Origin of the sequence: Clostridium mucosae (assembly GCF_024622765.1) — a bacterium.
Lineage (GTDB): Bacteria > Bacillota > Clostridia > Clostridiales > Clostridiaceae > Clostridium.
The window spans coordinates 1-53536 of sequence record NZ_JANKAF010000021.1 but is presented as its reverse complement, the minus strand read 5'-3'; the positions used below and the strand labels follow the sequence as shown (position 1 = coordinate 53536).

The window sequence follows — 53536 nt, the reverse complement described above, 5'->3', positions numbered from 1 at the left end:
TTTCGCCTGTTTCTTCATCTACCTTAGTTATTTGTATTCTTCCTTTGATTATTTCATTTGTGTAGTCTACTCTTTGAGTATCTCCACCATTAACAACTACTTTCTTAATCTCAGGATTCAAAACATGACTTGGAAGTGTTTCAAGTTCTTTTGTCCAGTACTCACCTGCAATAACATTGTCAAATACTAACTTACCATCAGCTCCAGTTACTGCTTCTGCTACTTTATTCGTTGCTGCAGCATCAGAATATAAACCAAATTTGACTCCTGGTAATACATTACCTAAATCATCTGTTTTAAATAATTCTATTTTACCAGTACCGTTGAATTTAACTCTTATATTAGCAAAATCATTAATTGGATCAGAATAATATTTAACTATATCTTGGAAACCACCACTACCGTCATATTTAAGTGCTGCTGGTTTATTTAAAGATGTCTTTATTCTTATTCTTTTATCTTCATTATATCCTTTAGTTGCTCTAATCTTAAAAGATTCCCCTACAGTAAATGTATTCTTCTTATTTCCATTTAAATCTACAGACCAAACATCAGAATCTGATGGAAAAGTAAAAGTTCCATTTGAACCACTTGTTGTTATAACCTCTGTTTCTTGATATCCATTCATTTGAGTAGCTTCAAGATTGTTAGATGAAATATTAAAGTTTGAACTCGGTAAAGATCCACTTCTACCTAATGATAATAATTCATCAACATATCCTATTCCATAATCTCTACTCGTTAAATCTCCTGTCATTTGCCATACTGCAACTTGAGTATAATATCTTGCTTCAGAATCACTTATTCCATACTTTTTTTGTAATCCACTTGCATTTACAGGATACCCATGATATAAAACTGCTCTTATCTTAGTATTTTCATATGGATTTCCACTTGGATAATTATTTCCTACGGGAAAGTTCTTATATAAATTTAAACAATAAGCAACTTCACCATCTATAGTTATTGGTGGAGCTATTATTCCTGATATAAGTTGAATTCCTAATCCACTATTCCCAGTTGCACGTTCTTCCGAAAGCTCTCCATTTAAATATTTTATATATATTTCATTATATTCTTCAGGAGACATTCCATTAACAGTTACTTTATGAACTAATTCTTCAGCACTTACTTTTATACTGTTAATAGGTAATAAATTAAATGATAGTAAACAAGCTAGTGCCAAACTTAGCTTCTTACTTAAAGTACTTACTTTCCTCCTTTCTTTTCTTATTAAATTCCCTTTGATTTTCTTTATGAGTTTATTAACTAATCCCATAAAATCCCTCCTTTGATTTTTTTATGCTTATTTAAAAGCACTAAAAAAGAGACCTAGTATCTTTTTACTAAATCTCTTCTTTACTACTTTTATATTAATCCCAATTCATAATCCCATAAGCATTCATACTACAAAATCCATTGCCTAAATCAACAACTTCTACATTAAATGCATAACATCCTGAGCTAACTAACCCATTAAATAAAGTCTGACAGTCAGCATTTCCTCCTAATCCACTTCCCCACATTTGATCTGTTCCTGTTCCTTTATCAGCATTATCGTAATTTATAGATGCATCATATTGCAAGCCTAAACTTTGTCCATAAGCTATAAGTCTTTGCTTAACTTCTACCACACTTGGATAAATTGGCTTAGGTTCTTCTACAACTGGTGGTTGTGGATCTGGTTTCGGTTGTGGTGTTGGTTGTACTGGTTTCTCAACTACTGTTGGTGCAGCAGGTTTCTGTACTGCTCCTTGAGTCGAATTTGAAGTACTTCCATTACTACCACTATTATTACTAGATGAACTATTACTGCTTGTACCACTCGAATTTGAAGTTGTATTATTTGAAGCTACTTCTTTATTTTCTTCTTCCTTTTTATCATTACTTTCTTCTTTTATTTCTTCTTTTTTAACTAATTCTTCTATTTTACTATTTATATCTTTCTTTAAGCTCTCCATTTCATCTGTAGCTTTAACATATTCTTTATTATCTACTAATTTTTCTATATTACTTATTTTATCTTCTAATACTTTTTTATCTTCTTCAGACAACTTTGATATATCTATTTTCTTTAGCTCTTCTAATCTATTTTTAACTTCTTTTTCTTCAGTACTCTCAGTATCTTTATTAGTTTCTACTATCTGTTTATTATCTTCTACTTTATTTTTATTATATGATACCCCTACTGCTATTACTCCTATGACTACCAATGAAATAATTGTTGAACCCGCTACAATTACTTTTTTATTTGTTAATATTTCTTTTATTTTTTTAATATTCACATTAACACCTCTCATAACTTTAATAATATCTTACTGGTAAATCCCAAGTTGCAATTTTTTTATTCTCACTAGTTAGAACAAAACTTTTAGCTTTGCATTCATATGCACTTTTCACCAAAGGAAATAATGAATTATCACTTATATACCCTCTTACTTCTTGTCCTGTTAATTTTACTAACTCTTTATTGTATTTTTCTTTTTTTCTTAATAATAATAATTTTTCTCTATTCTTATTATGTATTTTCTCATAAATTTCTTCAAATTTCTTGAAACCTACATATCTTTTTAAACTTCTTATTATATTATATATATCTGATCTTCTGTAATTTTCTTTTTCTTCAATTTCTTTTGCGGTATATCCGTCTAAATATAACTTTATTACTTCATTTTTATTTTGAACTCTTTTGTATCTAACTAATTTTATATTATTATCACTTATTGTTTCAATATTAATTCCTAAAAATTGAAGCTTTCGTAATTCCCCTGCACCTTTTTCATCATTTACTTCTTTAAGTTTTCTTCTTACTGTTCTCTCACTACACTTTAAAATATTCGAAATTTCTATAATTGTATATCCTGCTATATATAAATCATAGACTTGTTCTTTCTTTATCAAAAAAATACCTCCTTTAAAAAAGGCCGACTTATACTAACCTCTTTTGTTTTTTGCCAAAAGCGGACATTTTCTAATTTATATTTATCTCTAATCCATTTATATTTTTATCTTTTCTTCAGATAAAGCTTAATTTTAATATTTTTGTTAAATACTATATTAATATAGTATCAAAAACTTAAATCTTTTGTCAACATTTTAGTTACTTTTGTTATTTTTTAATTTACTAAGCTATTTACTCTTATTTATTTTAAACTTTTAGTATATAACTATATTAGGGTGATAAATATGTATTTGATAAATTTTCCTGAAAAATTAAAAAGAATACGCTTATCTAATGATTTAACACAAAGTGAATTAGCTAATATTCTTCATACAACTAAACAAGCAATTTCTTCATATGAATCTGGGAAAAGTATGCCTTCTCTTAATGCTTTGATTAGGCTTTCCGAACATTTTAATATTTCATTAGATTCATTAGTATTTGATAATAATACTAACAATTTAATAAGACTTTCTAATAATACAGACTATGCTATGACCTTAGAATTATTAAATATAAAATCCAAAATTGATAATATACTAAATGAATTATCTAAACCTGAAAATTATAAAAATGAGCCTTCTACTAATTTTAATGAAGAATTTTCAGATGAACAAACACCTGAAATTATAGACTTAGATGAATATAAAAAAAGTAAAAATAATATTAAATGTCGTATGATTCCTATTTCAGGTAATGTTTCTGCTGGTGACCCTTGTTATACTGAAGAAGATCTTATAGATATTATTCCCATTCCTGAGAATTTACTATATTCTTCTAGCGAATATTATATACTGTACATTAAAGGTGATAGTATGAATGAACTTTTTGAAAATGGAGAACTTGTATTAGTTGAATATACTCATTGCATTTCAACTAATGATATTGCGATAGTTCTAGTTGCTACTGATGAAACTACTGTTAAAAAAGTTAAACTTTATGAAGATTGTATAACTTTAATTCCTATGAGTACTAACCCAATTCACAAGCCTCGAACTCTTAATCTCAAAGATGTTTGCATTCAAGGTAAAGTTGTTGGTAAATTATTTGATATCCTTAAGCCTTCACTATAATGTGAAGGCCTTTTTCATGCATTGACAGTTGTTAATATGCTATTAAGTCGTCTTGAAATAGTTGAATTACTTATATGTAACACTCTTCCTATTTCTTGATATCCAAGTTCTCTATTATATCTAAGATCAAAAAGTTCTTTATCTTCTCTATCTAAATTTACTATAATTGCTTCTAATCCCATATTTTCATTTATAATTTCATTTAGCTGCAACTTTTTCTCTATTAACTTTCTTTTACTTTTTTCAAGCCTAGTTTCTATTTCTTTAGTATTTTCATCAGTCCTACATCTATCTATATCAAAAATAGTTCTTTCTAATAATCCTATTTCATATTCTAATATTCTTACTTTCTTTTTATCTTTATAATAATTTATTATCTTTTTTTCTGTTTTCTTCTGTATTCTCATAATTTCTTATTATTAACTCCCCATATCCCTTTCTTGCTTCTTTTTCTCTTGATATTGAATACATAACTTGTACTTCTTCAATATAAAAATCTTTATATAATTCTCTTATTCTTTCATGATCATTTATCGTCAGTATAAACTTTCCTTGAATATTACTTAATATATCTCTAAGTATTATGTGATCTTCTAAAGTAAATTCATCCTGATAACTTGTTGTACCTAAATAAGGTGGATCACAGAAAAATAATGTTCCTGGTCTATCATATTTTTCTATAATTTCAAAAGCACTTTTATTTTCAACATATGTATTCTTTAATCTATCTCTAAGTTTTTCAAAATCCTGATTAAAAATCTTTTGATTAGGCTTTTTTAAAGCTCCGTATCCAAAAGAGCCCCCTTTAGCTGCAAAGCTGCTATTTATTAAATATAAGTATCTCACAGCTCTTTTTATCTCAGTCATATGCTCTATATTCATTTCTTTATATTCTTTAAAGCTATCTCTAGCAATAATTTCATATTTTAGAACTCTTTCAACTTCTTCAGGATGTTCTTTCAACATTCTAAATAAATTTATAAGTTCTTTATCCACATCATTTATTACTTCTACTTCACTTTTTTCTTTTCCAAAAAAAGTCCAACCTGCTCCAAAAAAGGGCTCTACATAACATGTATGCTCTGGCATCATATTAATTATTCTTTTTCTAAGTCTACTCTTTCCGCCCATTCTATTTATCGGTGGATTCAACATATAATCACTTCCTAAAAACTTATTTGATTATATTCTACCGTTATTTTAGAGTAATAAATTTCAACTTTTTTTCATTTTTTTATCAAAATTTTCTCATTCTAATAATCCTGGAATGAATTATTTATTTCTTCAACTAAATTCACTTCATCAATTTTTAATTTCCATGCTTCAACATTCTTACTTTTAATCTGATTTTTCATTTTTTGATATATACTTTCTATCATATTTTCCCACATTTGCTTTAGCATTTGTTTTTCTTGACTTTCACTTAACTCTTTTTTAGAATTACTCTCTTTGAAGTGCAATCTTATTTGTCTAAGTGCTACTTCTTCAAACTTTTCTTTATTTAAATCATTCTCTATATATTCTCTAAATTCATATTTTTTCATCAATTATCACTCCTACAAATAAATTTTCTTTTATTTTATAGAACACATGTTCTGTTTGTCAATAAAAAAATAACCTTATTTTACTAAGGTTATTTTTCTCATTAAAATCCTTCCATTCCTGAATCATCTAATTCTGATTTATCTATTTTATCATAACACATTTCATTGGCTTGTTCTTCAAACTCTATTTTCTTCCCTATTGCTATATCATAAATTAATTTCTTTATATAAGTTCCTTTCTTTTTTTCATTCTTTATATAATTCCAAACTACATTATCAATAGGGTCATCTATATTTATTCTTAGATTTACTCTTTTTATTATTTCATTACTCATTTTCTTTTCCCCATTTTAACTCAGCTATCATCTTATTTCCTTTTACATTACTAAAAATAGTATCAGGAATATAATTAATTTCCCCTAATACAGTTCTTAATCCTTGTTGTAGCTCCAAACTTCCACCACCTGTAACAAAAATTTTAAATGTATTTAAATTTGAAATTTTTAATTTTATTTTATTAATTTGCTCTTTTACAAATCTAACTTTTTCTTCTTCGCAATTTATTGTTCCATTTTCTATAAGTCTCACTATTTCTTCTATATTTGCATTATTTCCAAACTTATTATAATTCTCTTGAACCATTGAATATAAATCTAACATTCCTCCTGGTTGAGTAAATTTCAATAATGTTTTTCCTTTTGAAAATGCACATACATTAAAAGTTCTTCCACCTATATCAAGTATAATTAAATCTTTTAATCTCTCCTCTTTTTTTAGTGTATAAAAACTGCTTAATCCTTCTGCTACTGTTGCTACTCTATTTATTTTCACCTTTTTTTCTTGTCCAAAAACCTTAAATTTAAAATTTTTATCTTCAATATCATTCTTTATTTCAGAAGTAATACCCAAATTAGAAGCTGGTACACCTAATACTAAATCAACTTCAATCTCATTTTCATCTATAGATTTACTAATTGCATATAATAAATTGGGCAAATAGTTCTTTTTAGCTTTATTAAATTCATTTTCAAATTCTCCATACTCCATTTTATAAAACTTATTTTCTATTTCTAATAATTCATTATCAAAATCTTCTTTTTCAACTTCCTGGTACCTACTTTCAAAAATAACTCCCTCACTCGTTTTAATATTATAATTTCCTAAATCTACTGCCAATATCATAAAAACACCTCTCTGTAACTTTTAAGTAACTTTTAAGTAACTTTTTGTTTAATTTTATAATATTTCTTATTAAATGTCAACAAAAAGTTTATAAAAAGTTCCTTTTTGTAAACTTTAAAGTTCCTTTTCTTTTCTTTTGAAAAAACTCCAAAATAATCTTTTTTTATTTTGTCCTTTATCTCTAATTTCAATTAATTTTCTATCTATTTCCTTAAAATGTTCTTCCAATTTTAATTGCTCTTGCTCTATTTGTTCTTTTCTATCTAATATTATTTGATTGTTTTCTATAAGCTCATATAATTTCGTTATTTGATTATCTTTTTCTTTTATCTGTTTAATAAAAAAATCTAACATTGTCTCATTATTATTTTCTTTAATTATTTCTTTTCCCGCTACTATTTCAACATCTTTTATTATTTCAACTTTTGACACCTTACTTTTTCTAGGTTTCAACAATTCAATCAACTCTTCACCTATCATCATCTTACCATTCTCCATTAGAATTAAACTTCTATACTTTTCATCTTTCAACTTTTTATAAATTGACGCTTTACTAACTCCTAGCTCTTCTGATACCATTGCAATACTTTTTAACATACTTTATACCTCTCAATTCAATAATTAATTTACATAATTTATCAATTCAATCTTTTACTTAATTTTCCTTTTTTTTAAATAAAAAAGTGCTAAATACTTTTTAAATATTTAGCACTTCTTTATTATTTATAACTTTTTCGCTATTTCATATATAACATTAACCGTTACACCATTTCCTGCTTGTTTATATAATTGAGAATCACTACATACTGATGCTGCTCTATCAAAATACTCATCAGGCCATCCTTGAAGTCTAAAACATTCTCTTGGTGTTAATCTTCTAACTCTACCATTTAACACTACTCCATGTTTACAACTAGTTGTTAATGTATTCACTCTAGACTTTCCAACTCGTCCACGCTTATCATTTGAATTAATATACTCAAGATTAATTGAATCGCCATGCTCTGCAACAGAATATCCTTTTTTAGTCGCTTCTCTTACCAAAATATTCATTCCAACACCTTTATTAGTTGTTAATGTTGGCGCTATTCCATTACTGTCAATAACTCTTCCACCCATTCCTTTTTTACTTGGATTAATATTTCCAATAACAAATATAGAACTTGATAGATCATTATGATTATTCATCTTGCTATTTCTAGCACATAAACAAGGTGATACTCCATTTTCTCGTATTCTAAGCCCTTTATCATATCTAAAGTCTCCACAAGCTATTCCTGGTACAATAATCGATTTATAACTTCTTGTGATAGGAAATACTTTTCGGGTACTTCTTCCTCTAAGATGTCCAATAATGTACACTCTTTCTCTATTTTGGGGAACTCCAAAGTCTTTTGAATTAAGTAATTCCCATTCACAATCATAGCCGATTTGGGCCAATTCAATCTGAAGCTTGAGAAAGTCAAACCCTTGATTAACACTAAAAAGGTTTCTAACGTTCTCAATGAATAGATACTTGGGTCTATCTTCTTCGTTTGTCTCCCTAATAAGTCTTGTAACTGCAAAAAATAAGCTTGAACGATCTCCATTGAATCCTTCTTTCCTTCCTGCGATGCTGATGTCTTGACATGGGAATCCGAAACACCATACATCTGCTCTTGGCAACTCTTCTGCTCTAACTTTTGTAATATCTTCTGCAAACCACTCACCCTCCTTTATATCATGCATTTCTCTATAACTTTTTTCAGCATATTTATCTTTTTCACAATGGCCCACACATCTATGTCCTGCTAATTCCATACCTAACCTAAATCCACCAATACCACTAAAAAAATCTAAAAATAACATACCCACCTCATAAAAATTAGTTTTTTATAATGATATCATTTATTTTTAGACTTAATTTTCAACTTATTTTCAACTTTTCTTTATTTTTATACTCTTCACGACATTTATTAGTACAAAAATAGTTTCTCCTAAAAATATTTTTTTATTGTCCATTAGACTTTTCTTACTGTTATCGTATAACTGTTATCATAATGTATTTTTTCAAACTTTATTATTACAATTATAATCACTTACATTACCTCTTCTAAATTTCTTAATTAAAAAACCTTCTATAAATTTCATAAAACTACCTCATGCATAGCATAAATAACGCTAAAATACCATTAATTTAATCTTAGCACCATTTAAAGTATAAAAATCCTAAGAAAAATAAAAAGCCTTAGAATCGATTCTAGGGCTTTTTAAATGTTTTTACATTTTATAAACTTAAATTTTATAAGAATTAAATTAAATTATATATAAACTTATGAAATAAAAATAGGCAAATTTAATTATAAATTCTTATACTAAAACACAAATGATTTATTTTTTTTATTTATAACGCTACTATCGTTCGCTTTATCTACGATGTTCGAGCAAAGCAAACTACCAATAACAAACTTATCGTAATTTAAATAGCTATTCTATTTGTAGACCACACAAGGTGGTACACAGTTAATAGTTTTTAGAGTGTGATTTTATCTTTAAAAATTAGTTCTAAAATCGCCTTTAAAAACTTTTCAACCCCAAAATTTTTGAAGGTCACTTGAAGCCAGTCAATTACAGGCTTTAAGTAAATTTCTTTCGTACGTAGTACCCCCATGTTATCGTACGAGGGTAAAGGATTTAATTTTTTAAGACTTCGCCTGGGGATTCTACAACCCTTTTGCTCCGCTTGAAAAATCCTTTTTCTACGGGTTGTAAAATCCCCATAGACACTTATTAAATTTAAAATATTATACCAAACTAAAACTTAAAAATTATTATAAATCAACAATGAATTATTCATATAAAAATCATTTTAAAATTAAAAGTGTTTTATAATCTTTTAATTGAAAAATCCATATAAAATTCATTCCTTTTATTCATCATTGCAATAATATTTTATTATCTGCAGATTAATTTTATCTATCAAACTTATGCTCTTATTTTCAACTCTATTCTCAATTATTTTTTTATTTCTTGTATTAAATTCATATTTATTTACTTCATTTTCAATCATATAAATTATTAATTCACTCATAGTCATTTTTTTGCTTTACACATTTTCTTTAATCTTTCTTTCAACTTTTTATCTGTTCTAACCCTTATAACTTCTTTTTTTAAAATTTTTGTAGCCACAAATTACATCCCCTTTTTTATTTGTTACTACATTTAACTTTATCACATCAACCATTAAAAATTTGTCTTTTCTTTGTAGACACAAAATAAAAAGGGAGCCAATGGCTCCTCCCGTTAAGTATATATATTAGATAAAGTTTATGCTAAAACCCTAATTATTATTTTATCAAAAGAATTTGGCAAGTTATAGACTTTTTATGTTATTCTTTCCATAGTAAAATTTAACTATACTTATTTTTAAATTAAATTATGAAAAATAGAGTTCTAATTTATTTCAAATAAATTATTCATTAATTATTTTATGAATTAATCCTACAGAACAAGAATACATTTGAGCTATTTCCTTAATTGTTTTTCCTTGAATTCGATACATCTTCATCATTTCTTTTTCTTGATCTGAAGCTCCACGTTCATTATGTACTCTTTTATCTGATCCTGCATTATTACTTTTTAATGTTTTGTTTTCATTTTTTAATTTTTGAACCGTAGATTTTAACACCTTGTTTTCATCTTTTAATTTTTGAATTTCACTCATTATACCCAACTCCATTCATAAATTAATTTACGAATAAAGCGCATCATGTTTTCACTTTATATTCAATAATTAATTTACGAAATATTTAATATTATAAAAATATTGATAATTTCGGCATGTTTACATTATTAATATATATTATTTATTTTGAATACTAATCTAAATTTTTTTTAATAAAGTTGACTTTAAGCTATATAGACTTGCTCCCCAAATACCATACATTAATGAAAATATTAAAAGGTCATTTTCAGATATTTTTTTATTAAAAATGCAATAAAAGTATTATTAAATAGGTATAAATATAATGGTAAAAAGATTAAAAAATTAAAAAGGAAGTTATAAAATTTAAAGACAGATTTATTCTTTTTCATAATATGTACTCCTTAATATTTAGCTACTTATATTAAATGAATTAAAAGTTTGATATTTTCTTTATTATATCTATATATGTCTTATACAATACATATATAGATAGTAGTATTGCTATTGAGCCTATAAATATTTGTAGATAGTTTTCTTGCTTAATAAATGAAAAATTTATACCTACCATAAAAATAATGCCACATTCAAATGAAGTTATTATCGTTTTCGCAATTAACTTTTTCATAATTTTATCTCCTCACAATTCTAATAGTATATCTGCAAGATACTGAATCCATTAAATCATGAGATTCTACTCTAAATAACAATTTATCTCTGTTATTCATTTTATCTACTGCAGATTGAATTTGAGATGTAAATCTATTTATAGATATTACAGAAGCAAAAGTTAATACATTTATGATATTTGAAGCCCAATTTCCAGATCTTTTTATAAAGGTTCTTGCTCTTGAATATTTTTTTAGTTTTGATATATTTGCAACTTTTTCTCCTCCCCATATTCCTAAACCACCATAAGTTAATGTATTAGTAAGCTTATTATATGTGTTTTTAATATTTACAGCTTGTGATTTTGAAACAGAATATTGAATATAAGTGCTATAATTAGTTGAAAAATTTCGGAATTTTATAGTTGGATTTTTTGACATTTTCGTAAGTAATTTATATTCATCTTCAGATAGATTGATTACTTCATCAAATAATATTTCTTCAGTAGAAGTATTTAAAGCAAATGTAGGAATAGTATTAAATGTTAAAAGTAGAATTAAAGTTAGAATAATTTTTTTGAATAATTTTTTCATGTTATTTATCTCCTTAAAGTAAATAGAAATAAAGATAGAGTAAGAAAGAAAATCTTACTCTATTTCTTTTGATTCATTAATTTGAAAAATAAGCTTATTATCTATTAATTTTAGCAGTTTATATAAGATAATGCTGATAAATCTAAATATATATATTAAAAATATATATTTAAAGATTGTAGCAATTATGTATAGTAGTATGCTCATAATATAGCCTATTTCAGATGTATAATCAAAATATAATGATATGAATGATAAAAGTAAGCTTGCTATAAATATTAATCCTCCAGTGAAAAGATCTTCAACTATTTTTTGGGGTGAACTTTCTAAGTAATTTTTTATAAACATACGATACCTCTTTCTAATTTTTTACAATGATTGTATTGTTTTAATATAAATATAGTTATTTTAGTGATAAATATATGTATAATTTTACTATAAGATATATTAAATAGTAAAGCATAAAAATTATATATTAGCATTGAAAAATTTCAAAAAAGAAGAAACAACTGAAATAAAAACAACTGAAAATCAAAATATAATCCAACCATATACTTATTTTACATCTAGGAGTGGAACACGTTCATTTTCAATAAATGGAATTCCTAATATGTCTGCAAGATGCTATATGAGAATTGACTGGAGTAGCTCATTAGGAAATTATATTTCTGACGTAACTAACATTCAATCATCTTTTATAGGTATTACATTTGGAAACTCATGGACTCAATTAGGATATGATTACAACATAAGAAATAATGGTAAAAAAGTAACAGCCAATATTCATGGAAGATATGATTATTATTTGCTTATAGATACATCATTAACTCATATAGCTGGAAAAAATAAATCATATTATTTTGAATTTGAATATTAGATAAAAATAATATCTATTTTTTTTGATACTATCTCAATTTCATCCATAGACCTTTTAACCTTCTTAACAACATTTATTAAAAACATTATTATTCCTATCCACAACAAAATATTGAGTAAAGTAAAAAATAATTCCATATCTTAAATCTCCCTTTTCTAAAATAATTAAAACAATTAAAAACAAATTTCATCTATTAATATTTTATTTATTTTTTTCTTTTCTTCATCTGTTAACTCTACACATTTAGTATTTTCATACTAATTTTTATACCAGTTATAATAAAGTTTATAAACATACTCGATATCACTTTGCTTTTTATAACAATCCAATTCACCTAGCTTGTACATCTTATGAGCATCTTTAAATAATCCGCTAAATACTAAAACTTGCTTACCCTTTAAAGCCTTATAAAATGTTTCAAATACTGGCCTTGATACTAAGTAATCACTATCCTTTGCAGAATATTTTGCTAACTCATAAACTTCTTTTAAATTATTTGATTTAGCTTTTCTTACATCAACTTGTGTTATAGATTTATCTCCAGTTGATAATTGCCATAATTCAAGCCATCTTTCATGAGAAATGTAATAATCTTTATCTGTAAAATAACTTCTATTTACTGCTATAACTACATGAAAGTGAGGGTTAAAAGTATCATAATTAGGCTCTAAATCACCTATGGACAATCCTCGTTTCTCATAATAATCTTTCTTTCTTTTCCATAACTCTTTAGTTATATATCTTTCTTTTTGATATGTTACCTCAAGTTTTCTTATGTAACCTTTAACTATAGCTTTAACTTCTTTACGTTTCATCAATTTTTCAAAAGCTTTATTGTATTTTTTTACTTCTTCTTCTAAACTATCAGCTTTCACATTAGGAGTTGTTAAAGTCAAGAATATAAACGCTTTATTCTCTTCACTTCTCAAATGCTCCATAAGTATTGATATTTCTAAACTATCTTTACAAGATAATCTCCAACTGCACATTGGACAAAATCTATTCTTACAAAAACTACCCTTATGTAATTTTTTATTTTCCATTTCAAAGTCTCCTAAAAATTCTAAAAAACTCCCACAATCGCATATCAAATTAAACATTTTTTTTGATATTAACCGCTCTATATAATTGCTGAATTTAGGATTTTTTAATTTCTTATCAGTACACCTTTTTAATATATCAATATTTGTTTCTTGATTTTCAAAGTTATTTTTGTTATCATTATTCATAGTCAATATTATTCTTTTGTGACGACAAAAGGATTTAAAATTTAATAAAAAAGTCCTATTTAGGCACTAAAAGAATTTGCTCCTTTCTACATTAAGTTTTATTTTTTAAATTCGACACTTAAATTATAAAACAATAGGGAAAAAAAGCAATTTTTTTAGTTTAACCCTAGAGTTTTCAACGGCTCTAGGATTTTTTATTAAATTCGAATAGTTACCTATAGTATCAAGAATATCCATATAACCTTTCTAACTAATTATTCATTTATTATTTTATGAATTAATCCTACAGAGCAATTATACATTTCAGCTATTTCTCTAAGTTTTTTGCCCTGGATACGATACATTCTCATCATTTCTTTTTCTTGATCTGAAAATCTCGCTTTCCTTCCTGCTCCACGTTCGTTATGAACTACTACAGCTATATTTTTCCCTTTACTTTTTAAAGTTTTATTTTCATTTTTTAATTTTTGAATTTCATTTTTAAGCTCTTCAATTTCTTTATTTTGCTTCTCAATTATATTTCCCCTTTGAGTCGCTCTTAAACTTACTTCTTTAACATTATTTAAAGAATTAAAATGCTCTGCCATCTTTAGCTTTCTTTTCAACTCATCAATCTCTATTGATTGATTTGTAGCTCTTATAGTTAATTCATTAAGATTATTTTCATCATTCCAATACTTAGCTGATTCAAGACTTTTTTCTAATCTTTTAACTTCTTTTTTATACCTATCTAGTTCATTTTTTAATTTCTGAATATCTTCCATATCACACAACCTCTTTCATAAATTAATTTATAAAAATATAATATAATATTTCTTTGTATTTTTCAATAATTATTTTTTGAAAAATATCTTTTTACCTCCATTCATTTCTCTTAAGAACATTCAATAACATATCTTTATCTTTTTTTCTTGAAAATGCGATATCTAATAATTCAATCATTTTTTCCTTTGTTCTAGTTCCTGATGAAGAAGTTGAATTTTTTAATATTTTCCCTCTTTTTTTGTAATTTTCATCTTCAGTATCTCTCCAACGTGACTTCTCTGATGCATTAATTATTCCTGCAGCTAACTTTATATTTGCTTGAATTTGTTTTGGATTGAGTGATCCATTGAAGTATCTAAATTCAACTGTCGGAGCTTTGTCTGTTGCTATATTTTTTAAATTAATTCCATAGTATCTATTCATTCTACTAACGCTTCTCGCCATGACCATTACATCTTCATCATTTTCCATGCTAAAAGACATTCTATTAACTTCTGCAGCTCTTCCACTAAAGCTAGTTGCGTAATTGGAAGCATTGCTTCTAATTCATCCTAAATCTCACATCTGTAAGTCATAGAGCAACTGCATAAATTTACTGTTTATGCTCAATCATGTCTATTTTTCCATTAAAATAAAACCTCTAGGTTAATACCTAGAGGTTAAGTAACAATTTAAATTTTAAAATCCAAAGCTATCGATTTTCCACTCACTTTTTTCATTATCTCTTATCAATATCCATTGATAGTCTGTATATATGGTATCTCTATTTAGAACAGGATTTTTACCAGAATCATCAACATAAAAGTTAGATAAAAGAATAATAACATCCTCTTCACTAACTCCATTTTGTGATCCATTTCCATTTTCCAAATAAATATCAACTAAATTATTAGATTTTTTTTCATCATACCATATTTTTGTTAAAGTAGCTCCTTCAAAGTTAAAATTACTTTTAACACACTCTATAGAATTAGTTATTTCATCTTTAGAAAATTTAGTAGATTCACTGATATCAATTTCAATATTATCAGATATTCTCCCTTGCTTACAGCTAACTAACGAAAACATAGATAAAACAAAACATAAATATATAACGAGCTTCCTAATTGAGATCTCCTCCTTTATAAAAAATTATAAACATTTTGTATTGTCACTACTTATATACGTATTTTTATATTAAATTAATATATTATCTTGGAGCCCCCATTCTATAAAATCTAACTCTATAACCTCGATAAGAATCTGCTAAATGGCTTAATAATTTATCCTTTACATTATTTGTATGATAACTTACCCTATAATCTTGATTTTCTGGAGAATAATTAGTAATAATGACTGAATGTATAGGTTTATAGCCAACTATTGTTCCATTATTTTTTAATACCGACATAATTTGCACTACATCTCCCAAATAATAAGGAGCTGCATAAGGCGTTTGTGGTGTATCAACAACAAATGATGCATTATATTCCCCAGTTAACACTTTAGGCTGCCAATGTACAGCAAATGCCGGAGCATAAATCCATGCACTATCTTCTGGCCAACTTGAACTCCATGAATGCCTATACTGATAACTATTGATAGGTGCTAAATATGTGTTGCTTGTTTTCCTTATCCACCATGTACCCGATTGCTGATGTCCTCCAGCCACTACAGCTTGAGATACAAAATTCGTACAATCTCCTCCAAGATTAGTTAAATTAGGATAATAGGTAGTGTTATATGAATGCACCCATTTAAATGCATAATCTACTGCACTTTGTCTGTTATATGATGACCTTACTGACATTCTATTACTTTGAGTATTTTTTTCAATATATTCTTTAACTTTATCTGATCCTACATATGGTCCATGACTCAATAAATAAGAAGTTAATTTGTTTTTTAGCTCATCTGATAATTCTATTTTATAGTTTTCTATTGAATCTAGTATCACATCCATAATATATATTATATCTTCTACTGGAATTTCTGTTATAGGCCCAGCCTTCTCTAATAATTCAGTATCAACTAGTATATCAGCTAATTCTTTTATAGCTTCTACATCACTTTCTATATTTGCTTTTATACTTTCCTCCCCTCTTTTCTTTATTTCCTCCGATTCTTTCCTATCTGTTTCCCTCTCTTCCTCTGATAGTTCTTCAACTTCAGCAGGTTTATCTATCTTCATTACCTTATGTTTTTTTACTTCTTCTAATAATTCAACATTATTGCTAGCACTTACTACTTTGGGAATACTGCTTGTAGCAATAGTTACAGCTACCAGAATAAGTATTGTTACCTTTTTTAACATTATTTATCACCTCCCTGTAATTATACATTATGTTGTATAAACAGGTAAATATTTCTTATTTCTATATTGCATAATTTTGAATAAATATTCAAAATTATGCATATTATCCCATTTTATACTAACCGGATAATAATATTCTCCTTTCTCTTTCTGAACATTGAATTCATAAATATTATCTAATACCTTTATTCTATTTCCTGAATCAACTTCTGAAAAATCTATGCTATATAACGTTGTCTCTTTAATATTTTCTAGATAACTTATATCAAACGTTATTTTTTCATTATAGGGGTAGCGTCCGGAAAATGTAGATTTCACACGTTAAGAGCATTTTCCTCGCTGATGCCAATGGTTTGCAGACTTTTTAGATATTCAAAGGCCTATGTAGTTCTGTAGTTTCTAACTCATTTAAATTAAAGGTATATTCCCCCTATTAGCATCGTTTAAACTTTTTATTTCAACTTTTATCATAAAAAAAGGATCTATTGAACTAATATCAGTTCGATAGATCCTTCATTGATTATTATAAAAATAAATATAAAAAAGCAGACTAGTTATAAAACTAATCTGCTATCATATTCATTTTATGGTATAATTATATTGTTTTTATGCCACGATGGATGGCGTGGCGGTTGTACGTTCTCCGCCTTTTCGCTATTGATAGTAATTTTTTCTTACTATATAGCTAAAGGTGGTGTTGTTGATATGCTAGAAATTTCTTTAATAGGAGTTATTGCTATAATTCTTATTAATTTGATATTGAAACATAATAAAGATTTTAATTTAGAAATTAATTTAAAACTTTTAGGTCTTAATATTAAGATTAATAGCAAAGAAAAGCGTTACCCATCCGGTCAAGATAAATAACGCTTTCCTTCTAATTCTATATTACTATCAATAGCCCAAAGAAAAACGTTCTAGGACTAGCATCGTATTAGCCGTACGATGCTTTTCTTATTTATATTATATCATATTTTTTAAATTTATAAACATTCTATAATTTTTTTTTTTATTTTCAACCCCACCTTTTCAACAATTAATTGATGAAATAACTATGGTATAATCTCTTTTGTTTTTTTCAATAATTAATTATCGAATTATTTATACTATAATTCCTTTTTATTTTCATTAATTATTTTATGAATTCACTTCATACTCTTTACTATAAAAATCTAGATTCATCTGAAAAATTTCATCTTTACTTATTCTTCTCTCTAATTGCTTTTTATCCTTAATTGAAAATCCTTTTCTACTATTTGGGGTCTCGTCGGGAAAATGCGGATTTCACACGTTAAGAGCATTTTCCCCGCTTATACCAATCGTTTTATCCAATTTAGAAATTTTGTTAAATTCATAATTTTTTATAAAGTTCGGACTTGTACACAAAAACGAACTAAAAATAAATATGTAAAAAAGTAAGCAAAATTCCCAAAATAGCATTTTAAAAATTTTATTTTTTAGTTCGTTAATGAATCTATAGTTGTATGAACTATTATAGTGTATTATATTTATGAATATCAAATTGAAAGGAATAAAAATATGTTAATAGGATATTGTAGAGTTTCAACTACTGAACAAAATTTAGATAGACAAATAGAAAGCCTTAAAAATTATGGGTGTGAAAAAATTTATTGTGATAAATCAACCGGAAAAAATTTTAATAGACCTGAATACATTAAGTTAAAAGATGCACTTAGAGTTGGTGATACATTAGTAGTACATGAATTTGATAGATTAGGGCGTAATAAAAAATTAACTCTCAAGGAAATTCAATATTTTAAAGAAAATAATGTTAGATTAGTAGCTTTAAATCTCCCAACCACACAATTAAATACAAATGATGATTTGATGTTAGAAACCATTAATAACATAATAATTGAGCTTTATACTATGATGGCCCAAGATGAAGTTGAAAAAAGAGAGAAAAGACAAAAAGAAGGAATTAAACTAGCATTAGAAAAAGGTGTTAAATTTGGACGTAAGAAAACAGAATATCCTAAAGAGTGGACTAGTGTTATCAAATTACTTGAAAACAGAACTATAAATAATATAAAAGCAATGGAGATTTTAGGGTTAAAGAAAACAACTTATTATAAATTATTGAAAGAGTATAAGAATAGTTTGTAAAAAGTCTGCAAACCCTTAGTATCAGGGGGAAAAATGCTCTTAACGTTTGAAATCCGCATTTTCCGGACGCTACCCCTACTTTACAAAAATATTTTTTAGCGAAATATTCATAAATTAATTTATGAATGGGTTGAATTTAATGAATGAAATTCAAAAATTAAAAGATGAAAACAAGAGTTTAAAATCTGTAATTCAGAAATTAAAAAATGAAAATAAAAAATCAAAAAGTAATAGTGTAGGGTCAGATAAAAGAGTTCATAATGAACGTGGAGCTGGAAGAAAAGAAAGATTTTCAGATCAAGAAAAAGAAATGATGAAGATGTATCGTATCCAAGGAAAAACAATTAAAGAAATAGCAGAGATGTATTCTTGTTCTGTAGGATTAATTCATAAAATAATTAATGAACAATTTAATTTAAATTATGAAAAATAGGGGATATATGTATTATTTTTATGCAAAAATTCCTTTTAGCGAAATAACTAATTTTAGATAATAAAAAGGTAACTTGTTAATTGAATAAAAAAATTTAGTTTAAGTTTTATCTTAATTATTTTTATTAGTAAATGATACATATTTAATATTGAGTGTTTTATAATAGTTAAATGTAATAACTTAATTTTGAAGAATATAATAAAAGTATGTTGATATAGGACATATAAGTATTTTATAGAAGAAAAAATATAGTATAATAATATATATTAATAGAATATAATAATATATCTAAAGAAAAGGTGGTTACAATATTAGAACTTAGATACAAGAACACATTAGATGATTGTGTAGATTTTACTTTGTATTGTTATAAATTTGATCCTAAATTAAAATTAAGGTACAGCATTATATTTTATGGTTACCAAATATTTTTGTTGATTACAACTATATTATTTTGTGCTCAATTTGATAATATTAATGAAATGTTGCCAATTTTTATTATAAATATGATTGCATGGATTATATGGATTTGTTTTGCTCATAAAATACAAAAAAAAATGCTTACAATAAGGATAAAGAGAAATTTTCTAAAAAAAACATTTATGTCAAGTGAAAAGGTGTTATCAATAAATGAAGATAGAATATCTATAAAAAATGATGAAATGTTACATGAGTTTAATTTTGGAGCAATTTCAAAAGCAGTTAAATATAATAATAGAATATATATTATTTTCAAAAAAGGATATAGTAGTAGTGGAATAATAATACCTTTTAGTGCTTTTTCAAATATAAACGAAAAAGAGCGATTCTTTGAACTTATAAAAATACACTGTCAATAAAGTGACAGTGTATTTTTATGAATTATTGTTCTTTGTCAGCTATAAATAGAGGAAGAAGAACACAGGCAGCTGCAGACGCAGTTCCTGGATTAGAGAAAGCAATAGCACATACTATAGCACCAATAACAGTTACTGCAATTGCCGGTATATATTTCTCAACTACATCCTATATTAAAAGATACACCTGAAACTTGGAGACAAATAGAAGCAATATGTGAAGTTGTAAAAAGACACGGAGCTAGAGTTAATCAATCTTGTGGTGGTCATGTGCATATTGGAATGAATAAATTAGATACTGCTAGGCAGCGATGGAGAAGATTTTTTTAAATGGTAGAGAATTATGAAGAGTGTTTATATAGGGCTGCTGGAGGAATAATTAATCTAAGTGGCTAAATGAATATGAAAATTTTTAAAAAATATTATTAAAAATTGGACAAGTATACCTTTTTTTAATTCATATATTTTCCATACGTATTAAAAAGAGAGTACTAACGGTTTAAATTCGTTAACACCCTCTTTTAGTTTAAAGTCAATAGTGTTTAACTTCCTTGATGCAACTCTAAAACCTAGGGAACACCTTTTATTTTAAATTTTGATTCTATGTAATTTAACTAAGAAGTATTCAAGTATATATCTTATTTATCTCTTTCTTTAGAAAGTACTAACATAAGTTGAATTGCTGTTATTATAACTGAACTACCTTTTTATCGTTCCTCCCATTTGCTAGCATATTTATCTTTAAAACGCTTTAATCCTTTAAATGAGTAGAAATAATCTCCAAAATTAAATATTTGATATGCAACCTTTTCTCTAAAAAAGGCATGTTTTGTTCTCCCTACATCTGCTAAAGGAGCCAATCCTAAATTGAAATGCTCATATCCACTTTCTTTAGCATATTCAAATATATTAGCAAATCCTTTTATTTTTCCTTCAGGATCTCTTACAATTGCTATCTTATCCATATTTAAGTAATCCCAGTCAAAGAACCCTATACAGAAGCCTTTTTCTGCTTTTCCATTTAACCATTCATCAGATACTTCTTTTAATTCATTAAATAACTCTTCAGTAAAATTAGGATCTATAATTGAAAATGTGTATCCAGCTTTTGCTATTCTACCTATAGCTTGTCTATTACTTTTATTTTTATTACCTGCTAATGAAAATTTATTTAATTCAACATAAGCATCTACATCAAGCTTCATAAATTCATAACCTAAATCATGAAGATCAGTAATAATATCCTTATCTATACCACTAAAAACTAAGCTATACCCATATAAGTCTGCTAATTCTAAAAATTCTTCTGTTCCATCAAAGAATGAACCCTTATTACCAACTGGATTCCCTAAAATAATAATTTTATCCCCCAATATTTGATATTGAAAAAATACATCCTCATTTTTATTTATATAAACATACTTATCTCCTGTAAATACATAATGTGCAAGTCTAGATCCTCCATATTTTTCTATTACTTTCTTTACTCTCTCTTTATCTAATCCTTCTTTTGGAAATCTATTTAAGCTATTTAACCAAATAAGAAATAGTATTAATAATATTTCAAGTACTGTAGCTAAAAATACTGCTATTAAAATTCTATTTTGATTAAATATATCAATTGTATACCCTAAATCATTATCAGCTATCCTTGGCTTACCATTCTTTTTAAAACGAAAATATACTGTATAAGACGATATGTAAATATTATTAAAACATAAGTCAGAACTTTCATAGCATTCTCCCAAGTAAAAATAAAATCTTTTCTATAAAATCTATCTTTACTAAAAATAATTAGAATCCAACTAAGTCCTAAGAAAATATACTCAAATAAAGTATGTTCTTTGAATATTGTAATTAATGTAATTATCCCATAAACAGATATCATAGAATAATATACAGTCTTTGTCTTAGAATATAATATTGTTGATATTACAATTAAAACAAAGCCTAAAATAATGCTTATATATAATGAGAACTCTCCTACTCCTATATTAAATACTTTCTCTTTATTAGAGAAATACCTTAAAAAGTACATGTCACGTCCCAAGATTAATGATACTCCAGTAACTAATATAGATATAGTTAAAGTGAAATGTGCCACCTTAGAATTCAGCCTAGATATAAGTTCCCTAGCCTCATTGTTTATTTTCGTATATAAATCTGATAAAAAATAAACCTCCTCCAATAACTACAGGCACTATATAATAACTTAGTCTATAAAGAAGATTGTTAACCAAATTAAAATAACAGGTAAGTATAAACCAATTAAAATTGAAGCATAAAATACAGTATAAAACTTTTTAATTGAAAGCATATTCCAAGCAGAATATATTAAACATACTAACGAAAATCCTGAAAGATTTAATCCAACTACTTTAGATACTTCCTTAATTAATTTTGATGAATCATCAACATGTTCTTTGTAAAAATAATTTTTTATTAAAATTGCTGAACTTCCACCAAAACCAACTAAACTAGCTACAGAGCTAGCTATCCATGAATATTTATATACCTTTTTCCAACTTAACTTAATCCCTATTTTATTTTTAAGCACCAAATCATAAAATGATAATGGTATGTACGAAATTATTCCTAGTAAAATAATAATTAAAATATTAAATGGAGTAAGCCTATCGGAATACATATAAAATAAATTTTTATTAAAATTGTATACAGTTCTTTAAGTGCAAAAAATAAAATAGCAATAATAATTGGTATTTTATTTTTTGCACAACCTTTTTGTTTATTTTCATAAATTTCTCCTCTCTAAGTAAATACTATAATTTTAATAATGCTATTAACTTATATTATCTACATCATGCTTAATTTTTTGCATAATCAAATCTGCATCGGATATAATAGCTGAGCATTTTTCTAATTCTTCTGATATAACTTCAGAAATATCTATATTATTTTTATATTTTAATTTATGCTCAAGACTAGCCCAAAAATCCATTCCTATTGTCCTTATTTGTATTTCTGCCTTTAACGGTAATGTTCTATCTGAAAAGAACACTGGTATTTCAACTATTAAATGTAAACTTCTATATCCATTAGGTTTAGGATTTTTAATATAATCTTTAATTTCTATAAGTTTAATATCATCTTGTCTTGTAAGCATATCAGAAATAGAATATATATCGTCAATAAACGAACAAACAACCCTAATTCCTGCAACATCATTTAATGATTCCACTATTGATGTTAATGAAATATCTAATCCCTTTCTATTCAATTTATTTACTATACTTCTAGGCTTCTTAATTCTAGTTTTAATAAATTCTATTGGATTTCTATTATTTGTAAGTGATAATTCATCATTTAAAACTTCTAATTTAGTCCTTATAGATCTAATAGCGCAGTTATACATCATCATAGTTTCTTTAAATTGATCTACTTTATCTAATAATTTTTCTGGTAATTCAACATCCTCTAAAAATATTCTCTTAAATTCTTGCTGCATATGAATATCTCCTTGTCTTTATTGAGTTTTATTGAGCCATCAATAATTATACATTAACAAAAAAAAAAATTCGACTTTTTCTTCAAAAGTATTGCCATAAAAATTCGAATTATATATAATAAATTTGTAATTAGCTATGCGTCTTTAGCTCAGAAGATAGAGCACCTAGCTTTTTACTAGGGGGGCCGGGGTTCAAGTCCTTGAAGGCGCACCAAAAAAAGAGCAGAAGTATATTATTACTTCTGCTCTTTTTTTACACTATTAGATATAAGATTTAGTAATTATACTGAATTAGGAGTGATTGTTTTATGATTGAAGTAAAGGAATACATAAATATTAGAACCATTAAACAATATATTTTAGTTAACGGAAATGAAAATGGTCCTTTAATGTTATTTTTACATGGTGGTCCAGGTGTATCTCAAATAGGTTTTATAAGAAAATACCAAAGTAAATTAGAAAAGTATTTTCTTGTTGTAAATTGGGACCAAAGGGGAGCTGGGAAATCTAATACAAAAAAATTTTCAAAAGATGAATTAACAATAGATAATATTGTTCAAGATACTATATCACTCATACAAATATTATTGAATAAGTTTAAAAAAAATAAATTTTTTTTTAGTAGGACATTCCTTTGGAAGTTTAATTGGTATATTAGTGTCTAAAAAAGTACCTAATTTCATAAAACCATTTATTTCTATAGGGCAAGTTGTTAATATAAATAAAGGTGATAAAATAATTTTTAATTTATTACTTAAAAAAAGTTAATAAGGATAACTATAAAAATGGTCTTGAAATTTTACGTAGAATCGGTGCTCCTCCATATAATGATAAAAATAAAATTAATGAATTTAATAAATTAATTGAATTCTATAAAGGTGATATTTTTAAGATTACTAGAATATCTTTTATATTAAAAAGTATTTCATTTAAATACTTTAATTTATTTGACTGGTTTAAATTTTTAAAAGGTATAATGATTTCTAATAAATATATGTATTATGAGATGAATAAAATGAATTTATTTACTGAAATTAATAGTATTGATATTCCTATATACTTCTGCTGTGGAGATAATGATTATTGTACACCTACTAAACTTATAGAGGAGTATTATAACTTTATAAATGCCCCTAAAAAAGCTATATACAAATTTAAATATTCATCGCATATGACTAATATAGAGAAGAACTTTATTTTTATAATATGTGTAAAATAATAAGTAAAGATATTGAATAATTTTCATAAGAAAAAGCATAAAGTCTACATATAAATTAGTTATCTTTATGCTTTTTTATATAACTATTAAGATATTAAGTTTTCTTTATGTATTTAGATAGTATCTCGTAAAATACTCCAAATAAAGGCATCCCAAATATTATTCCTAAAATACCAAATAAACTTGAAAAAACTATAACTGATACTACAATATATAATGCTGATAAACCTAGCGAATTCCCTACTACTATCGGATAAATTATATTTCCTTCAATTTGTTGCATAACTATTACTAATAAAATAAACCATACTATGTTATCATAGCCTCCAATAAACATTATTAATATTGATATTAAAGCTCCAATAAATGGTCCAAATATCGGTATTACAGCAGATACTCCTACAATTGAACTAATCAATAAAGCATAGGGCATCTTAAAAATCGTCATAGAAACAAATACCATCAAAAATAATATAGTTGCGTCTGTAGCTTGACCTCCAATATATTTTCTTAACTTATAATAAGTTAACTTTAATATTGAAATTACATTACTATGTTTATCTTTACTTATTTTATGAATAATTAATTTCAATTGACGTTTTAAATGTTCTTTATCTAATAAAATATACATAGATATTATTAATCCTAATACTGCATTAATAATACTAGTTGTTATGCCTAAAGTAATATTTATAGCACCACCTAATATATTTTGAGAAATACCATTTAACATTTTAGCATTGCTACCATCAAATTTCCCCATATTTGTATTAAACCATTCTATTAAAGGTATATTTTTAATATTCTCACTTAAAAATTTTTCTATATCCTTAATAGTATTAGGTAACTTTTCAACTATAGTATAAAAACTCTGTACTACTTGAGGTATAATAATATTTATACTTAATATTATTATTGCAATAATTATTATAATAATAAGTACTAAAGAAGTAATTCTACTTATCATAAAAACTGTTCGTTCTTTAAGATTTAGTTTATTTAACAATTCACTAATTTTTTTCTCTAAAAAGCTCATTGGTATATTTAAAAGAAATGCAAAAGCTCCTCCTAGTATAACTGGTAAAAGAACACCTATTAATACACTTAATCCCTTTAATACTTTTTCAAATTTCAATAATAAAAAACAAACTATTAATCCATATGTTATCAATAATGCTCTTTCAAAAATATACTTTTTATTCATTTAATCTCCTCTCTAGTTTTGTAAAATTATAATTATTATCTAAAGTTTCACTATAATCTTCTTCGTTACTTAGTATTAACTTTAAACATTAATACTACTATACTATATTACAAAATATAATACCAATTTCATTTTTACTCCCTAGGTTTTTAAAGTAATAATAATTCATATATATTACAAAAATTTCATTTCAATATTCAACTTTATTGTTAGCAAAAAAAGAGAAGCTAAATTAAATTACTGAAACTTAGCTTCTCCTTTTTTATCTTAGTAATAATATTTTTTAGTCAACTTCTAATAAAATATTGCAAATAAACTATATTATTTTTATCCTTTAAATACTATTGCTTGTAGTATCAGTAGTATCATTTGCAAAACTATTTAAAAGTTCATCAAAGTAATTATATTCTTCTACTTCATTTGTACTCTTGTCTGTGTATCTATATATACCCTTTGCTCCATTAACTTCTTCTAGGTACTCATCATCTTCATATACCTTTTTAAATACATCTTCACTTCCATACTCTTGTGTAAATTCATCTTTTAAAGCCTTTAAATCTTCTTCTGATTCTATAGAATTAAATTCAGCATCTATATCCTCATATGTTAAATCATAATCTGTATACTCTTGTGTTAAGCTGACATCTCCAGTGGTTGTTGAAATATTTTTATATACTCCTCCTACTGATACTGTTGCAATTAAAGCTACTACTGCAAATATTCCTAAAATCCTTTTTCTTATCATAATTATCCCTCCAAATAAGTTTACATCCTATACTATAAATAAATGTTTTTATAATTATCATTTTATAAGTTAATTATAACTGCTTATTCTTAATATTTTTTTAACTAATTCTTAAAATTTTCCTAATATTCTGTGATTATATCAATGATAATTCTCTAAACTATCCTTTGTAAATTTATTTTCTAGTTATAAAAAGCTCCTACCTTCAATACTAAAATTAACAAAATAAAATGGTATTAGTTGATATTGTTCAATTAATACCATTTTATCTATAATAATTTTTCTATATCGATTCTTTTTAATCCTGTGTTTTTACAATTATATCCATATCAATTCCAGCTTTAAGTAAATTTTTAGCTACTTCTATAGCTTTATCATTTCTTCCCTTTTCCTCAGCATTTTCAAGAGCACTTACTTTATCTAATAAAGCTGCTCTTCTATCTTCATATTTCATTCTTTCTTTATCACTTGAACTTAATCTTAATCTTAATCTTAATAATTCATTTTTGGCTTCTTTAATTTCTTGTATAGTCATTTCAGCTTTTTCAAGTTTATTACTTATAGGATTTTCTATAAACTCCATCCATGCATCAAATACATCTTTTATTTCTTCATTCTTAGGTAGTTTAGGTAATTCTATAAAATGTATTTCCTGAAGATCTGTTAATTCTTCACTTGTATTAATATCTTTTAATCTATGTATTGAATGAGCTTCCTTTGTCTTTAAACATTTAAAGTTTAATATATTTATACAAATTGTCTTTGCTAAAGTATCATACTTTCTCCCTTCCGTAAGTTGACTTTCAAAGATTTTACTCCAATAATATAAGCTTCTCTTAACCATATTATGTTCATCTTTATTAGTTTTTGCTTTAATATCTAATCTACTGAATTTATCTTCAATAGATTCCTTATCTATATCATTATTCATGATCTGTACTTTTTGTATTGGATCTTTAGGTTTTATCACTGCATTTAAGAAAGAAATTAGTATTCTTGGATTATTTTCATTTCCAAATATTCTTTTAAACACAAAATCTACTTTTGGAGTTAATATTTCTAGTCTTATCACTCTAAATCAATACCTTTTTAATTAATATTTTATCTATATTAATTATATCAATATATTCACTTAAACGATTTTCTAACTCCTTAATTACAATTTTCAATCCTCCCCTTATTTTCACAAATTAATTATTAAACATACTTTGTTATAATATTTATTTATTTTTAATAATTAATTTATAAACACTAAAAGTATGTTTTCATGTAATAAGCTATACCATTCAGAAATGAATTGAAAACTTTTTTATGAAATTTATTATTATTAATTAAGAATCATACATGCAAATATACTTAATATCTAAAATCGAGTAGGAGGAAAATAATTATTTTATTTTCCGTCCTCTCACACCACCGTGCGTACCGGTCTGGTAAACGGCGGTTCTTTAAGTTTAATGAATTTTCATATATTGATTCGTTAGGCTTTTCAAGCCTAAGTCGTTAAAGAATTGATTCGTAAGTGTAATATTTAAAATTGCACTACTAGCTATGCGCCAGTATCCTTTTCGGGTATTGGCGAATTTTATTGCTTGATAGTGATTTAATCCTAATTTTTTAAGATTTTTGTATCTTGTTTTAACCTTTTTCCATATACACATTCTTAATCTATGCCTTATCCATTTATCCAATTGCTGAGCAATACCTTTGCATTTGGCTATTCCATAATAATTAATCCATCCAATATTTATTTGGTTCAGTTTAATTATTCTTTGTTCCAAAGTCATCGGCTTTGACCTTGATAGTATTTCTATAATTTTATCCTTATATCTTTTAATGATTGTTTAGAAATAGTAGAGCAAGCTTTCCCAAAAGATAGTATTATAGTAAATCCCAGAAACTTTCTTTTCCATGGTCTCTCAACTGCACTTTTAGTCCTATTTACCTTTAATTTCAATTTACCTTCTATGAAGCTTGTTATGTTCTCCATAACCCTTTCTCCAGCTCTTTTACTCTTAACACAAATATTGCAATCGTCAGCGTAACGACAGAATTTGTGTCCTCTTCTCTCTAGTTCTTTATCTAATTCATCTAGCATTATATTAGATAGAAGTGGACTTAATGGACCTCCTTTCGGAGTTCCTTCCTCACTTGTAACTACTATTCCATTAATCATTATTCCAGATTGAAGATATTTTCTTATTAACCTTAATACTCTCTTATCTTTTTTATCTTTTGAGAGTTTATACATAAGTATATCATGATTAACTTTATCAAAGAATTTCTCTAGGTCTATATCTACAACCCAAGTATAACCCTCATTAATATAAGTTTCTGCTTTATGTATGGCATCTTTCGCCCCTCTTCGAGGACGGAAGCCGAAACTACTTTCTGAAAAGTTTCCGTCGTAGATATTATTTAACTCTTGAGCAATTGCTTGTTGAATAAATCTATCCAAAACTGTTGGTATTCCTAGCAACCTAGTTCCACCATTAGGTTTTGGTATCTCACCCCTTCTGACTGGCATTGGTTTATACTCATTATTCATAATACTTTCTTTTATTGATAGCCAGTTATCTTTTAGAAATTGTCTAAGTTCATAGACTGTCATTCCATCGACTCCATGGCTACCTTTATTCGAGATTACTCTTTTCATTGCTAAAAGTAAGTTTTCTCTTGATAATATTCTTTCTAATGAGCCATATTCAAATTCACTTGTTTCTCTATTTGAAGTTGCCGAGAATCTTCTATGCACTCTTTGCTTATCTTCAAGTTCCACTCTATTTTTAGCACTAGAGCCTAAATATTTAGTTTTCTGCAATCTCTGATTATTCTGCGAAACTTTCAAATTTCAAAACCACCTTAAAGTTCAGTCCTTCATCCGCTATCGCGATTAGCGGAGTTACTATGACCTCTGCTGACTTCTGATAGTTCAGCTATATATCACTATATAGGTTATTACTTTAGAAATTTATCTTTATTAGCAATATATCTATCAGACCTCCCCAGGTAAGAACAACAACCTTCATCTCATATATCTGCTACATTTACTCCTAAGATTTCGGGTAGTGTTGGACTTTGTCTTGTTATGCAAACTCGTCCGACCTTAGTAAGCCTCGAAAGTGATTCGTATACCTCAGACCAAGATTTTTCCTTAGACTTCCTTCAGATTCCACCTCACGATGGACACCCTTGTCATCAGCTAAATGGTTGGCACTATCAGCCCCCATTACGGACTTTCACCGATTAGTACGTGCCCATGCTGGGCACACCATAAAAAAGCAGACTAGTTATAAAACTAATCTGCTATTATATTCATTTTATGGTATAATTATATTGTTTTTATGCCACGATGGATGGCGTGGCGGTTGTACGTTCTCCGCCTTTTGGTTATTAGTTTTTAACTAAAACGAAAAGGTGGTGTTATTAGTATGCTTGAGATAATTTTAATAGGAACTATTATTATTGTTCTAATTACTATAATACTTAGACATAATAAAGATTTCTCATTAGAACTAAATGTTAAAATTTTAGGTCTTAATTTATCCATAAAAAGCAAAGAAAAAAGAACTCCGTCCAAATAGTCCTTCTTTCTTTAATTCAAACATATAATTTTACTAATAGCCCAAAGAAAAACGTTCTAGGACTAGCATCGTATTAGCCGTACGATGCTTTTCTTATTTATATTATATCATATTTTTTAAATTTATAAACATTCTATAATTTCTTTTTTTATTTTCAACCCCACCTTTTCAATAATTAATTGATGAAATAACTATGGTATAATCTCTTTTTTTCAATAATTAATTATTGAATTGTTTATACTATAATTCCTTTTTATTTTCATTAATTATTTTATGAATCCACTTCATACTCCTTACTATAAAAATCTAGATTCATCTGAAAAATTTCATCTTTACTTATTCTTCTCTCTAATTGCTTTTTATCTTTACTTGAAAATCCTTTTCTGCTATTTACCCATGCTGCTTGATGCATTATAGAAATTTTTCTATTTCCACTTATCTTTTTAATTTCTCTAACTCTTTCAACTGAAGAAATACCTGCAATGATGATTTCTATGTCTAAAGGAATTTTAGAAATTAAAATTTTATATCCAAGTAAATAATGTCTCCAGGCATTCGATGCTTTTAGCCTTGTATCAACATTCATAAAGCTAAAAGCTATAGTCTTTATATTACTTCTATTAATTTCTTTAATCCAAAACTCAATATCTTCATTAGTGGCCCAAATAATATCAAGTATAACTGGCAGTCCTTCCTGGATCATCTCATTATAAACTCTCTTAGTCCGTTGAATGTTATAAAGATGCTCTGATCTTGGTGCATCTTCATATAATGAAAAATTAGGAGTTATTATAGCTTTAAACTTTAATTTTTTTAATTGCTTATATAACTCTTTTCTATTATTCCAAAAGCCTTCTAAAGCCCTATCTTTTATATAAAATTCAACTATACCTTCTATATCTGAAGATAAATTTAAGGTCTTTTTATATCCTCTCATTTTATATATATTTGATATATTTTCACCATTGGCCGATAGTAAAAACTCTCCATGTATTCCAACAGTATTATTGACTTTAGAAAAGTCAAAACTATATCCAAGCTTATCAGGCATTATTGGAATATATCCTGGTAATTCATAAAAAGAATTTTCTGATAGAGTAGTATCATCTTTTATTATTTTTATATTATTAAAAGTTCCTAACTTTCTTGGACATCTAACTAAACATCTATTTAACTTTTCTTTACTACATCTACAGAAAGCAACATCGCAAAGAGAACACCCTGAACAAGATCCATCTAAATTTTTAATACACTTATTACAGTTTCTTATAGCACAAAGATTTTTCTTAATGTCCTCTGTCATTAACTATATCGCCTCCTTCTTTCTTTAATTCCATAAATTCTTTTTCTATAATATTTGTTATCGTCAATATTTTAATTAAATCTTCAGTTGAAATTTTATCTATGTTGCTTTTCATTAATTGAAGTTGTCTTTTTAATATCCTGGCTTCTTTTAAAAATTCTATTGCAATTAAATCACTATATCCTGCTACGTTTCTTCTCATTTACCAAACCTCCAAACTCTATTTATGATTTAATTATTTTATGAATTGTACTAATAGAACAAGTGTGTATTTCTGCTATTTCTTTTAAGGTTTTCCCTAAAGCTCTATATGCTTTTATACTTTCTTTTTCTTCTTCAGAAATTTTCCTTCTTTTCTTAGATTCATCTTTTACTAAAGTCTTTTTATCATCTTTATTATCTTCAACTGATTTTTTAACATTAACTATTTCTTCATTATATTTTGATAATATCGCTATAACTGGCTCATGCTTTTTTTTATCATTTTCTAAAATATCAAGTACTATAACTCCGCATAATTTGGACTCTCCATTTGGCATTTTAGTTTTCACTAAAACTTTATCCCCTTTTGAAATTTTAGAATCTAACGCCTTCGGAATAAACCATCTATATCTCTTATTTGTTAATATTTTATTGTATCTCATATGAAATCCTTCTATAATTCTTGCCATCTTCTATCTTCTACTCCTTTTTTATAATATTTTTCTCTTCAAAAACATCATGTAATAGCATATTAAGTTGTTCTTCTTCTTTAATTTTCCTTTTCAAATAAGCCTCTGAGCAAGAAAAAGACTTATTTATAAGCTTTCTTTTTACCTTTTCCTTTCGCTCTAAAACTTCTTTAAACTTTTTTCTCATAAAATCTCTAATCTCCTTTTAAAGAAACTATATAAACATCTCTGAAATACTGCATCCCAAGGCCTCTACAATTAAGATTCCCTCTATAAAAGTTAAGTCAGCTCCTCTAAATATTTCATCAAATCTAGCCTTATTTAAATTACAAATTGACTCTATCCCTTTAGGATGATTAGATTCAACAATAGAAATTAATTCTTCTCTCTTTACCTTATGTTTATTCATCAATCGTATCACCTGTTTATTACTTAAACTCATAAAAACACCCCTTTCTAATCCAATTAATTTGTCACCGCCCATGGCTACCGCCTTACATCGATAGGAACCGTTCCGACAAGCTCCACGAACCCAATCGACTCCAGTTGGTCTATTATAAAAGCTTTATCTATTTCATTTCTCTATTAATACTCTTTATATAATATCCTCGTAAATAAGTCTTATATATTAATCCAAAATTGTAAGTTTTAAATTCTATTATAGTTTTTTCTTTCTCCCAAGTTAGTGAGGAAAACCCTGCGGGTTCCCCTATAAAGAATATTATATTTAAATGGGTAAATTTTTAATATCCTTTAAACTTAGTATTTTCAACAGATAGAGACTATTTTATTTTTCGATTTTTTTCATGAATCCGTGTAAATTACTTATTTTGGAAATTGTTTTTTTCTCCTTATACCAACCTTTAATCAATGCTTTTTATAAGACTTTTATTTGAGTCTTATTGCCTTTTACGAATATAACTACGTTTAAATTTTACTCTTCTTACAGAGCCTTATAGACAGCTTGTACATTGTTTTATTTTGTTAATTTTATTTTTTATTATAATACTTTTTATACTCTTTATTTTTCAACTTTTATTCAATCTTTCAACTTGGCGGTGATCCTCGGTTGAGGCTTTTATTATTTTCCATTCTACTGAAAATATAAATTTCTCCATTTACTTCTTGTATATTTGTACTAGCTTCTATCTTTTCAAATTTAAATTCTAATTGTAGCCCATTTACTACTTTTATATCTTCTATACTTTTTCTTATTTTCTCTTTTCTATTTTCTTTTTCTTCTTCTAAACTTACAACTTTTCTGCTCTTATAATATACTGTTATTCCATTATTATTCTTTGTTACAAATCCTAGCTTTTCTAATTCATTTAAAAATGCATATACACTTCTTTCATTTTTAAATCCTAAGTATTCTGCCATTTTTATTATACTTGTGCTTACAAAAACTCCATATTCATTTCCTGAATATGCTTTAACTATTAACATTAATACTTTTCCTATCTTTTGGTCCAATATATCAACTGAGCTTTCTATAAAATCTAATGGTAATCTATATATTGCCTTTCCTCTTTCTATTGTTATCTTAACTAATCCATCTTTCTTTTCAAATTTTCCATTCGTTAATTTTTCTAATTCTTTTAAAGTTCTTTCTTTTATTCCAACTTCTTCAGCATTAAAGAACTTTCCTAAAAGCTTTTGTTTTTCTAGCTCTAAATAAGCCCTATAATGGCGTACTGCCCCCTTGTTGTTATAAATAGCTTCAATTATATTCCTCGCAATATAATTGCTATTTATGGCCTTTTTACAAGCACCACAAATATGACCTAATCCTTCTTCTTCAAAAAGCATTTTAACTTTATCACAAGAGAAGTTTGTCCTATTTCTTTTTAAAGTTTCATATTTCTTTTCAACAGCTCTTAAACTTTCATCATGTTTCCATTCTGTAGCTTTTCTTTTTAAAACTTCTTTAATTTCAGCTTCACTATAATTAGCTTCACTTAACCCTAAAGCTATTGTTACTAAGAAATTATTTCTATTTCCTTTTTCCATTAAAGGCATATCAATTAATGCCTTAACGCACTCTCTTTTACACTCTAAACTTCCTGGTAAATCTAAAGCTTTATTTTTATTCTTTTTATAGTCCCTTAAACTCTTTTCAACCTTCTTTTTAGACTTCTCATAAAGTCTAGTCATCTTTAAAGATTGAACTCCAGGTAACACTAATTTTCTTATGTCTCTTTGATGTTTAGTTAATTTTTTTCTTGTTAAATGACCTGTCATTAAGTGCATAAACTCATCTATTGAAACATAATTAATATATCCACCTTTATAAAAACTTCCAGGTGTTTTTATTAACCTGTAGCTTGAATTAACTACACTTTCATCTACAAATTTTAAAGATACTTTTTCTTTAATTTTTTTATACATCTCCGTATAAACTCTATGTATATTCTTTCCTGGTTTTAATCCAAAAGCCTTAGGATTAACCATAACATAAACTGACTTATTATTATTTATAATAATAACTATGTCCTTTTCAGCTATATTTAAGCCTTTCATTAAATATTCTAGATACTGAGCTACTTCAAAGAATACATCACTTTCCTCATGCTTTTTTGATGATTCAAATTCAATAGTAAATGGATAATATCTATCATCAAGCTCTTCTGTTCTTAGTGTTCTTTCCTGCTTATTTAAGAAGGTACAAAAACTTTGAAGACTAATATGACTTAATTCTTTATTCCATCTATTCTTTATTGGCCATTCTAATGCTTTTTCTATATGTGTCTCATATTTCTCATTTGCTCTATTTTGAGCAAAATCTCCTCTAACCACCTCATTAACTCCAAAGTATCTTTGTAATACTCCTGACTTATCTATCATACTATATATATACATTTGCTCTATAAAATTTCCTTGTTGCTTCATTGTTCTGCACCTCCTTCCTTTGTTTCTCTTTCTATTTTGCTTAATAAAAAAGACTCCTAGGTAACTTGATACCTAAGAGTCAGTATATGTAAACTTAAAATCTTTAACTTTAATCAAATTATTTTTTGTCTTTGTTGACAAAATTTATGTATTGATAAAATTCTATTCATGTGATAATATTATTTTAAAATCACATGAGATTTTAAAGTTCCAACACTCTGTTTCTTGGTATTCTGTCTACCAGTTTCAGTTATATAAATTTAAATGTTTCCTAGGCATTTAAATTTATCGTTTGGAATTTTTTATGAGAAGATTTATTTCTTCTTTTTATAAAATTATATTATATTCTATTCACTAATACAATATAAATTTTAGTGTGTATCGAAATAGCAACAATATTTTATTGTTGCTATTTTCATTTTTCTCATATTTTCCAAGAACTTATGTTCTCATTTTATATTATTTAAAATTATTTTTCAATATTTTTTCAATATTTTATTAAAATTAGTTTAAATTTCAAATAAAATTTGATTAAATTCAATTATATTTTAGTATAATATATATAGCTTCCTTTTTTATATAAGAACCTTCTCTTATGCATTAATATATAGAGTTTTCTTTACTATACATTAATTATTTAATAATCATTATATCTAAGATAGTAAGTTTTATTTCTATCTGCCTATTTATCTTCTTAACGTAAGACAGATGTCTCTATATAGCATCTGTCTTTTTACTATTGCCCTATTATTTTCTTTATTGTATAGTATACTCAAAATCACTCTCTTCTCAAAAGCATATAGTGTTCCATTCTTATATGCTTTTGATCAACCATTATCACTTAAGTAGATGGTTTTATACACCATCTACTTTTTACTTGAAATTTATAATAATATCAAGATATTATTATATTGAACTAAATGTTTTTTATAGATTTTCCCTGTTACTAGATAGACTTTTAGTTAAGCCTATCTATTTTAATTCTATTTATTATTTCTATTAAATATTCTAGCTCTATCAATACTACTTATTCCATTTTTCATTTGTTGATTCTTTATAACTACTTCTCTTTGCTTATTTACATTAAACTCTTTTTTTACTGGATTTTTATCTATATCTTGTATATTACTACTTTCTTTTTCTCTTAATGAGTTTCTCATATCCTTATTTACTATTTTTTCTATCATATTTTGATTTCTTTCAGTATTTACTACTTCAGCATTATTATAAGGCTTATTCTCTTTGTTTAAATTTCTATTTCTCACCTCATTAACTATATTCTTATTATTTATACGTTCTTTTTGCTCTTTATTTTCTATAGCTTTTTCAACTTTCTCATCTATATCTTTAACTTTTATATCTTCATCATCTTTTCTACCTTCCTGTCTCATTTTGTTAACCATGTTTTTCATTGTTGGTCTTTTAATATTTTCTGATTTATCTTCTGATTTCATTTGCTCTTTATTTATATTACTTGTAGTTTTATTTCTATTTTCTCCTGGATCTTTACTATCCTTACTACTTTTATACTTAATGTTTTCCTGTTGCCTTTTCTCATTGTCTTTTTCTTTGTTATAGTTTCTAATTTTGTCTCCAAGAGTCTCTTTATCAAAATTTTTCTCATGAAAATCTCTTACCCTATCACCAAAATTAGATGCTTTTTCTCTTACTGCTTCTTTAAAATTATTTGCCCCATCTTTCACTTTATCTGCAGCATACTCTCCTACATGTTTTGCTCCATCAACAGTTCTATCCGTTGTTTTCATAACATTTCGCCATACCCCTGCACTTGATCTGCTAATCTTACTTTGCATTGACATTAATAATCTAAATATTTGTTTTCTTTGCCATATAATACCTACATATATAGCTGTTTGAATTACAGTTATAGCAAACCATCCATAAGTTCCAAGTCCACCTAAATATGTTGCTATAAGTCCATCTAACTTTATCATAAGCCCCAGTAAAAATGATGTTAATACTATTCCAACTTGAGCTCCTAGTATTTGATTTCCTAAATTGAATATTAAGTCCATTCCACCAAAACTAGGTGATATTGATAATAGCAGCATAAAAGGAAATGCTAATACAAATACTATAGTTACTATTTGAAATACTATTTGTATAATACTTAAAACTATCATGACTCCCATTTTAACTACATTTACTGCTAATATTAAAATTGAAGGCAATATTCTTCCTGTACCTGCATTGTCTTTAAATAATTCTTGATTATTCTTATTTAATTCATCAATATAATTTTGTCTTTCTTCTGAATCTCTTGTCATACTTAGAATTTTATCTACCACACCATCTAAATTTTCAACTTGATCTTGTCTTCCATCAAACTCTAACTCTAACCATGGTCTATGAACTAAATTACTCCAAAGCTCTCCCGATACTTGTCCTATATTATCTTCCGTTGATTCTCTATCACTTATTGCAACTATAGAACTTGCACCTATACTCTTAGATAATGTTGTTATTCCTGATACTATATCTGCTGAATAAATTGTAGCCACTAGCATTAATACTGTTGTTATTGCTATATATCCAAGTCTACTAAAAACTTGGCCTAAATTATTTCTTACAAAGGATATAGCCACATATATAACTGCTATAGAAACTATTAATAAAAAATACTCATCAAATATTGTTGTTTTTAAGGCTGCCATTATAGAATTTAAAATCCCATGAAACATATCTGCTATATCCATTGAAAAACCTAAATTAAATACAATAAGTAAAATATAAGTTAATATTGTTACTCCTGACCATATTAAATTAGCACTCCAATTTGTAAATTTGTTAAACAAGTCCGTTAATCCTAAACTTTTAACATCTAAAAAATAATTCGATCTATAAGGACTCTGCAGATATTTTGCTTCCCCTAGTAAGTCTTTAAAACTTTCAGGTTCTCCCATTGCATCTAAAATATCTGCATTTACTATACTTTCAAAAATACAGAACACAACATAGACAATTACTAACATACATATTATTTTAAATATTTTTCTTTTATCTATATTTTGATATTTCTTGTATAAAAACTCCGCCAAAAGAACAGCTCCTTTCTTTTCTAGTTATCATATTTATTTAACTCATAGCTTTCTATAATAGAACATAATTTATTAGCATAATTAGGATCTGTTGCATAACCAGCTCTTAATATAGCTTCTGCTTGTTCTCTATAATCTTTGGCTTTAAAAACTCCTGCTATTTCATATCTGCTATTTTCTTTTAAAAACTTTCCATGATCTAATACTGATTGTTCCCATTTGTCATAAACTCTCCATCTAGCAATAATAGTTATGTATCCACCATTTACGAACTCCTGTGTCTGCATTTCTATTACTGGGCCTGTCCAACTTTCATCGGCTTTAATTCCAAACAAATTATTTCCTTCCGTTGCTAACCCTGATCGTCCCCATTCTGACTCTAATATAGCTTGTGCCAATGTTATTGATGGAAATACACCATATTCTTTAAAGGTCTCTTGTGCTATCGGTGCTACAGCTTCTATAAATGCTTGTTCACTCTCTGAAGGTACAACTGGTCCCGAAGGTCCTGATGATGTTGTTGTATTCCCAATAGCCATTAACATAGACATCATAAGAAAAATAGGCATAAAAAAAGAAGCTATTAAAACTCCTATGCTAATCTTCTTCATTCTCTTTTTCTTCCTTTTTTGTTTCTTTAGTTTTCGGCGTAGTATTAAATGCATCTATTATTTCTTTGAAAACAGGATCGAACTTTATTAGTCCAACTCTTCCATCTAAGTCACTAAATAAACACTCTCCATTCTTTAATTTTAGTATTGTGTTTATATTTTCTTCAGATACATCAATCTTTAAGTATTCACACATTCTCTTAGCTTCTTCCACCTCATTTGTTCTAAAACAGAATTTATAAGATATTGTATTTTTAACTTGTTCTGAAGGAATATCTAATACTGAATGACCGTTGAATATGCAGCCTGTAAAAAGAGATCTTCCCATTCTAGTTAAGAATGAATACAGCTTGTTCCCTTCTACAGAATTTTTTAAATACCATGACTCATCAAATAAAACTAACTTAAAATTATTTCTTGGTGTTAATGCAAACTTCTTACCAAATTGAGACATAACCATTAAAAGCACATTTGATAAGTTTTCTTCTTCCGTATAATCACCTTTTTTTGTGTCCATTGATGGTATCTTAAGATTATCTATTTGTAATATATTTATCCTATTATCAAAATCGATAGACTCTTCTTTTCCTGTTCCAAATAGTAATTTAGACATACCAACGCTACTATTAGTTCTAAGTTTTCTTGCTAATCTTCTAGCTGCAGGAGATAACTCATCTTCAACACTATAATCTTCTAGTATTTCTATAAGTCTTATCATAGATTTATTTTCATCTTCTTTAATTTTAACTACTGATTCTTTTAAAACTATAAATTCATCATCCTTTGGTGTTAATCTATTTAACTCACTTACTATATTTACAGCTAATTCTATGGCATCTTCTATGTTATCTTTATAAATATTAAATGGATCTAGCATACCTCTATATTTCTCATCTCCCGTTAATCTAACAGTAGTTATAAGACCTTCAAGCCAAGGTAAATACTTAACCCAATCATTGCGCTCTCCTTTTGGATCAAAAATTAGTGCATACCCTCCAAAAATAACATGAACTAAAACTAAAATGTTGGCAGCAAAACTCTTCCCAGTTCCTAAATTTCCATAGAAAGTTGCTGATGCACTTTTATTTTCTAAGCAAGCTCTAGCCATATTTAAAAATACTTTTAGTGATGCTATTCTAGTTTCTGCTATATAATATCCAAATTCATCACCTAAAGCTCTTTTTATACCTATTCCCGTACCTGCAATAGTTCTATAAGACATTAACCTTATAAAATCTTCTGTATATCTGCTTGCGCCTGGAATAAACTCTAAATATAATTTAAGCTGATCTGCAATAGGTCTTTGAATTCCAAAGCCAAAATCGTTATATAAAGTCATAACTTTATTAACATTAGCTTCTAAAATTTCTCTATTATCTGCAGAAACACAAAAAGAAATAGTCGCTTTAGCTAACTTCCCCGTTGAATTAACTTCTCTCTCCATATCATTGACTTCACTTAACGCTATATAAGTATCTTCACTAGCATTCATTTTAACTTCATTGGCATTAACTATCTCTGACTCCACTTTCTTTTTCATTCTATTAACTAATTTACTACTTTCTAATTTATCTAAACTTTTAATATGAATACAAGTTTCAACAGGAAAATTAAACTCTTGTGTACTAAAAATATATTCACTTCCTGGAAATCTTAAATCAGGCATTTCAGTTAACGTTAAAAAAGATTGATAACTATATCCATCTTCCGTTAATATTTTTATTGCTCTATCATCATTGGATATTTTCCCCTCAAATAAACATTTAATATCTGCAGTTAATGGATCTATTTCTATATCCTTCTTCACTTCATCTACTTTTAAATTTGCTAATGGTACAAAGTTATTTTTATTTTCTTTAGTTTCTAATCCTCTCTTATTAATCCTTCTAAATAACCATTCCATATCCTTAGCCTTTAAAGGTGTTAGATTAACCCTAGCCTCATTATTCCTCATAAATAAACTAGAATGCTTTTTAAAGGCTTTTATTTTACTTTTTAATATATTTGTATCCCTAACTCCTAAAAGCGAATCTAAAGCCTTTTTAGGGTTATATAGAAGGTATTCTAAACATTGGTTTATATTCTTTAATATATCTTTTTCTTTTAAATCTTCAAATCTTACTAAAATTATAGTTTTATAATCTATAGATTTCTCACTATATTCAATTTCATTCCCATAATGATCTTCAAACTTTTTAGTTTCTTCTTTCTTTTTTAGGTATTTAATAACTTCTTCACTATAAGCTGCAGCAAGATCTACTAATGGATCTTCCTTACTCATATATTTATAATTACTTCTTATGATTTCCTTAACATCTTGCTTCTTAGGTATTATAAGTATCTTAGCTTCCGTTGTTATATCAACTAAAAAATTAGTTATATTCTCTAATAGTCTTATTTTGTTATCCTTGCTCTTATTTTCATAATCTACTCCATTAATCTCAAAAGCACCAAAACACCCATCTTCAGTAAAAATTATATTTTCTTCGTAATACTTTATTGGAAACTTAAACATCTAACCAATTCCTCCTTAAAATATATTTGACTATACAAGAAAAAAATTTTAAAATTATATTGTGTCTAGTATACATTTTTAATATCTGGTCTGGATTTATTATAAAAAGATAGATTAGTTCCTTATCAACTAATCTATCTTTTTTTTATTTTTAATAAAAAAACTTAACTTCCTCTATCTTATCTACCTGTTTAAATCTTTCATATTCAACTTTCTCTTTAAGCTTAAAAGGAATATATGAAATATAATATTTTAATAGATTTTTACCATCTTTTTTACTTTCTTTAATATTTCTAGTTATTAAATAAGGAATAATAGCAAACTTAACTATTTCAGGTAATGGAATATTTACTATTCTATTAATTAAAAGAATAATTCCTGCTATAAGTATAAAACTTCCTGCTATCATTGGATTAACAGGGGCAGGAAGCTTTATACTTCCTACGCTATACCAATTTTGCTCTACAGTGTGAATTTTATTATAATTTTTTAAAACTATATCTTCCATTTACCTCACCCCTAAAATCTCTGCAGCCCAATTACCGAAGGTTTCAAGCATAGTTGGATTTTTAACCAAAAATAATAAAATCCCTCCAACTACTAGTACAACCAACATCTTAATTGAATTTCCACCTTGATAATATTTCATGGCCATTAAAACTACAAAAATTATTATTAACCAAAAGACTTGTTCTAAAAACCAGTTGGCCGCATTCTCTCCTACCGCTGGAGCTGCAAATACAGGCATTGCAAAGTTAAGTGTCACCCCTAATGTAATAATTGCTATTTTTATTTGTTCTTTCTTCTCTTTAATTTTATTTATTAATTTGTCCATTTTACCTTCCTCCAACTATTTATTTTATGTTTAATGTTCTTGTATCAATACTTTCAACTAAATACTTATCACCTTCAAAAACTAGGTCTATATTAACTTTTTGATTTATTGTTTTTCCAGGAGAATTAGTTTTATATTCAACAATAGACTTATACTTATTTGCATCTAAAACAATAACCTTTATAGACTCTATTCCCTTAAACTCATCTCCAGCTTTAACAGCCTTTATAATACCAGGAGATTTTAAGAAATAATCTACTTGCGTCTGATCTTCTTGATAGTATGCCTTTAAAAATTGATTCAAACTATCTTTTATGGCATTACTTATATCATTATCAGCCACTTCTTCACCTAAATAAGTATCTTTCAATTCATACTCTGCTAATTTTGGAGCAGATACAATAAGTGGAGCATCTTCTACAATCATATTGCCATTTTTATCATAAAAAATAGGAACCTTTATATATACATCTCTTTGATGAATATCATATTGTCTTTTAGTTATATCCTGAACTTTATCTTGTCCAGCCTTTTCAGTCCTAAATTGAACTTTAGAATAAACAAATACATCTAATTGATTGTCAGAATATCTTTCAAGAGCGTATGCTTTAACATGATCTGTCGTCATATACCCCTTTTTATCTAAAGTATCAATTATTCTATTGTCCATATACTTTCTTAACCTATTTGTATAATCTTCTGCATTTCCAAAATATAAATTAAAATATTCTTTTGAGAAATTTTCTGCAAAAGAAAAAGCCCTACTCTCTAATAAACTTTCTTCTGAGAGCTTGGCTTCAAACTTTTCTTGTTTATCTAAAATTGTATTAATTGGACTAGGCTTTAAGATACTTACAGCACCTCTAATTATTAAAAAAACTATTAAGGTCCACAGTATATATCTAGCGAGTCTTATACCCATAGCACTTTTTAACTTAACTGGCTTATCTAAAATTTTCTCTTTAATTGATTTATTTTGCTTAATAACCTTTTCTTTAGGTATCTTTCCTTTAAAAAACATAATCTCACCATCCAATCTTTATAATATTTAATATTCATTCATTTCACTATCTAGTTTGTTTTCTGTTTTTTCCCAATTAATAATTCCACTTTCAAATTCATCAGATGTATTTATATCATTTTCTAATTTCTTTTTAAATAAACTTCTCTTTTCGTTTTTTTCTTCTCTTACAGGCTTATTCTCCGTAATAATTTCTTCTTGAATATCTTCAGATACTGATTTGTAAAACTCAAAATTCTCTTTATTAAAATTCTCATCTTCAATTAAAAGCTTATTTACTTTCTTACCTAAATCTTTTAAATGTATATCATCATCAAAGAAATAACTCTGAAATTCAATAGTGTCAGCTCCATTAGAGAATAACATTCTTCCTGGTATTTTAGGAAGCTTTGCTGCAAGTCTATTATCTAAAACTATCTCAGAAGCTACTCCATCAGGAACTCTACCACATATACGACCACTACAGTTAGACTTTAATTGTCCTGTTATAACCTTAGCATCTGGTCTTTGAACACCTAAAATTAAATGTATTCCTGTAACTCTTGATATTCTTGCAAAAGAAGCCATTTTAGCTGAAATTTGATCCATCAATTCTTTTTCTTCACCTTTAATGCCTTGACTATCTAAAACTTCTGCTACTTCATCAATAATTACAATAACTCTTTTCAACTTATTTTTTGATTTTTTATTATATGATACTAAATTTTTAGCTTTATACTTCTTAAGCAATTCCTGTCTTAGTTCATTTTCTTTTTCTAACATAGTTAATACTTCTAAAAGTCTGTTTTTATCAGTTAAAACTTCTCCAAATTGTTTATGATCTTCACCAAATTCCAAACCATTTTTAAAATCAGCCATTATAGGAATATGGCCCTGATTTATAAGTTGCCAAAATATAGACTTAATAGCAACCGATTTACCTGATCCTGTAGCTCCTGCAACTATAATGTGAGGATCTTTATTTAAATCTAATAGTATATCTTCTACTCCGTTGTTTCCTAAATTAACAACTCCATCTTCATCTTGTATATATTTATCGTCCCACATAATTTTTCCTGGCATTGATAATTTAGGTGGAACTGTTGTCATTAAAATAACATCTTTTCTTTTCCCTTGTTCTATATCGATTATCTTTAGGTTTAAAGCTACTTCAATATCACTTAAATTTCTTCTCCAATCTTCAAGCTTATAAGTACCTTTAAAGGTTAATACATCATAACCTTTTTTATTTTTAGATTTCCCTATTAATAATGGTGCTTGTCCATTATGACAAACTATACCAGCTTGTATTAATTTTTCTCCTAGCTTTTTATCTATCCCCATACTTGAGATAATGTTTAAATATAATATAAGAGTAATAATCCAAAATATAATAAAATCAATGGTTGGATTATTCCCTTTAATAAGTTTTAAAACACTCCAATTATATTTAGACATTAAAATATAAGGTGGTATAAAAGTAATTAAAGAAGCTATTAAAAAAGATTTTTCCTTTAATCTCTTAGAACCACGAAAAGCCCCAATAAAAAGACTTTTAATTGCTATAAAAAAACTTCTTAAAAGATCTTCAAATAAATTTTCTAAATCATTACCATTCACTATTTCCACATCCTTTCTTTTTTTCTTTTAAAATTTTAATTTTATTCACTATAACCTTAATAAATTTTGTGAATTTCATACCACTTAAAAATACCTTAGAAATAATGGAATAAAGTATTTTTAAAGCTACTAAAGCAACTATTGTTGCAATTATCTTATCTAAAAAACCCATATTTCATCACCGCCTTTATTTATTTTTAAATAATACATTTCTCTGTTCTAACCTGCTTTATTATCAAACTCAACTTCTAATGCCGATTCACAACTCCCGCATACAAAAGAAGTGCCACATTTATCAATATGATATACTGCATAACAATACGGACACTCAACCTCATTCTTCTGTCTAAAACTGTATTCATTAGCCCAAATTAAAATATCGTTAATTTCATTATCGCACTCTTTACAGAAATTCATCACTCTTTGTTTACCTTCATACTCCGCAGGAATTTCATTACATAATTTTCTTTCGTTACATGATGTACATTCTGTCATAATATTAAATTCCATTACACATTTACCTCCTTTTTTTGCTTCGCAATAATTTCAATTAGTAATATCGTCTTAATTTCAAAGTCTTATTCTTGAATTATTAATTAATCTTCATCTTCTTCGGTGTTATCTAAGTATTCATTCAATGTAATTGGAGTAATTAATTTTTCTTCTATATTAAAACTTCCTGCTGTTAATTTCTTTCCTACCTTAACTAATTCTTGGTATTCACCGTTAGGAATATTATAAGTTTTGCAATCCATTTTAATGCAACTATAAACCTCTGTTGGATTGCCATATTCATCTTCTCCCCATCCTGCTTCTTTTTCTACTCTATAACATAATCTTATTTTCATTTTTAATCCTCCTTAATTTAATTGCGTAATAATTTCAATTTGCACATTATGATTTACTAATTGACTATTGTAAATCTTCATATTTAGCAGATATAACATTTTGTTCTATAATTTTTTATTCATATATTTCTTAATTTAATTAATAAAGCTTCTCTTATCTTATCAAAATCTATATATTCTAATTTATCATTCAAATAAATATCTTTTTCTTTCTTTATTTTATTTCCATGAGATTCATAAATAAAATCAGTCAGAATATCATAACATTGCTTTATATATTCAATTTCTACTTTACTAAAGCTTACATAAAGAACCTCTACAGCTCCTCCTAACTCTGTCTGTATCAAATAAAGCAAAGTTCTACTCTTTATAATATTTTCATGTTGTAACTTTTTCATAAAAAAAATTACAATTCGTAGCACTATTCCATTATCCAAATTTTTATTTACTAATATCAATATTCCAAATGATATAATTATAAATAAAATTACTATTAATAATATTTTTTCCATACCTTCCCCTCCACTAAACTGATTTTGAAAGGAGATATTTATGAATGTTTTAGAATTTTTAAAAAATAATAATGATGCTATATTATTATTAATTACTCTAATATCTTTACTTATTAATTTTTTTACTGTACTCTCTAATAATTTTATTAAAAGAAAAAAATTATCTGTCAAAAATATTAATTTAACTATGAAAAAATTCTTTACACCTTTGGTTTTATATAGAAATTACTATAAAAATAATTTTATATTTTCAAATAAATATTTTAGAAATTTTATTTCATCAAACCTACATCTATTGGATTACAATATTCGAATTATTGTTATAGAACTTTTAAAATCAGAATATCAATTATCTAAAAATAAAAATAAATTTTTAGAAAAGAAATATATTGAAACCAAAAAACATCTTTTTGAAATAATAGCTAATTTATATGATAATTACTTTTTATTACTCGAAAAGGAATTTTCTCTCAAAAATATTTTTTGGTTTATTCCAAAATCTATAATACTATTATTTATTTTTTCTTCTATTTACTTAACAGGTTTGTTTTCTTTGGGTATATTAAACTCTCTAGAAATAAATGTTTCTTTCCATGGTAAAAATGATTTTTTTATTTTTATTAATAGATATTTTTTGTTATTTTTTCCATAGTTTCTATGATAATACTCTCTGTATATAATAATCTTAAACGAAAATTCTTACATAATAATAAATACTTTTATCTAACTCCTCGCTATTTATTAAAGGATACAGAGCTATATTGTCATCGTTGTAGAAAATCTTTTTACGGTTATAAAGGATTAAAATTTTCATGTCCTTCTAATCATAAAATTTCTTATTTTAAAAAGAAAAAATAGATTAATATTTTACATTGATATTCTCTATAAATCATTATTAAATAAAAAAGAATTAAAGTTTTAATTAAACTTTAATTCTTTTGCTATATAAATATTTTTTAGAAGTCTCAAACTTCGAATGTCTTAAAGCAGTTTTAACTTCTTCTTCAATTATTTTTTCTTTTTCATTATCGTTAACTTCAACTAAATTATTCATCAAATTATTTTTAACTAATTTGGAATAAGCACGTCTAAGATCATGACAAGTAAACCCTAACTCTTGAGCTTTCTTTTGCATAGCTCTTTTGGTATAAAAAAGTTTTTCATCTGAAGTTTTATATTTTAAAAACTCTTTTAACTTTTTAGATAAATATTTGTCTTCAAGACATTTAACTTCTCCAAACTTTCCACCTTTACCATCAATGACAGTAACAATAATTTCATTATCATTAATTTCAATATCACCTTTTCTTAAATTTTCAACTTCAAAAACTCTAAGTCCTGAAACTAACATTAATCTAAAAGCTAATCTATATTTTTCATCTCGTATTTTATTAATTCTTTTTAACTTATCACTTAATAAATATGGTTCATAGCTTTTATGTCTATTCTCACTTTTATTTTTAATAATATCTTTTAAGACACCTTCATCAATAAACTTAAAATATGAAGTTGAATTTTTTAAAGTTCTAATTGAATTAATTATTTGAGATAATTCAGTTTTATTTCTTACTTTAGTAAGATTATTTATAATTAAATCTTTATCACTATACTCTATCGTTTTAAAGAAATTATTAAAAGAACTTTTATAACATCTTATCGTATTATCTCTTAATCTTTTCTTCCTAAGCTCTACTTCTAAAATCTTATCTAACTCTTCTATTTTACCTCATACTCCCTTTAAATAATTCTACTTATAAATTAAGACTTATCAGTCTCAATTTATGTATATATGATATCTATCCATACACACCATATAGGTCGTCATATTCCGTTCATTCATATGCTATTAACATAGCCTATTCATTCACTCCATATTTCCTCCCTCTATGGTATATATGTATATATATACATATATACCCCATTATACGTATGGAACTAAATTATTAATTAATCCTTATATTTTATAATTCTACTACTGGTAACTAATATTAAAAATAAAATCAAAAGTTACCAATTAAGTTACCATTAAAGTTACCAGTTAAGTTACCAGTATCTCTATTGATTTGATATGAGATTTTTTAAAACTTTTTGAGGCTCTGTTTCAATGACAATTTTACGAAATACATTTTTATTTATTTTAATAACTTTAGTAAATCTAGACTCATCATTATCACAAGAAATCCAACCTAAACTTCTCCAAATTTTCTTTTTTTCATATACGGATAAAAAATCTTTTTTTGATAACAAATCTTCAAATAAATCTCTATCTAAATATATTCTTTCTTCATTATCTATTATTTTATCAGCGTATTTTTTTCTTAAAGCTTCAACTATCAAAACATATTCTTTTGTCAAATTATTTATCAATTCAAAATTCATTTTTAGTTCTTCCTTCTAATATTTTATTATAAATTATAAACCAAAAATCCCTAAAAAAAAACTGTATTTTTATTTGTTTAATTCATCATATTGCTTAGCTTTTTTAAATTTTTCTGATAAAATTTCTTCATTTTCATTTAAAACTTCAAGATGTTTTTCTGCTAACCAATCAGAATATTTTATCCCTTTGCTCTCTAAAATTTCTTCAACTATTTTCTTACTTACTTTTATTTTTCCAGCCATTTTTTAATACCTTCTTTCTTAATTCATTTTATAAAACTTTATTTAAAAATCCTAAATATCTTCTTAAAGCTTAAATACTTTCTAATTCTAAAAATTCCTTTCCCACCATTAAAATTAATTCCATTTTTATTAAAAGAAATTCTTGCCCCCTTTACCCCTGTACTTAATCCAATTCCACTTTTACTTGATAAATTTAGTTTTAAAAATTCACCTAATTTAAATGACTTTCTAAAGCTCCATCCCATAAAAAAATCACTCCTAACTATTCTTATTTGACTTATATTTTTTTATTACTATAATACTTTTTTTATATCAAAATCCTCAAAATTTTCATTCAAGAATTTTACTAAAATAATATATAAAAGTAAGTTTAGTGACTTAACTTTATCTATATATTTTTCTCCAAATATTTTATATAATTTTGCTTTACCTTTATAGTCTAAAGAGATTGTTATATTACCGTCTCTTATTACTTTACTTTGCTTTTCTGCCTCTATATATTCTCTCAATTCAGTTTGGTTTTCTAACCACTTAGCCACTATTTCACCTACAACTTGAGAGAGCTTCATTTTCTTTTTATGAAGCTCTTTCTTTATTCTGTATTCTTCTAATTTAACTCTTACTTCTTCACTAACTCTAATGCTTGTATTATACATTTTATATCCCACCTTCTTATTTTTTATAATAAAAAAAAGCTTTCCATTCTATCTGAAAAACTCTTTCTCACATTCATCTATTTTAAGTTTTTTTCTGAACTTCTCATCATATCCTGGTATATTTTTTATTCCCCATTGCTCTAAGACATTTGCTAACATCATATTTTCTGATGATATCTTTCTAAGATAATTTCTAACATAAAATCTTCTTAAATTTATCAAATAATCTTCTGCTAAAAATATAGTTAATCTTCTAACTCTTCCTGCATATCCTTTTCTATAACTAAAGAATATATCTTTTTCATTTAGAATCGGATCTTTAATCCATTCTTGTACTATCTGATTTGCTAATTTTGATAAAGTAACCTTCTTTCTATCTAAGTCATTATCTATTATATATAACTCTAAAGCTTCTCTTAATTCATGGTCTATATAAAACACTATTTTTCCATCCATTCTTCTTACCTCCATAAAATAAAGATGTTCATTAAGAACATCTTTTTACTATTCTTTATTATTTTTTACTTTTAACTTTTTTAAAGACAATACTTTCCCATTAGCTTTTAATTTATCTATATAATTATTTATCCATATTATCATTTTATTCTCCATAAAATTACCCCCTATATAGGTAGTATTTTTATTTTCTTACTATCTCTATGTTGTATATGTAATTCAGTCGTTGGATTCTTTAATACCAACCACTCATCAGGCTTTAATCTTCTTTCTTTCATTAATTTCTTTTGTTGTCTTGTTGGTTTTTTCCCTTTCATCTCACATCCACTCCCTATTCTATATATTTTTCTCCTCAATTAATATGCCTTTTACTATAAGTCTATTTTTTGCTCCAACCGTACAAGTTATTAAAGTTATTGTTGCTTCATCTGTATTTTCTAAAACATCTACTCTACTAGGTGATACTATAAAGCTATCAGTTATTTCATATACATATTCTTTTTTATTTACTTTAACTAATACTTTATCTCCTATTCTAACTTTATAAAGATTTATAAAAGCTTCTGAATAATCAGAAACTCTATGTCCTGCTACAATAAAATTTCCTTTCTCTCCTGGTTTTGCTGAAATCTCAAAATGACCTAAATAATACTGGAGAATATCATCTGTTATTCCTTCAACCAATCCTTGTGATAAATTTATACTTGGAATTTCAACTAATGCAATAGGCTTATATCCATTTATTAATTTTTCTTCCTTAGAGAAATCTTCTGACTCTTCATTAAAAGTTTCTTCTAAAACTTTTATAAGTTCTTTTTGTCTATTAAATACAATATTTTTCTTGTAAATAACACCCCCAATTGTTGCTATTCCCACTATTGTTAAAAGTATACCTATCATTCTTTTCATATTATTTGCTCCTAATTTAAAGTAATATTAGCAAAACAAACACTATAATATTTGCTTTACTAATACTATTTATAAAAGTGTCCCCTGCTGACACTTTCTATAATACTAATACAAATTTTAATAAAATTAACATTACTAATATTGATACAAGTAAATTTAATATAATTCCTAAAACTATATCCGTTATATCAATATGTCATCTTTTTATTTTTTTACTAATCATTCTTACCATCCTCATTAAATTTTTCACTTATCAATAAAACATTTTTAATATCTGTTATATATACTTTTCCATCTTTACTTCCTATTTCAACAGTAGTATCGTCAATATCATAATAATCAATATCAACTTCTATCTTTTCATTTCCTATTACTATAATAGCTCTTTCAACTGCGTATATATCCTCGTTATCGCTATCTTCATCTTCTTTATATTCATCACAAATATATTTATTATTTCTCAAATTTTTTACTCTACTACAAAAATCCCAAATTGAATATACAAATATAATAATCAATAAAATAAATGCTACCATCAATACTATTGGAGCAAGTATTTCCATCCAAAAATCCATCATAATAAAACCTCCTAAAAATTTATACTAATGCTTTTCTATAACTTTCACTTTATTATAAAGAATTATAAATGCTACCATCATTACTGGAAATACAAATATACCTACAATAAACCACGCTGAATTCATTTTATATTTATTGGCTATATTTGAATAAGCTTGTATTTGTATAATAATAGACCATATAGATAATGCTATATTTATAATAATTAGAAAAATACTACCATTATAATTCGCTATAAAGCCCACTATTGATGTAGCAATAAATACCCATATATACTTACTACTTTTATTCACAAGTTTTAATAATATAAGAATATTTAATAATGGTATCCAAGCAAACCACTTCCTATCTACCCCTTCAATTCCCGCTGCACTTGACAAAGATAAAGCCATGAAAACATATGATACTATTCCACATATAAGTGTTCCTAATCCAAATAATAACATCATAATCAACAAATTCTCCATTTTATAAATCTCCTATCTATTTATATATTTTATTTAGAAGGTGCTATTTTAAACACCTTCTAATTATTTTATTGTAAAAAAATAAAAGCTAATTAGTAGCTTTTTTATATCTAAACATTATTACTCCTGCTAAGGTAATTAATAATATAATTTCTAAAACACCTGTATATAGTAATACAGGTGCTTCTATTCTCTTATTCTTTATTCAAATAAGTTTTTCTTTTCTTCATCTGATATAAAACTTATTTCTACTTGTCCTATTTTTTTCAATTCACTTAATACTCTTTGTATTACTCCCTCTAACTCTTTTATTTTGCTCCTATATAAGTTTCTACTACTTCCATCAATTTTAATATAAAATCCTATATAATTATCTTTTATATGAATAAACACATCTTTTTCACATGGAATCAAGCCAATTTCAGGAAATCTAAATAGTTTTATTTTAAAATTTTTAAATCTTACTCCTTCGCAAGATTTCACTAACTCTGTTTCAATATTTTCACAATTGTAATTGGTTAATTTATATTCTACACCAAAAGAATATTTTCCTAAGTTTATTTTCTTATCTTCTACATCAATAATCTTTTCTAATTCTAATATTATTGAATTAACATTCATATTATATATATCATGAAATAAATCAACTAATTCACTAAACTCACTATTTCTATAATTATATATATTATTAATTTTACTACTATTTAAAATAATCATATTAACTTCTATCTTTACTTTTTTATTAATAACCGAACTTAACAAATTATTTTCTATTAATATAGGAACAAATTTGTTCCTTTTATTTACTAATAACTTATTCTCTTCATAATCACAATCAAACTCAAAGGCTGAATCCTCATCAGTTCCATATAAAAAAGCTAAAGTCTTTTCTTCTTTACTTGCACATTTTGATATAGGTAACGGATATGGTATTACTGATATTATCGTTTCATTATTTTCATCATTTCTAAATTGATAAACTCTATCTATATATGTTATTGGCTCATTTATTGGAGCTATATTACTAATAACACCTTTTACTTTAAAAGTTTTATATACTTCTTCGGCTTGTTCATCTGCCAATTTTAAAATATCACTTAATTCTATATTTTTGATATTCATTTCTTTAATTACTTCATTTCCAATTGTCAAAATTTTCTCTCCTTTTGGTATTAAAGAGAGAAGTTGTTTAATAATATTTTCATTCATAATTAATCACCTCTCTCTTTAATTATAGTAAAATTCGTAAAAAATAAAGGCTAATTAGTAGCTTTTTTATATCTAAATATTATTACTCCTGCAAGAGTCATTGTTAAAGCTATTCCTAGAATAACATTTGTATTTGTTCCTCCTGTATAAGGTAAACTTTCAACTATTCTCTTATTCTTTAATTCTGCTTTAACTATTTGTCCATCTTCACTTATTTCAAACTCTCCAACTTCTGTAGTTAACTCGTAACCTTCTGGTGGTAATGTTTCATAATATTTATACTTACCATACTCTAATTCAAATTTATTACCATCTTTACTTGATACAAATTCTATAACTTGACCTTTATTAAAGCCTTCTACACATTCTATTT

The 53536-nt window shown here is 26.1% G+C and carries 71 protein-coding genes and 1 tRNA gene; 13 read left to right on the top strand and 59 right to left on the bottom strand.

What is annotated here, in order from left to right:
* The 3 genes from NSA50_RS17105 to NSA50_RS17095 form a co-directional block, all read right to left on the bottom strand.
* Window positions 1-1279 (bottom strand): Cys-Gln thioester bond-forming surface protein (locus tag NSA50_RS17105; protein ID WP_257447116.1); only part of this gene is annotated, 1279 nt, incomplete at its 3' end.
* A gap of 94 nt (window positions 1280-1373) precedes the next feature.
* Window positions 1374-2285, bottom strand: coding sequence for a CDK-activating kinase assembly factor MAT1 (locus NSA50_RS17100; protein ID WP_257447113.1), 912 nt, complete (start codon window positions 2283-2285; stop codon window positions 1374-1376).
* A 19-nt stretch (window positions 2286-2304) separates the two neighbouring features.
* Entirely contained in the window at window positions 2305-2901 is a 597-nt protein-coding gene (locus NSA50_RS17095; protein WP_257447110.1) for a hypothetical protein, read from the bottom strand.
* A 285-nt stretch (window positions 2902-3186) separates the two neighbouring features.
* Here NSA50_RS17095 and NSA50_RS17090 point away from each other — a divergent pair, with 285 nt between their 5' ends.
* On the top strand, window positions 3187-4014 hold the full coding sequence (locus NSA50_RS17090) for a helix-turn-helix domain-containing protein (RefSeq protein ID WP_257447107.1): 828 nt from the start codon (window positions 3187-3189) through the stop codon (window positions 4012-4014).
* A 14-nt stretch (window positions 4015-4028) separates the two neighbouring features.
* Here NSA50_RS17090 and NSA50_RS17085 read toward each other — a convergent pair whose 3' ends face one another.
* The 12 genes from NSA50_RS17085 to NSA50_RS17030 form a co-directional block, all read right to left on the bottom strand.
* Window positions 4029-4421 carry a sigma factor-like helix-turn-helix DNA-binding protein gene (locus tag NSA50_RS17085; protein ID WP_257447104.1) on the bottom strand — a complete coding sequence of 131 codons (393 nt, stop codon included), beginning with the start codon at window positions 4419-4421 and terminating at the stop codon, window positions 4029-4031.
* Complete coding sequence (locus NSA50_RS17080) at window positions 4375-5169, bottom strand: DNA adenine methylase (protein WP_257447101.1); 795 nt, start codon at window positions 5167-5169, stop codon at window positions 4375-4377. Before NSA50_RS17080 ends, NSA50_RS17085 begins: the two co-directional genes overlap by 47 nt.
* Before the next feature lie 98 nt (window positions 5170-5267).
* Window positions 5268-5558, bottom strand: a complete 291-nt coding sequence (locus tag NSA50_RS17075; RefSeq protein ID WP_257447099.1) for a hypothetical protein — start codon at window positions 5556-5558, stop codon at window positions 5268-5270.
* A gap of 101 nt (window positions 5559-5659) precedes the next feature.
* Complete coding sequence (locus NSA50_RS17070) at window positions 5660-5893, bottom strand: hypothetical protein (RefSeq protein WP_257447096.1); 234 nt, start codon at window positions 5891-5893, stop codon at window positions 5660-5662.
* Entirely contained in the window at window positions 5886-6740 is an 855-nt protein-coding gene (locus NSA50_RS17065) for a ParM/StbA family protein (protein WP_257447092.1), read from the bottom strand. The genes NSA50_RS17070 and NSA50_RS17065 overlap by 8 nt, the downstream gene beginning before the upstream one ends.
* Window positions 6741-6854: 114 nt before the next feature.
* Window positions 6855-7337 carry a hypothetical protein gene (locus tag NSA50_RS17060; protein ID WP_257447090.1) on the bottom strand — a complete coding sequence of 161 codons (483 nt, stop codon included), beginning with the start codon at window positions 7335-7337 and terminating at the stop codon, window positions 6855-6857.
* Window positions 7338-7463: 126 nt separating this feature from the next.
* Window positions 7464-8588: a DNA cytosine methyltransferase gene (locus NSA50_RS17055; RefSeq protein ID WP_257447087.1), complete on the bottom strand. Its 1125-nt coding sequence runs from the start codon at window positions 8586-8588 to the stop codon at window positions 7464-7466.
* 1060 nt (window positions 8589-9648) lie between these two features.
* Window positions 9649-9810: a hypothetical protein gene (locus NSA50_RS17050; protein WP_257447084.1), complete on the bottom strand. Its 162-nt coding sequence runs from the start codon at window positions 9808-9810 to the stop codon at window positions 9649-9651.
* Between the two features lie 381 nt (window positions 9811-10191).
* Entirely contained in the window at window positions 10192-10443 is a 252-nt protein-coding gene (locus NSA50_RS17045; RefSeq protein WP_257447081.1) for a sigma-70 RNA polymerase sigma factor region 4 domain-containing protein, read from the bottom strand.
* Between the two features lie 412 nt (window positions 10444-10855).
* Window positions 10856-11050 (bottom strand): hypothetical protein, encoded by a 195-nt coding sequence (locus NSA50_RS17040; RefSeq protein ID WP_257429605.1) that lies wholly within the window; start codon window positions 11048-11050, stop codon window positions 10856-10858.
* A 4-nt stretch (window positions 11051-11054) separates the two neighbouring features.
* Window positions 11055-11624: a hypothetical protein gene (locus tag NSA50_RS17035; RefSeq protein WP_257447078.1), complete on the bottom strand. Its 570-nt coding sequence runs from the start codon at window positions 11622-11624 to the stop codon at window positions 11055-11057.
* Window positions 11625-11678: 54 nt separating this feature from the next.
* Complete coding sequence (locus NSA50_RS17030; RefSeq protein ID WP_257447076.1) at window positions 11679-11972, bottom strand: hypothetical protein; 294 nt, start codon at window positions 11970-11972, stop codon at window positions 11679-11681.
* 133 nt (window positions 11973-12105) lie between these two features.
* Here NSA50_RS17030 and NSA50_RS17025 point away from each other — a divergent pair, with 133 nt between their 5' ends.
* Window positions 12106-12501 carry a hypothetical protein gene (locus tag NSA50_RS17025; protein WP_257447073.1) on the top strand — a complete coding sequence of 132 codons (396 nt, stop codon included), beginning with the start codon at window positions 12106-12108 and terminating at the stop codon, window positions 12499-12501.
* A gap of 257 nt (window positions 12502-12758) precedes the next feature.
* Here NSA50_RS17025 and NSA50_RS17020 read toward each other — a convergent pair whose 3' ends face one another.
* The 6 genes from NSA50_RS17020 to NSA50_RS16995 all read right to left on the bottom strand — a co-directional run bounded on the left by NSA50_RS17020 (window position 12759) and on the right by NSA50_RS16995 (window position 17106).
* Window positions 12759-13544 (bottom strand): protein rep, encoded by a 786-nt coding sequence (locus tag NSA50_RS17020; protein ID WP_306813973.1) that lies wholly within the window; start codon window positions 13542-13544, stop codon window positions 12759-12761.
* 440 nt (window positions 13545-13984) lie between these two features.
* The gene (locus NSA50_RS17015; RefSeq protein WP_257447070.1) at window positions 13985-14494 is read right to left on the bottom strand and encodes a sigma-70 RNA polymerase sigma factor region 4 domain-containing protein; all 510 of its coding nucleotides are present in this window, start codon (window positions 14492-14494) and stop codon (window positions 13985-13987) included.
* Between the two features lie 91 nt (window positions 14495-14585).
* Complete coding sequence (locus NSA50_RS17010; protein ID WP_257447065.1) at window positions 14586-14978, bottom strand: amidoligase family protein; 393 nt, start codon at window positions 14976-14978, stop codon at window positions 14586-14588.
* Between the two features lie 195 nt (window positions 14979-15173).
* The gene (locus tag NSA50_RS17005) at window positions 15174-15563 is read right to left on the bottom strand and encodes a DUF4829 domain-containing protein (protein ID WP_257447062.1); all 390 of its coding nucleotides are present in this window, start codon (window positions 15561-15563) and stop codon (window positions 15174-15176) included.
* Between the two features lie 121 nt (window positions 15564-15684).
* A complete protein-coding gene (locus NSA50_RS17000) occupies window positions 15685-16788 on the bottom strand; it encodes an amidase domain-containing protein (protein ID WP_257447059.1) in 1104 nt (367 codons plus the stop codon).
* Between the two features lie 27 nt (window positions 16789-16815).
* Complete coding sequence (locus NSA50_RS16995) at window positions 16816-17106, bottom strand: hypothetical protein (RefSeq protein ID WP_257447056.1); 291 nt, start codon at window positions 17104-17106, stop codon at window positions 16816-16818.
* Window positions 17107-17445: 339 nt separating this feature from the next.
* On the opposite strand from NSA50_RS16995, the gene NSA50_RS16990 reads away from it, so the two are divergent.
* The 6 genes from NSA50_RS16990 (at window position 17446) to NSA50_RS16965 (ending at window position 20514) form a co-directional block, all read left to right on the top strand.
* Window positions 17446-17655, top strand: a complete 210-nt coding sequence (locus NSA50_RS16990; protein WP_257447053.1) for a hypothetical protein — start codon at window positions 17446-17448, stop codon at window positions 17653-17655.
* A gap of 672 nt (window positions 17656-18327) precedes the next feature.
* Window positions 18328-18915, top strand: coding sequence for a recombinase family protein (locus tag NSA50_RS16985; RefSeq protein ID WP_257447050.1), 588 nt, complete (start codon window positions 18328-18330; stop codon window positions 18913-18915).
* Between the two features lie 139 nt (window positions 18916-19054).
* Window positions 19055-19348 (top strand): sigma-70 RNA polymerase sigma factor region 4 domain-containing protein, encoded by a 294-nt coding sequence (locus tag NSA50_RS16980; RefSeq protein ID WP_257447048.1) that lies wholly within the window; start codon window positions 19055-19057, stop codon window positions 19346-19348.
* A 299-nt stretch (window positions 19349-19647) separates the two neighbouring features.
* Window positions 19648-20187 (top strand): hypothetical protein, encoded by a 540-nt coding sequence (locus NSA50_RS16975; protein WP_257447045.1) that lies wholly within the window; start codon window positions 19648-19650, stop codon window positions 20185-20187.
* Between the two features lie 32 nt (window positions 20188-20219).
* Complete coding sequence (locus tag NSA50_RS16970; protein ID WP_257447043.1) at window positions 20220-20375, top strand: hypothetical protein; 156 nt, start codon at window positions 20220-20222, stop codon at window positions 20373-20375.
* Window positions 20326-20514 (top strand): amidoligase family protein, encoded by a 189-nt coding sequence (locus NSA50_RS16965; protein WP_257447038.1) that lies wholly within the window; start codon window positions 20326-20328, stop codon window positions 20512-20514. The genes NSA50_RS16970 and NSA50_RS16965 overlap by 50 nt, the downstream gene beginning before the upstream one ends.
* Before the next feature lie 377 nt (window positions 20515-20891).
* Here the strand turns inward: NSA50_RS16965 and NSA50_RS16960 are convergent, their stop codons facing one another.
* The 4 genes from NSA50_RS16960 to NSA50_RS16945 form a co-directional block, all read right to left on the bottom strand.
* Window positions 20892-21932 carry a phosphatidylglycerol lysyltransferase domain-containing protein gene (locus NSA50_RS16960; RefSeq protein WP_257447035.1) on the bottom strand — a complete coding sequence of 347 codons (1041 nt, stop codon included), beginning with the start codon at window positions 21930-21932 and terminating at the stop codon, window positions 20892-20894.
* Window positions 21830-22288, bottom strand: a complete 459-nt coding sequence (locus tag NSA50_RS16955) for a hypothetical protein (RefSeq protein ID WP_257447032.1) — start codon at window positions 22286-22288, stop codon at window positions 21830-21832. The genes NSA50_RS16960 and NSA50_RS16955 overlap by 103 nt, the downstream gene beginning before the upstream one ends.
* A gap of 108 nt (window positions 22289-22396) precedes the next feature.
* Window positions 22397-22831, bottom strand: a complete 435-nt coding sequence (locus tag NSA50_RS16950) for a hypothetical protein (protein WP_257447029.1) — start codon at window positions 22829-22831, stop codon at window positions 22397-22399.
* Between the two features lie 153 nt (window positions 22832-22984).
* The gene (locus NSA50_RS16945; RefSeq protein ID WP_257447026.1) at window positions 22985-23650 is read right to left on the bottom strand and encodes a GTP pyrophosphokinase; all 666 of its coding nucleotides are present in this window, start codon (window positions 23648-23650) and stop codon (window positions 22985-22987) included.
* A 138-nt stretch (window positions 23651-23788) separates the two neighbouring features.
* Here NSA50_RS16945 and NSA50_RS16940 point away from each other — a divergent pair.
* The 3 genes from NSA50_RS16940 (at window position 23789) to NSA50_RS16930 (ending at window position 24869) form a co-directional block, all read left to right on the top strand.
* Window positions 23789-23864 (top strand) — tRNA-Lys (locus NSA50_RS16940).
* Between the two features lie 94 nt (window positions 23865-23958).
* Entirely contained in the window at window positions 23959-24315 is a 357-nt protein-coding gene (locus NSA50_RS16935) for an alpha/beta hydrolase family protein (protein WP_257447023.1), read from the top strand.
* Between the two features lie 350 nt (window positions 24316-24665).
* Window positions 24666-24869: a hypothetical protein gene (locus NSA50_RS16930; RefSeq protein WP_257447020.1), complete on the top strand. Its 204-nt coding sequence runs from the start codon at window positions 24666-24668 to the stop codon at window positions 24867-24869.
* Window positions 24870-24963: 94 nt separating this feature from the next.
* Here the strand turns inward: NSA50_RS16930 and NSA50_RS16925 are convergent, their stop codons facing one another.
* The 5 genes from NSA50_RS16925 to ltrA form a co-directional block, all read right to left on the bottom strand.
* Window positions 24964-26073: an AI-2E family transporter gene (locus NSA50_RS16925; RefSeq protein WP_257447018.1), complete on the bottom strand. Its 1110-nt coding sequence runs from the start codon at window positions 26071-26073 to the stop codon at window positions 24964-24966.
* Window positions 26074-26407: 334 nt separating this feature from the next.
* A complete protein-coding gene (locus NSA50_RS16920; protein WP_257447015.1) occupies window positions 26408-26818 on the bottom strand; it encodes a hypothetical protein in 411 nt (136 codons plus the stop codon).
* A 298-nt stretch (window positions 26819-27116) separates the two neighbouring features.
* Window positions 27117-27890 (bottom strand): Rpn family recombination-promoting nuclease/putative transposase, encoded by a 774-nt coding sequence (locus NSA50_RS16915; protein WP_257447013.1) that lies wholly within the window; start codon window positions 27888-27890, stop codon window positions 27117-27119.
* A gap of 382 nt (window positions 27891-28272) precedes the next feature.
* Entirely contained in the window at window positions 28273-28605 is a 333-nt protein-coding gene (locus tag NSA50_RS19845; RefSeq protein WP_306813972.1) for a group II intron maturase-specific domain-containing protein, read from the bottom strand.
* Window positions 28606-28628: 23 nt separating this feature from the next.
* Entirely contained in the window at window positions 28629-29666 is a 1038-nt protein-coding gene (ltrA, locus tag NSA50_RS16910) for a group II intron reverse transcriptase/maturase (protein WP_306813971.1), read from the bottom strand.
* Window positions 29667-30249: 583 nt separating this feature from the next.
* On the opposite strand from ltrA, the gene NSA50_RS16905 reads away from it, so the two are divergent.
* Window positions 30250-30402: a hypothetical protein gene (locus NSA50_RS16905; protein ID WP_257447011.1), complete on the top strand. Its 153-nt coding sequence runs from the start codon at window positions 30250-30252 to the stop codon at window positions 30400-30402.
* Window positions 30403-30673: 271 nt separating this feature from the next.
* On the opposite strand, the gene NSA50_RS16900 is transcribed toward NSA50_RS16905, so the two are convergent.
* From NSA50_RS16900 to NSA50_RS16820, 17 genes are all read right to left on the bottom strand, one after another.
* Entirely contained in the window at window positions 30674-31705 is a 1032-nt protein-coding gene (locus tag NSA50_RS16900; protein WP_257447009.1) for a DUF4417 domain-containing protein, read from the bottom strand.
* Window positions 31689-31907, bottom strand: coding sequence for a hypothetical protein (locus tag NSA50_RS16895; protein ID WP_257447006.1), 219 nt, complete (start codon window positions 31905-31907; stop codon window positions 31689-31691). The genes NSA50_RS16900 and NSA50_RS16895 overlap by 17 nt, the downstream gene beginning before the upstream one ends.
* Before the next feature lie 22 nt (window positions 31908-31929).
* Complete coding sequence (locus NSA50_RS16890) at window positions 31930-32376, bottom strand: DUF5839 family protein (protein WP_257447003.1); 447 nt, start codon at window positions 32374-32376, stop codon at window positions 31930-31932.
* A 10-nt stretch (window positions 32377-32386) separates the two neighbouring features.
* Window positions 32387-32563, bottom strand: a complete 177-nt coding sequence (locus NSA50_RS16885; RefSeq protein WP_257447000.1) for a hypothetical protein — start codon at window positions 32561-32563, stop codon at window positions 32387-32389.
* A gap of 27 nt (window positions 32564-32590) precedes the next feature.
* On the bottom strand, window positions 32591-32860 hold the full coding sequence (locus tag NSA50_RS16880) for a hypothetical protein (protein ID WP_257446997.1): 270 nt from the start codon (window positions 32858-32860) through the stop codon (window positions 32591-32593).
* Window positions 32861-33423: 563 nt separating this feature from the next.
* Window positions 33424-35265 (bottom strand): hypothetical protein, encoded by a 1842-nt coding sequence (locus NSA50_RS16875; RefSeq protein ID WP_257446993.1) that lies wholly within the window; start codon window positions 35263-35265, stop codon window positions 33424-33426.
* Window positions 35266-36248: 983 nt separating this feature from the next.
* Entirely contained in the window at window positions 36249-38324 is a 2076-nt protein-coding gene (locus NSA50_RS16870; RefSeq protein ID WP_257446991.1) for a CD3337/EF1877 family mobilome membrane protein, read from the bottom strand.
* 20 nt (window positions 38325-38344) lie between these two features.
* Window positions 38345-38935, bottom strand: coding sequence for a glycoside hydrolase family 73 protein (locus tag NSA50_RS16865; RefSeq protein WP_257446988.1), 591 nt, complete (start codon window positions 38933-38935; stop codon window positions 38345-38347).
* A complete protein-coding gene (locus NSA50_RS16860; RefSeq protein ID WP_257446986.1) occupies window positions 38922-41450 on the bottom strand; it encodes an ATP-binding protein in 2529 nt (842 codons plus the stop codon). Before NSA50_RS16860 ends, NSA50_RS16865 begins: the two co-directional genes overlap by 14 nt.
* A 151-nt stretch (window positions 41451-41601) precedes the next feature.
* Entirely contained in the window at window positions 41602-41958 is a 357-nt protein-coding gene (locus NSA50_RS16855) for a TcpE family conjugal transfer membrane protein (RefSeq protein WP_257446983.1), read from the bottom strand.
* The gene (locus NSA50_RS16850; protein ID WP_257446981.1) at window positions 41959-42285 is read right to left on the bottom strand and encodes a TcpD family membrane protein; all 327 of its coding nucleotides are present in this window, start codon (window positions 42283-42285) and stop codon (window positions 41959-41961) included.
* 19 nt (window positions 42286-42304) lie between these two features.
* On the bottom strand, window positions 42305-43306 hold the full coding sequence (locus tag NSA50_RS16845; RefSeq protein WP_257446979.1) for a conjugal transfer protein: 1002 nt from the start codon (window positions 43304-43306) through the stop codon (window positions 42305-42307).
* A 27-nt stretch (window positions 43307-43333) separates the two neighbouring features.
* A complete protein-coding gene (locus tag NSA50_RS19900) occupies window positions 43334-44905 on the bottom strand; it encodes an FtsK/SpoIIIE domain-containing protein (protein ID WP_257446977.1) in 1572 nt (523 codons plus the stop codon).
* Window positions 44895-45077 (bottom strand): hypothetical protein, encoded by a 183-nt coding sequence (locus NSA50_RS16835; RefSeq protein ID WP_257446976.1) that lies wholly within the window; start codon window positions 45075-45077, stop codon window positions 44895-44897. The genes NSA50_RS19900 and NSA50_RS16835 overlap by 11 nt, the downstream gene beginning before the upstream one ends.
* 47 nt (window positions 45078-45124) lie before the next feature.
* Window positions 45125-45415, bottom strand: a complete 291-nt coding sequence (locus NSA50_RS16830) for a hypothetical protein (RefSeq protein WP_257446975.1) — start codon at window positions 45413-45415, stop codon at window positions 45125-45127.
* A gap of 86 nt (window positions 45416-45501) precedes the next feature.
* Complete coding sequence (locus NSA50_RS16825; RefSeq protein WP_257446974.1) at window positions 45502-45753, bottom strand: hypothetical protein; 252 nt, start codon at window positions 45751-45753, stop codon at window positions 45502-45504.
* A gap of 119 nt (window positions 45754-45872) precedes the next feature.
* Entirely contained in the window at window positions 45873-46265 is a 393-nt protein-coding gene (locus NSA50_RS16820; RefSeq protein ID WP_257446973.1) for a hypothetical protein, read from the bottom strand.
* 40 nt (window positions 46266-46305) lie between these two features.
* Between NSA50_RS16820 and NSA50_RS16815 the strand changes: the two genes are divergently transcribed.
* Window positions 46306-46917: a hypothetical protein gene (locus NSA50_RS16815; protein WP_257446972.1), complete on the top strand. Its 612-nt coding sequence runs from the start codon at window positions 46306-46308 to the stop codon at window positions 46915-46917.
* Between the two features lie 270 nt (window positions 46918-47187).
* On the opposite strand, the gene NSA50_RS16810 is transcribed toward NSA50_RS16815, so the two are convergent.
* The 12 genes from NSA50_RS16810 to NSA50_RS16755 form a co-directional block, all read right to left on the bottom strand.
* Window positions 47188-47730 carry a site-specific integrase gene (locus NSA50_RS16810; RefSeq protein ID WP_257447120.1) on the bottom strand — a complete coding sequence of 181 codons (543 nt, stop codon included), beginning with the start codon at window positions 47728-47730 and terminating at the stop codon, window positions 47188-47190.
* 590 nt (window positions 47731-48320) lie between these two features.
* Entirely contained in the window at window positions 48321-48644 is a 324-nt protein-coding gene (locus tag NSA50_RS16805; RefSeq protein ID WP_257446971.1) for a TcpK family conjugal transfer DNA-binding protein, read from the bottom strand.
* A gap of 69 nt (window positions 48645-48713) precedes the next feature.
* Window positions 48714-48887, bottom strand: coding sequence for a hypothetical protein (locus NSA50_RS16800; RefSeq protein WP_257446970.1), 174 nt, complete (start codon window positions 48885-48887; stop codon window positions 48714-48716).
* Window positions 48888-48925: 38 nt separating this feature from the next.
* A complete protein-coding gene (locus NSA50_RS16795) occupies window positions 48926-49132 on the bottom strand; it encodes a DUF4236 domain-containing protein (protein ID WP_257446968.1) in 207 nt (68 codons plus the stop codon).
* A gap of 48 nt (window positions 49133-49180) precedes the next feature.
* On the bottom strand, window positions 49181-49543 hold the full coding sequence (locus NSA50_RS16790; protein WP_257446966.1) for a hypothetical protein: 363 nt from the start codon (window positions 49541-49543) through the stop codon (window positions 49181-49183).
* A gap of 48 nt (window positions 49544-49591) precedes the next feature.
* Window positions 49592-49999: a hypothetical protein gene (locus NSA50_RS16785; RefSeq protein WP_257446963.1), complete on the bottom strand. Its 408-nt coding sequence runs from the start codon at window positions 49997-49999 to the stop codon at window positions 49592-49594.
* Between the two features lie 167 nt (window positions 50000-50166).
* Window positions 50167-50316, bottom strand: a complete 150-nt coding sequence (locus NSA50_RS16780; protein ID WP_257446960.1) for a DUF6906 family protein — start codon at window positions 50314-50316, stop codon at window positions 50167-50169.
* A gap of 19 nt (window positions 50317-50335) precedes the next feature.
* Complete coding sequence (locus NSA50_RS16775; RefSeq protein WP_257446957.1) at window positions 50336-50908, bottom strand: class D sortase; 573 nt, start codon at window positions 50906-50908, stop codon at window positions 50336-50338.
* Window positions 50909-51123: 215 nt separating this feature from the next.
* Window positions 51124-51486: a hypothetical protein gene (locus tag NSA50_RS16770; protein ID WP_257446954.1), complete on the bottom strand. Its 363-nt coding sequence runs from the start codon at window positions 51484-51486 to the stop codon at window positions 51124-51126.
* Window positions 51487-51510: 24 nt separating this feature from the next.
* A complete protein-coding gene (locus tag NSA50_RS16765) occupies window positions 51511-51954 on the bottom strand; it encodes a hypothetical protein (RefSeq protein ID WP_257446951.1) in 444 nt (147 codons plus the stop codon).
* 201 nt (window positions 51955-52155) lie between these two features.
* On the bottom strand, window positions 52156-53106 hold the full coding sequence (locus NSA50_RS16760; protein ID WP_257446948.1) for a hypothetical protein: 951 nt from the start codon (window positions 53104-53106) through the stop codon (window positions 52156-52158).
* A 107-nt stretch (window positions 53107-53213) separates the two neighbouring features.
* A partial coding sequence (locus tag NSA50_RS16755) for a prealbumin-like fold domain-containing protein (RefSeq protein ID WP_257446945.1) occupies window positions 53214-53536 on the bottom strand: 323 nt, incomplete at its 5' end.

What these genes read in the sequence shown, in the direction of transcription:
- NSA50_RS17090 (WP_257447107.1), top strand. Translation starts at nt 3,187, where the DNA reads ATGTATTTGATAAATTTTCCTGAAAAATTAAAAAGAATACGCTTATCT.
- NSA50_RS17085 (WP_257447104.1), bottom strand. Translation starts at nt 4,421, where the DNA reads ATGAGAATACAGAAGAAAACAGAAAAAAAGATAATAAATTATTATAAA.
- NSA50_RS17080 (WP_257447101.1), bottom strand. Translation starts at nt 5,169, where the DNA reads ATGTTGAATCCACCGATAAATAGAATGGGCGGAAAGAGTAGACTTAGA.
- NSA50_RS17075 (WP_257447099.1), bottom strand. Translation starts at nt 5,558, where the DNA reads ATGAAAAAATATGAATTTAGAGAATATATAGAGAATGATTTAAATAAA.
- NSA50_RS17070 (WP_257447096.1), bottom strand. Translation starts at nt 5,893, where the DNA reads ATGAGTAATGAAATAATAAAAAGAGTAAATCTAAGAATAAATATAGAT.
- NSA50_RS17065 (WP_257447092.1), bottom strand. Translation starts at nt 6,740, where the DNA reads ATGATATTGGCAGTAGATTTAGGAAATTATAATATTAAAACGAGTGAG.
- NSA50_RS17060 (WP_257447090.1), bottom strand. Translation starts at nt 7,337, where the DNA reads ATGTTAAAAAGTATTGCAATGGTATCAGAAGAGCTAGGAGTTAGTAAA.
- NSA50_RS17055 (WP_257447087.1), bottom strand. Translation starts at nt 8,588, where the DNA reads ATGTTATTTTTAGATTTTTTTAGTGGTATTGGTGGATTTAGGTTAGGT.
- NSA50_RS17050 (WP_257447084.1), bottom strand. Translation starts at nt 9,810, where the DNA reads ATGAGTGAATTAATAATTTATATGATTGAAAATGAAGTAAATAAATAT.
- NSA50_RS17045 (WP_257447081.1), bottom strand. Translation starts at nt 10,443, where the DNA reads ATGAGTGAAATTCAAAAATTAAAAGATGAAAACAAGGTGTTAAAATCT.
- NSA50_RS17040 (WP_257429605.1), bottom strand. Translation starts at nt 11,050, where the DNA reads ATGAAAAAGTTAATTGCGAAAACGATAATAACTTCATTTGAATGTGGC.
- NSA50_RS17035 (WP_257447078.1), bottom strand. Translation starts at nt 11,624, where the DNA reads ATGAAAAAATTATTCAAAAAAATTATTCTAACTTTAATTCTACTTTTA.
- NSA50_RS17030 (WP_257447076.1), bottom strand. Translation starts at nt 11,972, where the DNA reads ATGTTTATAAAAAATTACTTAGAAAGTTCACCCCAAAAAATAGTTGAA.
- NSA50_RS17020 (WP_306813973.1), bottom strand. Translation starts at nt 13,544, where the DNA reads ATGGAAAATAAAAAATTACATAAGGGTAGTTTTTGTAAGAATAGATTT.
- NSA50_RS17015 (WP_257447070.1), bottom strand. Translation starts at nt 14,494, where the DNA reads ATGGAAGATATTCAGAAATTAAAAAATGAACTAGATAGGTATAAAAAA.
- NSA50_RS17010 (WP_257447065.1), bottom strand. Translation starts at nt 14,978, where the DNA reads ATGTCTTTTAGCATGGAAAATGATGAAGATGTAATGGTCATGGCGAGA.
- NSA50_RS17005 (WP_257447062.1), bottom strand. Translation starts at nt 15,563, where the DNA reads ATGTTTTCGTTAGTTAGCTGTAAGCAAGGGAGAATATCTGATAATATT.
- NSA50_RS17000 (WP_257447059.1), bottom strand. Translation starts at nt 16,788, where the DNA reads ATGTTAAAAAAGGTAACAATACTTATTCTGGTAGCTGTAACTATTGCT.
- NSA50_RS16985 (WP_257447050.1), top strand. Translation starts at nt 18,328, where the DNA reads ATGTTAATAGGATATTGTAGAGTTTCAACTACTGAACAAAATTTAGAT.
- NSA50_RS16980 (WP_257447048.1), top strand. Translation starts at nt 19,055, where the DNA reads ATGAATGAAATTCAAAAATTAAAAGATGAAAACAAGAGTTTAAAATCT.
- NSA50_RS16950 (WP_257447029.1), bottom strand. Translation starts at nt 22,831, where the DNA reads ATGTATTCCGATAGGCTTACTCCATTTAATATTTTAATTATTATTTTA.
- NSA50_RS16945 (WP_257447026.1), bottom strand. Translation starts at nt 23,650, where the DNA reads ATGCAGCAAGAATTTAAGAGAATATTTTTAGAGGATGTTGAATTACCA.
- NSA50_RS16935 (WP_257447023.1), top strand. Translation starts at nt 23,959, where the DNA reads ATGATTGAAGTAAAGGAATACATAAATATTAGAACCATTAAACAATAT.
- NSA50_RS16930 (WP_257447020.1), top strand. Translation starts at nt 24,666, where the DNA reads ATGAATTTATTTACTGAAATTAATAGTATTGATATTCCTATATACTTC.
- NSA50_RS16925 (WP_257447018.1), bottom strand. Translation starts at nt 26,073, where the DNA reads ATGAATAAAAAGTATATTTTTGAAAGAGCATTATTGATAACATATGGA.
- NSA50_RS16920 (WP_257447015.1), bottom strand. Translation starts at nt 26,818, where the DNA reads ATGATAAGAAAAAGGATTTTAGGAATATTTGCAGTAGTAGCTTTAATT.
- NSA50_RS19845 (WP_306813972.1), bottom strand. Translation starts at nt 28,605, where the DNA reads ATGACTTTGGAACAAAGAATAATTAAACTGAACCAAATAAATATTGGA.
- NSA50_RS16905 (WP_257447011.1), top strand. Translation starts at nt 30,250, where the DNA reads ATGCTTGAGATAATTTTAATAGGAACTATTATTATTGTTCTAATTACT.
- NSA50_RS16900 (WP_257447009.1), bottom strand. Translation starts at nt 31,705, where the DNA reads ATGACAGAGGACATTAAGAAAAATCTTTGTGCTATAAGAAACTGTAAT.
- NSA50_RS16895 (WP_257447006.1), bottom strand. Translation starts at nt 31,907, where the DNA reads ATGAGAAGAAACGTAGCAGGATATAGTGATTTAATTGCAATAGAATTT.
- NSA50_RS16890 (WP_257447003.1), bottom strand. Translation starts at nt 32,376, where the DNA reads ATGGCAAGAATTATAGAAGGATTTCATATGAGATACAATAAAATATTA.
- NSA50_RS16885 (WP_257447000.1), bottom strand. Translation starts at nt 32,563, where the DNA reads ATGAGAAAAAAGTTTAAAGAAGTTTTAGAGCGAAAGGAAAAGGTAAAA.
- NSA50_RS16880 (WP_257446997.1), bottom strand. Translation starts at nt 32,860, where the DNA reads ATGGGCGGTGACAAATTAATTGGATTAGAAAGGGGTGTTTTTATGAGT.
- NSA50_RS16875 (WP_257446993.1), bottom strand. Translation starts at nt 35,265, where the DNA reads ATGAAGCAACAAGGAAATTTTATAGAGCAAATGTATATATATAGTATG.
- NSA50_RS16865 (WP_257446988.1), bottom strand. Translation starts at nt 38,935, where the DNA reads ATGAAGAAGATTAGCATAGGAGTTTTAATAGCTTCTTTTTTTATGCCT.
- NSA50_RS16860 (WP_257446986.1), bottom strand. Translation starts at nt 41,450, where the DNA reads ATGTTTAAGTTTCCAATAAAGTATTACGAAGAAAATATAATTTTTACT.
- NSA50_RS16855 (WP_257446983.1), bottom strand. Translation starts at nt 41,958, where the DNA reads ATGGAAGATATAGTTTTAAAAAATTATAATAAAATTCACACTGTAGAG.
- NSA50_RS16850 (WP_257446981.1), bottom strand. Translation starts at nt 42,285, where the DNA reads ATGGACAAATTAATAAATAAAATTAAAGAGAAGAAAGAACAAATAAAA.
- NSA50_RS16845 (WP_257446979.1), bottom strand. Translation starts at nt 43,306, where the DNA reads ATGTTTTTTAAAGGAAAGATACCTAAAGAAAAGGTTATTAAGCAAAAT.
- NSA50_RS16835 (WP_257446976.1), bottom strand. Translation starts at nt 45,077, where the DNA reads ATGGGTTTTTTAGATAAGATAATTGCAACAATAGTTGCTTTAGTAGCT.
- NSA50_RS16830 (WP_257446975.1), bottom strand. Translation starts at nt 45,415, where the DNA reads ATGGAATTTAATATTATGACAGAATGTACATCATGTAACGAAAGAAAA.
- NSA50_RS16825 (WP_257446974.1), bottom strand. Translation starts at nt 45,753, where the DNA reads ATGAAAATAAGATTATGTTATAGAGTAGAAAAAGAAGCAGGATGGGGA.
- NSA50_RS16820 (WP_257446973.1), bottom strand. Translation starts at nt 46,265, where the DNA reads ATGGAAAAAATATTATTAATAGTAATTTTATTTATAATTATATCATTT.
- NSA50_RS16815 (WP_257446972.1), top strand. Translation starts at nt 46,306, where the DNA reads ATGAATGTTTTAGAATTTTTAAAAAATAATAATGATGCTATATTATTA.
- NSA50_RS16805 (WP_257446971.1), bottom strand. Translation starts at nt 48,644, where the DNA reads ATGAATTTTGAATTGATAAATAATTTGACAAAAGAATATGTTTTGATA.
- NSA50_RS16800 (WP_257446970.1), bottom strand. Translation starts at nt 48,887, where the DNA reads ATGGCTGGAAAAATAAAAGTAAGTAAGAAAATAGTTGAAGAAATTTTA.
- NSA50_RS16795 (WP_257446968.1), bottom strand. Translation starts at nt 49,132, where the DNA reads ATGGGATGGAGCTTTAGAAAGTCATTTAAATTAGGTGAATTTTTAAAA.
- NSA50_RS16790 (WP_257446966.1), bottom strand. Translation starts at nt 49,543, where the DNA reads ATGTATAATACAAGCATTAGAGTTAGTGAAGAAGTAAGAGTTAAATTA.
- NSA50_RS16785 (WP_257446963.1), bottom strand. Translation starts at nt 49,999, where the DNA reads ATGGATGGAAAAATAGTGTTTTATATAGACCATGAATTAAGAGAAGCT.
- NSA50_RS16780 (WP_257446960.1), bottom strand. Translation starts at nt 50,316, where the DNA reads ATGAAAGGGAAAAAACCAACAAGACAACAAAAGAAATTAATGAAAGAA.
- NSA50_RS16775 (WP_257446957.1), bottom strand. Translation starts at nt 50,908, where the DNA reads ATGAAAAGAATGATAGGTATACTTTTAACAATAGTGGGAATAGCAACA.
- NSA50_RS16770 (WP_257446954.1), bottom strand. Translation starts at nt 51,486, where the DNA reads ATGATGGATTTTTGGATGGAAATACTTGCTCCAATAGTATTGATGGTA.
- NSA50_RS16765 (WP_257446951.1), bottom strand. Translation starts at nt 51,954, where the DNA reads ATGGAGAATTTGTTGATTATGATGTTATTATTTGGATTAGGAACACTT.